The following is a 57,671-nucleotide window of genomic DNA, read 5'->3' as shown; positions in this document are numbered from 1 at the left end:
GGCAGAGTTTTTTCAACTACATGCAGTGCTATATCTGGATGTTGCCCCGCGAAACTCCGGGCTATAGCTGCTGAATCATCGCTACAATTATTTGCCAACACAATTATTTCGTAACGTCTAGGATCTAAAAGCTGTCCTTCTAGATCAACTTGATGTATCAGGGCAGTAAGGGTTGCTGCCAACATCTGAGCTTCATTGCGAACTGGAACAATTACACAAACTTCACAATGCGGTGACGGCGGTATTTGGACTAAAGTTTGAGAAAAGTCTTTATCGAGCTGTACACATGGAAAGTCAGCAACGAAGAGTAAGCGCTTACTTTCCATAAAAACCATTTTTCCATCTCCAGGAGCAGCGACACAAGATTTCATCCACAATCGAAAATTATTAATATTTGTAACTCTATTTTCGATATTTTCTCATTTTCTGGGAATCTACCCACAGTATGATTAGTGCTGATTTCAACTCTCTGAAACATCAGCTATCAAATACTAACATTTGTCTGCTCTCACTAAAAGCTTTACTAATCAAGGTATAGTCTTCATATAGTCTTCATATCTTTTTGCTAACGTCAAATTTCAAACGAGAAAATCATACTTATTTAGTTAATTTTTTTATGAGAAATCAGTCTGAAGAAGGAGAGGAATAATATTACATATTATTAATATTTATATTTTAATAGTAACTAAATCAGACCAAAGCAGATTTATGCAAAAACTTAAACGCAAGATTAATAACCTGCTTTTTGGTCGTTATTACGCGATATCCGAGTTTTTATTAAAAATGATAATCGTGTAGAGGGATAAGCTGTTGCGTCTTTAATTTGCACTAATATTTTTTCAACATGGTTGTGGGGTGGGCAACATGAGCGCCCTGATAATGCAAGTTGTATACATAACAGCTTAGGAGGTGCTTGTGCGTGCGATCGCTTCCCACAAAAGTTCTGCCAGTGAGATAAGCTGAAAAACATCTAAGAAAGCATAACTGAATTAAACATAACTCTTGTGGGGGAGCCACTGCGTTGGGCGGGTTCCCCGACTTGAAGCAAGTGGCGTTGCGCTGGACAGCCTGCCCTAATGGGAGCAAGTGAAATGTGGAACAGCTTAGTCACAACTTCCTTACCGCAGTCAACACCCTAGTACAGGTTGGTGTAAAGAAACCACCCATTCCAAATAAATGAAACGCTTACGCTGTATACCTGTTTGAATTTGGAATAAGTGAATTTGGAATTCCGCCTTGCGCTACTAGTTAGGGATGCCTAGTGACTCCAAGGAGTTTGAGAAAGTGGAAGAAATAAAGGTCACGTACTGGTTCATTCAGTGGATCTGCTTTAATTAATATGTATAATCTTATCAATCAAACAACAGGCTGTGGTGATAGGATTAATTAAATTTTGAGCCAATTCAACAGAACGAATGATACACACAACCCCAGGACAGAAAATTCCTTGAGATAAAGGCATCTCAGAAAACTACCAAAACTATTAGGCGGCAACCGCCAACAAGTTCTCAGCTTGGGAAAGATGTATCAGACAAGTTTAATAAGTATTAGAGGTGGCTGTAATGCCGACGATTCATTTGGTGGATGGTGAAAAAGGCGGGGTAGGAAAGTCTCTCTTTACTAGGACAATGATTCAGTATTGTCTGGATAAGAAAATTCCGTTTGTACCAGTGGATACAGATAGGTCGAATCCAGATGTGGCAGGGGTGTATAAGGAAATATGTAAGTATGCTGTGTTTAGTGAGAATGAACGACACGCAGATAAGGCAGATAAAATATTTGAGTGGGCAATTGAGAAGCCAGTAATTGTGAATTTAGCCGCCCAATCGCATAGAGCAGTACAAGGGTGGATTGACTCTAATCAATTATTTGAACTAGGGAGTTCGCAGGGAGTGATGTTTTGCAAATGGTTTGTATCGACTGGAGGATACGACAGCATGAACCTGTTTGCTCAGTCACTGAATACCTACGGTGAGAGAATCCCTCATATTCTGGTGAGGAATTTAGGGCTGTGTGATGATTGGGAGCATATAGAGTCAGACTCAAACTTTCAGAAAATAGTCAATAAATATAAGATAAAAGTTATAGATTTTCCGAAGTTAGCATATAAAGAAAGAAACATAATTGACCAAAATCGCCTGACGTTTGCGGAGGCGAGAGAGTATAAAGAATTTGGGATAATTGGGAGACAGAGAGTAGTGAATTTTCTGAAGCTTGCTTACAGTGCTTTTGAGAGAGTCGGTATCTGGTATGAAAAAGTTGAATAGTTACAGCAGAATTCAGAATTCAGGGGTCAGAATTCAGAAGTAAAACAGCTTTTACACCAGGGTTTGAGACTTTGGTTGTGTACCTCACTTTCGTTGAAATGCGCTGTATTTGTTGGGCTGAGGCAGTTCTTGCTGGAGTTTGAAAACTTGTGTTGCATAAAGGTTTGTAGTAATGGCTGAAGCCATTACTACAAACCTATTTAGTTAATTTTAAATTGCGTAATATATATCATCTCCGGTAGCATACCCATAATAAAAGAACCCCACCCCCAACCCCTCCCCGCTTGCGGGGAGGGGAGCTAGAGCGCAGCTTTGGCTCTTTGGGGTTCCGGGTATTATGCTTAATTGCCCGGATGTGATATAATATACAGAAGAATTCAGAATCCAGAATTCAGAATTCAGAAGTAAAACATGGTTTGTACCTGGCTTTGGGACGAATCGTTGTGTACTTCACTTCCCTTGAAATCTGCTGTAGTTTGATTTATTCTTGGCGACTTACTTAATTTAGCTATTTGATGGTTGCCCAATGAAGATTACATTTGCCAAAACTTGTATTTTTGTTAACTCGCGCACCAGACGTTGAGCTTGATGTTTATAAAGTGGTATTGGCAATACTATAGGCAAATTATTCATCCATTGCCTAGCAGTATTCAAACTACATCCGGTAATCAAGACTATTTCTTCAGCACTATACATAATCGCATTTGTCGTCAGAGCTTTTTCAATCTGCACGCTCCATTGGCGAGGCAGCATTTCACCCCATTCAATTCGCTGTAAACTAGTGCTTGTGGCTAAAACAATCAAGCGATCGCCAGCATGAAGTTTAACATCATACCAGGGCATTAAGGAGTAATTGTCTTGCCGATATTTCTGGTAGAGAATCGGCACAACACTGTAGCCATAGGCTATTTCAGATAGAAGCAACCCATTCAGGGTATCACCATCTTCAATCTTATATTCTGTCACCATGACTATTTGCTCACTCAAGTGAAACAAGCTCAGAACATTTTCTCCAAAGGCAGCACAAGCAAAGACTTCCGCCGACAAAGCCGCGCCACACAGAACTTCAGCATAGGGAAACAGAGGGGCGATATTATCACTAAATTGGCGGTCTTGAGAGCGGATAATTAAGGTAGTGGCGGGGTTCATTGCATGAGCCATCAAACCAATTTCCAGATTTTCCATGTTATCGTCCCCAACTAAAACGATGCTTTTGGCATGGGAGAGATTCACCTTAGTGAGTGCTTCGGTAGCATTGCCAACGATAAGGGGCATATCGGGTAAAATCTCTTGGTCGAGAGTGGTAGGATGAATTCCTACTAACGGCTGATTGAGTTCTTGCAAAAGAGCAGCCACTCTTTGTCCCAAGCGATTTAAGCCAATAATCACCACATGGTTGCGTTGTGGGATGGGAGGACGAGAATTGAAAAAATGGAATCTGGAAGTGACAAGGGCATCAGTTAGCAGTGCATATAATACTCCTACGAAAGCTTGACCTGTCAACGTTAGTCCCAGGCTAAACAACCGCAACCACCAAGGCATATGGTCTGAGGGTTGTGGTTGCGATGTAAACTTAACACCGCCAAATAAATCTCCGTATCCTCCCAACAGCAAGACTCCTGTTGCATAGAAAGCTTCTTGGAGGGAGATGTCAGGATAATATAAACGGTAAAGAACTATTCCAACCAGCCAGAGAATAAATACAGTAATCGCATAGATTGTCGCAATTCGCCGGATTTGATTTTGGCTTTGGTAGTAAGATTGCCAAAATTGCGCTATTTTCTCCTTAAGATTTTTCGCTGTGATGCCTTGGATAAAATTTTGCCACTGCCACTTTTGGCGATGAGATTTCCGGTGTTGCTCAGAGAAAGCCAAATCGTATGCAACATCAATGTAAACTAGCGTGTCTCCTACCTGCACTTCTGCCTCTGGGTTCCAGCCAAACAATTCTTTTGGTGGGTTAGATGAAACAGGTCTGTGACTCAAGATGCGGCGAGTTGTGAGATTTAGTCTATGTACTGGCTTGCCATTACACCAGCTATCCTTCGCTTGTACCTGGTGCTTTATCACTTGCAATAGTTCCCCTTCTAAGGTGAAATATCCAATAGCTTCAGAGCCGAGGGCTGTCAGAGCGAAAGCATGAGCTGAGAGATGAGTAGGCTCAAAGGCAACAAAATTGCCGAGATTTTCCCACAAGAGTTTGTTGAAATTTTGTTTGTCAGAACGTACAATTAGCCGAATGTGCGGATTCAGACGCCGTGCTGCAAAGGCAGCTTCGATATTTATCCGCTCATTTCTGGTGACTAAAAGTATTGAACGACACTGGCTGATATCTGCCTGCTCTAGAACACTTGGCTGGCGGCAGTCTCCGATGACTAACTTTTCTAGTAAGCTTGGTATTTCTGGGACTTCCCAATGTTCGGGCTGCACATCGTCAATAGCGCTGACTTTAACATCGTACTCTTTTAGGACTTCAACACAATGTTGCCCTAAACTTTGGAGTCCGCATACTAAGAAAAGGTCTTGGGGTTTTTTTTGATTGCTGGTAGAAGGGGGATGCACTTTCTGTTGATGGCAGCATTCGATACTGTTAACAGTATGTGTTTATTAGGATTATATCTTACTGATTGTGCGATCGCTTGAATTGGGCATTGGGCATTGGGCAATATGTGTTACTTGATGTGGGAGTTGGGTATGGAAAGAGAGAGAGTTACTGTAGAAGAATTTCTCAGACGTTATGCTGCTGGGGAACGAGATTTCCAGCAGATCCTTTTAGAATACGCTGACTTGAGTGGGGTTGAACTGCAAGGTATCAATCTGGATGGCGCTCAATTTTGTTATGTCAACTTGAGTAGTATTAAGTTGTGGTATTGCAATTTGAAAGCTCAGTTCATTTACTGTAACTTCAGGGATGCTCTTATCGAGAATTGTGACTTGGAAAGTACTCGGTTTTTTGACTGCGATTTGGGAGGAATTAATACCAGAATATGCGATTTGACCTGTACTCGTTTCATCAGAGTTAATCTTCGAGATGCCAAGTTGAGCGGTTCCGGCGAAGATCCTTGTAGGTTCTGGGACGTTATTCGGGAAGATGGAGTTTTCGTCCCTGGTTTTACATCCGACCTTTATATTGCTGAACGTATTGCTGAAGGCACAACTAAAGGGGTTTTCTGACCATGTAAAGGGTTGCTTTTCAATAATATCCTGAATTTCTTTAGGAACAGTTGACAAAAAGTTATAGTGAATTCCAGGAGCTTGATTTTTGATACATCACCAAAAACTTTTAGGGATTTCCAAGAAATAAATTATCCAAATAAACGAACCACAGAGACGCAGAGAACACAGAGAGAGGAGAAATAGAGAGGGTTTTTGCGTCAGTTTTGAGATATTTTTTTATTTGGAAGTCCCTTAAAACATCTTCTGATAATTCCGAGAGAAGTTCAAGAAAGCAAACTAGCAGAATTAACATCCAAAAATAACGTTGCTTGGGATTGTTGACGGAGAATAGAAGCCGGACAATCTGTACTTATAGCTCCTTGCAACATCTCTTTTACCACATTCGCTTTACGTTTTTCTGGAGCAAGACAGATAATTTTTTTAGCTGAACAAATCGTCGGAATGGTGAGAGTAAAAGCATATTGTGGGACAGCTTCTAGATTCGGAAAGTGACCAGTGCTTACTTGTTGCTGACGGTTCACTGTATCCAGTTTCACTAGTTTCACACTGTAAGGATCTTGAAAATTTGCTACTGCGGGATCGTTAAAAGCCAAATGTCCATTTTCGCCAACACCAAGACAGCATAAGTCAATTGGTTGGGCAAGGAGTAGTTTAGTGTAGCGATCGCACTCTTCCACTGGTTGCAATGTATCACCTTCTATATAGTGAAATTCCTTAGGAGCAACCCGCTTCTCTACACGTTCTCGCAGATAGCGCCGGAAACTGGCAGAATGGTCAGCAGTAATTCCCAAATATTCATCTAGATGGAACAGAATAATCCGTGACCAATCTACACCACCCAATGCAATCAAAGCATCGAGAAATTTGAGTTGGGAGTTACCTGTTGCTAATAATACAGCAGCTGTATCCTGAAGATTGAGAACTTGCTGTAAATGCTTTTGCACGATTTCGGCAACATCCTGAGCCATTTCGACTTCAGAGTTGTAAATCTGCACTAGTAAATCATCAACGTGAAAAAAGTTTGTAGCGGCTAGCATTTGCTTACACATCTCACTTTTGTAAAAAGCCTGGGAAAACCTCACCCCAACCCTCTCCTTGGTAAGGAGAGGGAGCAAGAATCTTGTTTCTCATCTGGTATATTTGTCTCCTTGGTAAGGAGAGGGAGCAAGAATCTTGTTTCTCATCTGGTATATTTGCTTTCACTGGGATGCTCCCGATAAAGAAGAGAGGTTTTCCAGATGCCGTGAAAAGTCATGTATTGACGAAAGAACAATCACTAAGGACAAAAACAATGTAAACTATTTAAATTAAGTTAACAATTATTTACATTTTACCCAAAAATTATGCTGGCTGCAATTCTCTTTGATCTAGACGGCACTATTGTCAACACTGACCCGATACACTACCGAGCTTGGCAGCAAACGCTGTTAAATTACAGCATAGAAATTGACGAAACATTTTATAAATCCCGAATTAGTGGTCGGCTAAATCCAGAAATTGTTAAGGACATTCTGCCACAATTATCAGCAGCAGAAGGGCAAAAATTTGCAGACGAAAAAGAGGCGCTTTTCCGCGAACTCGCTCCACATCTACAACCACTGAGTGGATTTTCTGAACTACTAGCATGGACAGATACACATCAGTTAAAACGTGCGTTAGTAACTAATGCCCCTAGATTAAATGCAGAATTTATGCTAGAGGTTTTGGGAATAAAAGAAGCTTTCCATACAGTTGTTTTAGCGGATGATTGTATTGCAGGTAAACCCGACCCTGCACCCTACCAAGTAGCCCTGAATAAGTTGGGGATTACAGCAGAGGAAGCGATCGCTTTAGAAGACTCTCCCTCTGGTATTCGGTCGGCGGTGGGCGCAGATATCCGCACTATTGGCATCACCTCCACGCACGATCCGCAAATTTTGCAGTCAGTCGGCGCATTTATGGCAATTCCAGATTTTACTGATTTGCAGTTGTGGACATTGCTGAACTCACTCATAGAGACAGATTTAGGCGCGATCGCTCCATTAGTCAATAAAACCCCATAGCGATCGTTTGTATGCAATACACCCTAACTTCCATTTCCCTAAGATGTCCCTGAATCAGTTGTCAAATGCAGATGGCAACTGATAAAGCTAATATAGTCAGTTGCTCTGTGGTAAATTTCTGAAGAGACAGATATTTTTTAGCGATCGCAGCTAGACAAATAAGTAGATTATGGTACAATAAGAAATTGCGGTTGCTATTTAAGAGCGAACCCTAACTTGCCAGCATAGCACAGTGGTAGTGCATCCGACTTGTAATCGGAAGGTCGCGAGTTCAAATCCCGCTGCTGGCTTTCAGAAATATCGAATAACACATTATTTGTCGTCGCAAACGATAAATCCTGATTTTTTGGTCAAATTCACTTTATAGGACTTACGCAAAAGTACTAGGCTATACGGTTTAGTTAGCGCTTGCCTTCCCAATGCCCCAATACAGTTGTTACCAAATACCACTTTGTGACTCTGAGGATTGTACCAATTGACACGAAATAATGGGGCTAATGAATGCCAAGATCAAAAAAAGGATGCCCCAAGGATATTGAAAGTACTATGCCAGAATTACACCAATCAATTGCCCAGCATTATCACGAACGGACTAAATACAACCCTGAGACTCTCGCCTCCAAAAATCAAGGGTTAGACTGGGCTAAACAGCCAGTGCCTTTCAAAGAGTACAAAATTGGCTCTACTTTTGATCTCAAACCCTATATCCAAGAAAAACCACAGGCTTATGCTAATAACCCAGATGCTCAATGGTGGCAAAGACTTTCAAGGCTGCTATTTCGCAGCTATGGATTGACGGCGAAAATGCCTTCTATGGGTAGTGCGGTGTATTTACGGGCTGCTCCCAGTGCCGGCGGATTATACCCTGCTGAGGTGTATGTGGTTTCCCGTGGTACGTCGTTATTGCCCCCCGGACTGTATAACTATCAGTGTCGGACTCATTCTCTGATGCATTATTGGGAAAATGATGTTTGGCAAACTCTTCAAGCAGCTTGTTTCTGGCATCCTGCTTTAGAAAATACCCAACTTGCAATTATTGTGACTGCGGTATTCTATCGTTCTGCGTGGCGCTATGAAGATCGGGCTTACCGCCGGATTTTTCTAGATGCGGGACATCTGTTGGGCAATATCGAATTGGCTGCTGCGATTACTGACTATCGCCCCCATTTAATCGGCGGTTTTGTGGATGAATCGGTGAACGATCTGCTTTATATCGATCCGCAACAAGAAGGTGCGATCGCTGTCTTACCTCTGGCAGACTTGTTAGATATCAATCAAAATTTGCCATTGGGATGTACTGCTTTACCTTCCGCCACCGAAACCAGTTATCCTCAAATCCCCGATGGTGAATTGTTGGCATATTTCCATCGACACACCGAGATCCAATTAGGTATAACTGGCAATCTCAATCTACCAACTATTAAACAAGAAAAATCTTTGGAGGATAAATACAATTTTCCTTTCTGTTTAAAAATTCCTACCACCACTGCACCTATAGACTGGGGACAAAATCTGTCAGAACTGGAAATCACTATGTACAAGCGACGCTCTACCCGCGCTTACAATGGTGAGGATTTAACTTTCGATGAATTGAAAAGTTTACTCGATTTCACTTACCAACCGCAAAATTACATTGACCAAAGTTTAGATATTTCTCCAGACTACTTTGATCTAAATTTAATCGAAACATTCATTGCTGTTTGCGGAGTCCAAGGATTAGAAGCGGGTTGTTACTATTACGCACCCAAAGCCCAAGAATTACGCCAAATTCGGTTTAAAAACTTCCGGCGAGAGTTGCATTTTCTCTGTTTAGGACAAGAATTAGGGCGAGATGCAGCAGCAGTATTATTTCATACAGCCGATCTGAAAGCTGCGATCGCACAATATGGCGATCGCGTTTACCGTTATTTACACATGGATGCTGGTCATTTGGGACAACGCCTGAATTTAGCGGCAATCCACCTAAATGTCGGCGTCAGTGGCATCGGTGGATTCTTTGATGACCAAGTAAATGAAGTTTTGGGTATCCCTGCTGATGAAGCCGTTCTATATATCACCACATTGGGGCGTCCAAGATAAAACTAGGACTTACGCATTCACAGAAAATACCAAATATGTGTTGTCAAAAAAACCGGATCTGTCGTCGGAGTAAAGCGCATTGCTTATGCGTGTCAACTTAACATAAAAGCCAGCCTAGAACTAGCTTTTAGAAATTGTCTCGTGTCTCGTTCCCAGTCTCTGACTGGGAATGCCTATGGGAGGCTCTGCCTCTTAACTTGCGGCAGAGCCGCAATGAATAGCATTTCCAGCCAGAGGCTGGAAACGAGGTTTTAATTACGAATTACGAATTACGAATTACGAATTATTCAGTTGGGTTTGATAGTGGCGCCATTTTTGCTGCTGACGCGCTCTTTTCTCCTCGGTGAGGCTATCAAAACAATAGGGACAGGAGATACCTAGCTCATACTTTGGAGACAGCTTATCTTCTTCAGAAATCGGACATCCACAACAGAAGCACCGCTCACAACTGCCTTCTTCCAACCCATGACTAACGGCTACCCGCTCATCAAAGACAAAACATTCGCCTTCCCATAAACTTTCCTGTGCTGGAACTTCCTGCAAATACTTGAGAATGCCGCCTTTGAGATGATAGACTTCAGCAAAGCCTTGGGCAAGCATGAAGGATGAGGCTTTTTCACAGCGAATGCCGCCTGTACAAAATAGAGCAACCTTTTTGTGTTTAGTTGGGTCGAGGTGGTGTAGCACATAATCGGGAAATTCTCGGAATGAGCTAGTTTGAGGATTTTCTGCTCCTTGGAAAGTACCGATATTCACCTCATAATCATTGCGGGTGTCAATCACAGTTACTTCTGGATCACAAATCAAATCATTCCATTCCTGGGGATTGACATAAGTGCCAACTTGCTCACTTGGGTCAATTTCAGGCAACCCCAAAGTAACAATTTCTGGCTTCAACCGCACCTTCATCCGCTCAAAGGGCGGGGTTTCGGTATAGGATTCTTTCGATTCTAGGTCTGCTAAACGGGGGTCAGAACGCAAAAAGCAGAGAACAGAGTCAATCGCCTGACGCGAACCCGCAATTGTACCGTTAATGCCTTCTTGTGCTAGCAAAATTGTCCCCTTGACATCTTGCGCTTGGCAATAAGACAGCAGAGGATCTCGTTTCTCGGCAAAATCTGGCAGCTTGACAAATTTATACAGTGCTGCGACAACTTGGATATTTTCTGGCTTCATCCCTTTGGTAATGGTACAATAACAACGGCAACCAAAGTTACCTATTATTTTAATTTTATGGGGGTTTAGCTCAGTTGGTAGAGCGCCTGCTTTGCAAGCAGGATGTCAGCGGTTCGAGTCCGCTAACCTCCATTTACACAGGGTTTCATTTATTTTAACCACATCTGTCGTAGGGGGCACAGCAATGCTCATTGGTGTCAACTTAAGCCTTGGCGAATAGAATTCGCGGCTACACAAACAAAGTCCACCTTCGTGGACTAATACAAAATCAAAGATTCTTAACCCACGTTCGCCCTTGGCGTTCCGTAGGAAAGGTGGGTAAAGCCTCGTGTAGACGCGGTTTCTAACCGCCCTTTTAACGTTAAGTTGACACGCATGAGCAATGCTGTGCCCCTGCTTGTTGGGAAAAGTGGAAAGATCGGGCGATCAAGTATTGCTAGAATAAGCGTCTTAGTTGGCATCATCCAGAGCCAGTTAGTCAAAGTTGGACTTATATATACTTAAGGGGGTTGTTTGAAAAAACGTCCATTGGGATTAGTGGTAATTGTTCTCTACAAAACATTTACCGCCTTGCTGCTTATGGCTACTGCGATCGCCTTATTATTGACATTAAAAAATTATCAAAATCTAGAGGCTTTTTCAGAAGATTATGTTTTAGAAGGTAAATCGATAATTATTGATTGGCTTTTAAAAAAAGTTCTCAACTTAAATCCCCGAACTTTGGCATTTAGCGGCATTGCAGCAGGAGTCTATGCTATTGTTACTAGTATTGAAGCCGTTGGTTTATGGTACGAAAAGCGTTGGGCGCATGTCTTAGTGTTGGTACTTGTCGGTATCAGTATTCCGCCAGAAATTTATGAATTGATCCGAGGGTTCTCTCCGATAAAAATATTGATTCTTGTGTTGAACTTAGCAGTGTTTGGCTATTTATTCCGAAATTTTCCTAAACATCCAAACTAATACTAATTCAAAATTAAGAAAGGCTCTTTTCAATCTAAAATCTAAAATCTAAAATCCAAAATTGTGTGACGACAGGAGGCTGCGGGTTTAGACAAAACCAAGACCCCACGTTGTACAATCGCTAGAAATACAATCTGGAGAGCGACTTGCCTAGATCGATTCAGTCTACTCAACCACCACTGAAATTTATTACTCAACGGTTTAACCGCCTGATACTCCAGATTGTTCGGTGGTTACTACCGATCGCACTACGGTTTCGCACTCGACCTTGGCTAACGGCTGGTATTGTCCGTATTGAAGCCAAAAATGTTGAGGTATTAGCCGAACTTTATCAACAATTTCAGGCTGGAAAAATTCGCTTTTTGTTGGCATTTCGCCACCCAGAAGTAGAAGATCCTCTTTGTATGCTGTATTTGCTTTCCCGCATTGTGCCACGGGTTGCACGTCAGAAAGGTATTACACTGCAATCTCTTGTTCACAGCTATTTTCTTTATGACCGGGGTATGACGGTTTGGGCTGGAGATTGGCTGGGTTGGTTGTTCTCTAGAATCGGAGGTGTGTCGGTTCATCGCGGTAGGCGACTAGATCGGCAAGCGATTCAAACTGCACGGGAGTTGTTTGCTAATGGCCAACTACCGATCGCAGTGGCACCAGAAGGCGGTACTAATGGTCATAGTGGCATTGTTAGCCCACTGGAACCGGGTGTTGCTCAAATGGGGTTCTGGTGTGTAGAAGACTTGCAAAAAGCTAACCGGACTGAAACTGTGATCATTGTGCCGATCGCTATCCAGTATCGCTACGTTCAGCCACCTTGGTCTAAACTAGATTCGCTGCTAAGTAAGTTGGAAGCTGATAGTGGCTTGCCGATAATGGGAATTGATTCGGGCGATCGCGAAGAGTTTTACTATCAACGCATCTATCGGTTGGCTGAATATCTGATTACAGAGATGGAAGAGTTTTATCGTCGCTTCTATCATCAAGACATTCCAAAAACCATCTCAACCGATGAATCTGCTAATCCGAATCAGGTGTTGATTGCCCGACTTCATCGCTTACTGGATAAAGCTTTACAAGTTGCCGAACAATATTTTGGAGTTCAAGCGCAGGGTAATTTCATTGACCGATGTCGCCGTTTGGAAGAGGCTGGTTGGAATTACATTTATCGGGAAGATTTGCCAGATATCAATGCTTTAGCACCCTTTAAACGCGGTTTAGCAGACTGGATTGCCCAGGAAGCAGACTTACAAATGCGACATATGCGGATAGTGGAAAGTTTTGTTGCCATCACAGCTACTTATATTCAGGAACAACCGACGGCGGAACGTTTTGCAGAAACAGCTTTGCTTATATTCGATATGCTTTCTAGAATTCAGGATACAACACTTCCGGGGCGACCTCAGTTAGGTTTGCGACAGACACAAATCACCGTGGGAGAGCCAATTTCAGTTACAGAACGCTTTGGTAATTGTCAGGGCGATCGCCTGGCGGCTAGACAAGCTGTGAGCGATTTGACAAAAGATTTACAGGTTGCGTTGGAGAAGATGATTAGTTGAAGAAGAATTCAGGAGCAGAGCTTGGGATTGCTTCTCGCTGGCATTGCGGGCAGTTTTGACTTTTTTAATTACGTTAGCGTATCGGTAGCGAGTCCGCAAGGGTTATTACAAATTATGAATTATTTTTCTGGCTGTAGGCGATCGCTCTGATGAAGGTAAAACCTTGGGTTACGCAATGTGCAACTTAAAATTCAAAGCCTCTCTTCTAAAAGGAGAGAGGCTTTGAATTTTCCACCTTCCCTCTGAAAGAAGGGGGCTGGAGGTTGGGTTTTAGTAAAACTTGTACAGGGCGTTGGGTTATATTGGTGTACTTTTCAAAAGTATAAATCGACCAACTGAAGCCATTACTAATTTGCAGCAATCTCTCCAAATCAGCTTAGAAATTCGGGGTTCTCAACGACAAAACGCCAATAGTGCTTATAGGTTTAGCAACAACTATTGTACTTGGTGCTTGCAGAGTAAAACTTACTGTGTCTGTTGGACCGAGTTGCTGTGATAATACTGGTGCAAATTGGGCTGTTGAAGAACTGTATAAAATGTATTCTCCACTATAACTACCGGTTTGTCCAGGTTGTAAAAGTTCCTGAGTTGGCACTACGTTCTGTCCCAAATTATAAAAACCTCTCGTACTTCCTGAATTATTGATAACTGTAAAACCTCCAGTAATTTCAGAGGCTTCATTGGAGCTTAATTCAGATAATGAATTGTCATCAAGGTCATCAAAGCTAATGAAAAAAGAATCTTTTACTGTTTTAGAAGTTGTTTCTAGCATGAGGAGTCTCCAAAAAATACTTTTGAAATGGATTCTTTCAAACTAGAATAGTTTTGTCAAGCATTTTAATGCTTATTTATAACTCTGGAAAGAGAATAATTAAGGCGAAATCTAACCCCTAACTCCCTTCCTTTTTGGGTTTATCTAAATGCGCTCAACCGCAAACTACAAACCTATTCACTCACAGTAACTTATGTGGTGTAATTGGCAAATCCCGAATCGGCTTACCTGTGGCATGATAAATTGCATTAGATATGGCTGCTGCTACAGTGCTATTTCATTCTCATCTAGCCCGCCTCAGAATGAATTTACCAGTCTAAGAGGATGTTTGAAAAGTTCTCTTGTCGGTATCAAAAGTTTTAGATCCCTCTAAATCTCCCGATAAATTGGGAGACTTTGATTCTAGTTCCCCCCAATTTATCGGGGGGTTAGGGGGCATCTAAAAGTGCCTAAAGTCACAGCGAAACACTTTTCAAACAACCTCTAATAGCGAAAGTCGTCTAAAGAGGTCAAAATTCATTCTGACTCCTGACTCCTGACTCCTGACTCCTGAATTCTGAATTCTGAATTCTGACTCCTGACTCCTTCTAAGACTTTTTCGCTCGAATTTTGTCAAAGATTGCACCTTCATCAAAGAATTTCTTTTGAATTTCGTCCCATCCTCCTAAATCTTGAGCTTTGAAGATAGTTTTAATTTTGGGAAATTTGCCTTCCACTTCTTTTGTAACAGTCAGGTCAACGGGACGAAATCCTAATTTGGTAAACTCTCGTTGCGATTCTGGGGTGTAAAGAAATTTGATAAATGCTTCTGCAATCGGGCGAGTACCATGTTTATCAACATTTTTGTCTACAACAGCAACAGGATTATCGATAGAGATATTGACATCAGGCACAAAATATGAGAACTTTTTGCCATTTTTTGCTAACAAAATCATCTCGTTTTCGTAGTTGAGTAGAACATCACCTTTATTATCGTTGAAGAACAGTTCAGTGGCATTTCGAGCCGTTTTAGGCAACAAAGGTGCATTGTTATAGACTTTGGAGGTAAAGTCTATTGCTTGATTTTCATTTCCGCCAGTTTTTGTCACAGAACCCCAAAGAGTCAGGAAGTTCCAGCGAGCACCGCCAGAGGTTCTAGGGTCAGGTGTAACCACATTTACGCCGTCTCGTGCCAAATCTGCCCAAGTTTTGATATTTTTGGGATTACCTTCACGAATAGCGATCGCATCTACAGATTTGGTAACAATTGCATCATTAGGCGCTTCTTTTTCCCAACCCGGTTGAATAAAACCCACCTCAACCAATTTATTAATGTCAATGGCAAGTGATAGGTGTACCACATCAGCTTCCTTACCGTCAATCACGGCAAAAGTCTGGGAACCTGACCCATCATAGCTTTGATTGAAAGTAACGTTTTGGTTATGTTCTTTCTTCCACAGTTCGATAAATTTGGGAATGATCTGCTGATATGCTGCACTAGTAACCGAGTAAGAAACAAATGTTAGGGTTAGATCACGCTCGGAACCCGCGCCAGCATTACCAGTATTATCGACTTTAGGTGAAGAGCAGGCAGCCATCACTACACTCAAACTAACTCCGACCAAAAATAGAGACACAACGCCCCACGAAGAATACTTATACAACCAATTTCGTATTAGTTGTACGTGCCACTGTCTTGCAGCGTGTAAAGCTTTAACAATATAAGTCTGAACTAATTCAGTCAAATATCTCCTTGATTTAGGTGTACGTTGCCCCTGGTTCATCAAATTTTTTCCCTGAATCTGCGGTAACTTGAGCTAGATGCTGTAGTTAAGGAGCATTATAAAACAGTGGTTAAGGATGAATAACTTTTTATTAACCTAAATTTAAACTCAAACCCGCCTGTAGGGGTTTTGACTGATCGCAAATATATCATCAAGTTTCGTCCCACACCAAACTTTCGGGTGTAATTAACGCTACAACGGGCAATGTGGATTTTTAACCAGCGTCTCGTTGTGCATCTGCAATGCCTTGCCAACTAACTAACCAAAATATCACAATTAATACCCAGGATACTACTGCTATTTCATTGACTAGCGATCGCAGAAATTCCACTGAACGCAGTTACCCACAACTAAATTTAGCCAGAGATTTAAGCTGTTTAGCTGTCCATGAGCGTTTATGTTGGGTAGCAGAGGTAAAAAAAATCAACCTCCGGTCAATCGTGGTGGGTTTTTAAAGATTAGAGGGCTAAGATTCGAGGGTCAAGAATTCTACTTGCAAAATCGTTAGAAAGAAGTACTGTATCTCCTTCCAGACTAAAAGCTACTCTGTTTGTTGAACCGAGTTTCCCTGATAATACTGGCTTCAATTGGGTTCTTGAAGAATCATATAAAATATATTCTGCATAATCATAAGTACCGCTTTTTCCAGGTTGTAAAAATACCTCTGTAGCTGTCAATCTCGATTGAGCTAGTATTGGTGATAGTATTGTTGATGTCGATACGGTCTGTTCCAAAATATAAAAATTTATCGGACTTCCTGACCTATTGGTAACTGTAAAACCTCCACTAATTTCAGAGGCTTCATCGGAGCTTAATTCCGATAATAAATTCTCATCAAAGCTAATAAAAAAAGAATCTTGTACTGTTTTAGAAGTTGTTTTTAGCATAAGGAGTTTCCAACATAGATATCAATTAAAAGTTTGTCAAACTAAAAGAATTGTGTCAAACATTTTAATGTTATTTAATAACTTTAAAAAGAGAATAATCAATATTTTTCACAACCCCCGAATCGCAATTTCCAACCCTTCACATACACCGCTCAGAAAATCTAAATCTAAAGTAGCGATCGCATCACTAGCTTTGTGATAATGTGGATTTCGCAAGAATGCCGTATCTGTAACCATCATTGCCGGATAACCGAAATCCCAAAAAGGTGCATGATCGCTAAGTCTGGTTTGGGGAACTATTAAACCTCGATTCGGCACGGGTAGCCATTGACTAGATACGCCAGCTTTGCGAATATTACGGCTCATGCCAATTAAGTCAGGCAATGTCCGCAAATTGCCAATTAAAGCAATAAAATCTCCTCTATCTGGGTAGAAGCGTTCCAGAGGAGAGGGATAACTTTGGCAACCGGGTGTAGAATCCTTATAGCCCAGCATTTCTAAGGAGAGCATTAAACGTAGCTGTTGCTTTTGTTCATGCAACAGGGCTGCATAGGCAGCACTACCCAATAAGCCGTATTCTTCCATATCGAAAGCAACCAGCCTTAAGGGATATCTTACAGCTTGGGCAGCAAACTTTCTGGCTAATTCCAGCAACACCGCCACACCTGTGGCATTATCATCAGCCCCAGGTGTCCCCGGAACGGTATCATAATGAGCAGCAATTAAAATAGGTGATAAATCCTTTTTTTGCCCTCTAGTTTGGGATGGTAAATTTAATATCAAGTTATTGCAAGCTTTGCCTCTGACTTCAAAGGTGTGGATTTCCACACTCCCCCATTGGGAAAATTGCTGGCGGATGTATTCTTGGACAAAAAAATGTCCAGCCGTTGCCATGTAAGGATCGCGTTCTCGTGCGATCGCAATCAGGGAAGTTTGTAATTGCTCTGTTAAATTCAAATTTTTAAAATAGTCGGAATATTAAGGTTTTCAGCCAATCTAAAGAAGCAGAGCAAGTATTCTTAAGGTCTATTTACCAACTTGCAGATCCCGTAAACAGAAGTAGGCGGATAACAAGAATCGAGGCTGCTTAGGCACACCAACCATCTCAATGCTATCCTAGTCTTGCAACTATCTCCTCTAGCTGCACATCTTAACTTAAGTAAGTCGTTGGAAATAAACCAAATTATGTTACAAAACGTAAATAGGCTTAAAACCTTGACCAATGACGAATGACAAAGGACAGCCCCAGCGAGTTAGCTTTAATTGTGCCGACTTACTTACTGCCTGAATGATCACTACTATACCATTGGGGTGTTTTTATCCTGTGGCAAAAAGCTAGAGGTAGTTCCGCCCAATCATAATAAATATATAAGACACTTTAGGAGAAGAGTAACGCATGGGCAAGGTAGTCGGCATCGACTTGGGTACAACCAACTCAGTAGTCGCCGTTATGGAGGGTGGCAAGCCGGTGGTGATTGCCAATGCAGAAGGAATGCGAACAACACCCTCCGTAGTTGGCTTTAGCAAAGATGGTGAAAGGGTGGTTGGGCAAATGGCACGGCGCCAAACCGTCCTCAATCCCCAAAATACCTTTTTCGCAGTTAAACGCTTCATTGGGCGGAAGTATGGCGAACTTAACCCAGATTCCAAGCGCGTACCCTACACCATCCGCAAAGACGAAGTAGGTAATATTAAAATCGCCTGTCCCCGTCTGAATAAAGATTTCGCCCCAGAAGAAATTTCGGCAATGGTGCTGAAGAAATTGGCAGACGATGCTAGTCGCTATTTGGGTGAACCAGTTACAGGGGCAGTGATTACAGTACCAGCTTATTTTAATGATTCTCAACGGCAGGCAACCCGCGATGCTGGCAGAATTGCTGGTTTAGAGGTGTTGCGGATTCTCAATGAACCAACTGCTGCATCTTTGGCTTATGGACTAGATCGGGGTGAGACGGAAACTATCTTAGTATTTGACTTGGGTGGTGGCACCTTTGACGTGTCGATTTTAGACGTTGGTGATGGGTTATTTGAAGTCAAAGCTACCAGTGGAGATACGCAACTTGGTGGTAATGACTTTGACAAAAAAATTGTAGATTGGTTAGCAGATCAATTTCTGGAAACAGAAGAGGTAGACTTAAGACGCGATCGCCAAGCTTTGCAACGTCTGATGGAAGCGGCGGAAAAAGCCAAAATTGAGCTTTCTGCTGTCAGCGTCACCGATATTAACTTACCCTTCATCACCGCCACGGAAGATGGCCCCAAACATCTGGAAACTCGTCTAACTCGTTCCCAGTTTGAAGGCTTGTGTGGTGATTTGGTGGGGCGCTTGCGAATACCAGTGAAACGCGCCCTCAAAGATGCCGGACTTTCACCTAGAGACATTGAAGAAGTTGTATTAGTTGGCGGTTCTACACGGATGCCAATGGTGAAGCAGTTAGTACGGGACTTAATTGGTACAGAACCCAACGAAAACGTTAACCCCGATGAAGTCGTGGGAGTGGGTGCAGCAATTCAAGCCGGAATTCTCGCCGGCGAACTCAAAGATGTGCTGCTTTTGGATGTCACACCCCTTTCTTTGGGATTGGAAACCATCGGCGGCGTGATGAAAAAACTTATTCCTCGCAACACCACCATCCCAGTTCGCCGTTCTGATATTTTTTCCACGTCCGAAAATAACCAAAATACTGTGGAAATTCACGTAGTCCAGGGCGAACGGGAAATGGCAGCAAATAACAAGTCTTTAGGACGATTCAAGCTGTATGGCATCCCGCCAGCACCACGAGGAATTCCCCAAGTTCAGGTGTCACTTGATATTGATGCTAACGGTATTTTACAGGTAACAGCTCTCGATAGAACCACTGGGCGAGAGCAAAGTATTACCATTCAGGGCGCTTCCACCTTGAACGAGTCAGAAGTGAATCGGATGATTCAGGACGCTCAAAAATACGCCGATGTCGATCGCGAACGTAAAGAAAGAGTCGAAAAACGGACTCGTTCTGAGGCGTTGATTTTCCAAGCAGAACGCCAACTTAGAGAAGTAGCACTGGAATTTGGTATGCAGTTTGCCCGCAGCCGCCGCCAAAGAATTGATAATATTTGCCGACAACTAAAAGAGGGTCTTAAGGAAAATAGCGATCGCGCTATTGATCAAGCCTACGCCGATTTGCAAGATGCTCTCTATGAGCTAAATCGGGAAGTCCGCGAGACTTATGCTGAGGATGAAGACGACGACTTATTTGGTACTATCCGGGACATCTTTACTGGCGGTGATAAAGATAAAGAACGCGAACCTATGCGAGAGACATATCGAGAACGCGACTCATACAACAGTAAGGACTATGGCAGAGATTACGGTAAAGACTATGACAGAGACTATAGCCGAGACAGTCGTTCTTCCTCCTCTGATAGCCGTCCACCACGCAAATCCCGCCCCACCTACCAAGATAACTGGGATGATGAAGAAGACAATGATTGGTTGTAATACTTTTAATAAAAGTTAGAAGTGAGAAGTTAGAAGTTAGGAGTGAGGAGTTAGGAGTGAGGAGTTAAAAATTAAATCTTTCAACTTATAACTCATAACTCTTGTACAGACGCGATTAATCGCGTCTCTCCTAGCTCATAATTAATTCCAAATCTAAAATCTAAAATTTAAATAACTGAACTATGCAAAATTTGCCGAACTTTCGAGATTACTACGAGATTTTGGGAGTAAATAAAGAGGCTTCTAGTGAGGAAATTAAAAAGGTTTATCGGCGGTTAGCAAGGCAATATCACCCCGATCTGAATCCGGGTAACAAAGAATCTGAGGAGAAATTTAAGGATATTGGTGAGGCTTATGAAGTTCTTTCAGATCCAGCCAAGCGATCGCAATACGACCAGTTTAGCCGCTATTGGAAGCAAAAAAGCTTTGCGGGCAACAAACAAGCGCCCAAGGCTAAAACTTGGCAGAGTAGTGCTAGCGATCGCAACAGTAATCAGGAGGTAGATCCTAGTCAATTCTCTGACTTTGAGAGCTTTATTAATCAAGTTATCGGCGTCAAAAATAAAAGTGCGACAAATAACTCCAGTAATGGTACTAACGATCCGTTTCGTTCCCCCAGAACAAAAGTTGCCTATACCCCTAACAGCCCACCTCGCACCACCCGTCGGGATATAGAAGCCAGATTAACGCTCCCACTAGAAAAAGCTTATCAAGGTGGTAATGAACGCATTCGTTTGGAAGATGGGCGATCGCTAGAAGTTAATATGCCTCCAGGTATGGTAACAGGTCAAACTATCCGTTTGCGGAATCAAGGCGTTGGTGGTGGCGACCTCTACTTAAAAATTACCGTTGAGCCTCATCCATTATTTAAGCTAGAAGGTTTAAATATAGTTTGCCAGGTTCCCGTTACTCCCAGCGAGGCAGTTTTAGGAGGACAGGTAGAAGCACCAACTCTTGATGGCCCAGTGAAAATGACAATTCCCCCAGGAGTTAGGTATGGTCAAAAATTCCGACTAGGAAATAAAGGCTACCCCAGTGATGACGGTAAACGTGGGGATCAATTAGTGGAAATTCAGATCGTTACCCCGAAAAATATTACTGAAGAAGAACGGGAACTTTACGAAAAGTTGCGTCAAATTGAAACCTTTAAACCCCGCGCTGATTTATTAGGTTAGGGATGAAATATAGCAGAATTCAGAATTCAGGCGTCAGAATTCAGAAGTAAAACAGGCTTTATATCACCTCTACACACTATGCAAAACATCGTAAGATCCCCCTAAATCCCCCGATAAATTGGGGGACTTTGAGAATTTTTTGCCCCCCTTTTTAAGGGGGGTTGGGGGGATCAAAAGGCTGTGGGGCAACCTGACAAGACTTGTGTGTGTACACCGTAGCTTGACAAGGGGGGATTAAGGGGGGTAATTCGACTTGTGTGTACACCGGGCCTCGCCTGCGGGGTTTCCTCGTTCCCATACGGAGTATGGGAATGCATTCATTGAGTCTCCGACTCATGACTCAATATTTAACTGGAGGCAGACCCTCTAATCAGCCATTCCCACGCAGAGCATGGGAACGAGGAACCCCAAAAAGCCAAAGTTGCGCTTTAGCTCCCCTCCCCGCAGGCGGGGAGGGGTTGGGGGTGGGGTTCTTTTTCTGACTTCTGAATTCTGAATTCTGAATTCTGTATTCTTCTTAATCATTAGACAGAATTTGTTCTGGTAAAAAATCCGCCTCCCGGTGCTAGCAAAAGTCTGGTAGACCAACCATTATGCTATCTGGCGCGTTTGTAAACATTGTGCAATCAATGACATTTACAGTCGTCATGCCGCAATTCGGCACAACATAGAATCTGATGGGAGGATACTGCGTGAGAATTGGTGCTAACTACTTGGGTGACGGAGAGTGTGAATTTACAGTTTGGTCGCCGCTATTAGATAGCGTGACGGTACAAATTTTGGCGCCAGAACAGCAGTTAATTCCCCTCAAGCCTCAGTCTGAGGGATACTGGCACACGAAAGTCAACGATGTCTATCCAGGTACGCTTTATCGGTATGTCTTGAATGGCCAAGACACTTTTCCTGATCCGGCATCGCAGTATCAACCGGAAGGCGTGCATGGGGCTTCTCAAATTATCGATCAACAGTTTGAGTGGACTGATGAAGCCTGGGCGGGTATTCCTGTGGAGTCGATGATTTTCTACGAACTCCACGTTGGCACATTCACGCCGGAAGGAACTTTCACCGCGATCATTTCCCGCTTACCGGAACTCAGGGAACTGGGAATTAACGCCATTGAAATCATGCCGATCGCTCAGTTTCCGGGAGATACTCATATTGAGGCAACTCTTGCATACCGCAACTGGGGCTATGACGGCGTTTATCCCTTTGCTGTCCAAAATTCCTACGGTAGCCCAGCCGAACTCAAGCAACTGGTAAATGCTTGCCACCAACATAATATCGCCGTAGTGTTGGATGTGGTGTATAACCACTTTGGGCCAGAAGGCAACTACATGAGTCAGTTTGCGCCCTACTTTACTAAAACCTACAAAACGCCGTGGGGCGAAGCGCTGAATTTCGATGACGCCCATAGTCAAGGTGTGCGAAACTATTTCATCGAAAATGCGCTTTACTGGTTGGGTGAATTTCACATTGATGCATTGCGACTGGATGCTATTCAAGCAATTTACGACTTGGGAGCCAAGCATTTTTTGTGGGAATTGGCGGAAGCGGTTCATCATTTTTCACAACAAGGGCAAAAATGGAAACGCCATTTAATCGCCGAAAGTGATTTAAATAATCCGCAAATCATTCGTCCGGTAGAATTGGGTGGATATGGACTCGATGCTCAATGGAGTGATGATTTTCACCATGCATTGCATACACTCTTGACAGGCGATCGCCAAGGATATTATCAAGATTTTGGGAAATGTGCTGATCTGGCGAAAGCTTATAGTGATACTTTTGTCTACGATTGGAAATACTCGCCCGATCGCAAACGTTTTCATGGCATATCTTGCCGCGATCGCTCTTTATCACAGTTTACAGTCTGCATCCAGAATCACGATCAAATCGGCAATCAAATGAAAGGAGAACGCCTCACCCAGCGCATCTCTTTTGAAGGATTAAAGTTAGCTGCTGGCGCTGTGTTGCTTTCCCCCTACTTACCTCTGTTGTTCATGGGAGAAGAATACGGCGAAACAGCACCCTTCATTTACTTTGTCAGTCACTCCGATCCTGATTTAATTCAAGCAGTTCGAGCCGGACGCAAACAAGAATTTGAAGCATTTCACTATGCAGACGATCCCCCAGATCCCGAATCGGCAGAAACTTTCCTCAGTTCTAAACTCAATTGGGAATTACGCAATAATGGTAAGCACAAAGTTCTCTGGGATTGGTATCGCCAGTTAATTAATTTACGCAAGACGCATCCAGCACTTTTAAATCAAGACCGCAATTTCATCGAAGCGACTAGCGATGAACACAAGGAAGTGGTCATCGTCCGTCGTTGGTGCGAATCGAGTGAACTAATTTTTGTGATGAATTTCAATTCGTCTCCAGTCACAGTAACTTTGCCGAGTCCACAGGCTGTTTATCATAAGTTATTAGACTCAGCAGATACCTCATGGTCTGGGACTGGTTCTGAAGCCGCAGAATATCTCTCTGTGGGGCAAGAACTGAGAGTAAAAGCTACCAGTTTGCTGCTATATGAAGGGGGAAGTTAAAGTTTTAATCTCAAAGGCTTAATGTTCAAGCTTTAAGGCTTAATGTTCAAGCTTTAAGGCTTAAGGTTCAAGCTCAAAGGCTTAAGGGACTTTCTCTCGTTCCCATGCAGAGCATGGGAATGGCTGATTAGAGGCTCCGCCTCCAGTCAGATATTGAGTCAGAGACTCAACGAATGCATTCCCATGCAGAGCATGGGAACGAGGAAAGATCCCCCCGCCTGCGGCGACCCCCTTAAAAAGGGGGTAAATAGGAAGTCCCTAAAGCCCCCCAATTTATCGGGGGGTTGGGGGGATCTCCGAAAGCCAAACATATTAACCGAGCAGTATTGCCCCCACTCGCCCATTAACCACTACAAAAAACTATGCGAATTCCTACCGCAACTTATCGAATTCAGTTTACACCTCAGTTTGGCTTTGATAACGCTAAAGCGATCGCGGCTTATCTAGCAGATTTAGGTATTTCCGATTTATATGCTTCCCCGATTTTCAAGGCACGATCGGGGAGTACGCACGGCTACGATATAGTAGATGCCACTCAACTAAACCCAGAATTAGGAACTAATGAATCCTTTGATGCCTTAGTTGGCGAAGTTCAATCCCTTGGTATGGGCTGGTTACAAGATATTGTCCCCAACCACATGGCCTATACCAGCGAAAACCTTTACTTAATGGACATCTTGGAACACGGTCCAGATTCCAGCTATACCGACTACTTTGACCTTTCTTGGAATGCTCCCTTTGGCGATCGCCAAGAGCGAATTCTAGCGCCGCTACTGGGAGACTTCTACGGTGTATCCTTGGAAAACGGACACATTCAACTACAATATGAAGAAAACGGTTTAACTGTAAACTATTACAGCTTAAAACTACCACTGCGGTTAGAGTCTTATACAAAATTTATCACTCATAATCTAGGTAAACTCACGCGCACACTGGGACGCAATCACCCCGATTTTATTAAGCTGTTAGGGATTCTGTATATTCTCAAAAATGTGCCTTCAGAGGTGGCGGGAAAACAGCGAGAAGACCAAATCGCATTTATTAAAGGATTGGTTTGGGAACTTTATACCACAAACGATGCCATCCGCGAGTTCATTGACGAAAATATCGAAACTTTCAACGGCGAAGTGGGTAATTCCGATAGTTTCAACCTCCTAGATGACTTACTGAAAGACCAGTTTTACCGTCTCGCCTTCTGGAAAGTTGGGGCGGAGGAAATGAACTACCGCCGTTTCTTTACTGTCAATGAATTGATTTCCGTTAAAGTTGAAGAACGGCGGGTTTTTAATAATACCCACAGCCTCATTCACAAGCTAGTTGAGGAGGGCAAATTTACAGGTTTACGCATTGACCACATTGATGGGCTTTATAACCCAATCCAGTATCTCGAAAGGCTGCGGGAAAAGACAGGTGATGTTTATATCACCGTTGAGAAGATTTTAGAACTCACCGAAGAATTACCGGAAAATTGGGGAATTGAAGGTACATCGGGATATGACTTTCTCAACTATGTAAATGGCGTATTTTGTCAATCGGAAAATCAATCACAATTCGATAAAATCTACTATAACTTTATCGGCTCACGAGTAGATTATGCAACCATTGTCAAGGAGAAAAAGCACCTAATCTTAGAAAAGAATTTAGCCGGAGATATTGACAATCTGGCAGTTTTGTTAAAGAATGTTTCCAGTAAATATCGCTATGCTAATGATTTTACGCTGAATGGATTAAAAAGAGCGATCGCGGAAGTTTTGACACTGTTCCCGATTTACCGCACCTATATTACGCCAGACGGAATTGGGGATAGCGATCGCGCGACGATTCAAAAAGTAATTTACCAAGCCAAAGAACAAGCGCCTCTGTTGCAGCACGAATTGACCTTTATTGAAAAGTTAATGCTACTAGAGTTTGATAATTCTCTGACTCAAACAGAACGCGATCAGTGGATATATTTTGTCTTACGAATGCAGCAATATAGCGGTCCCCTAATGGCGAAAGGCGTAGAAGACACCACATTATATGTTTACAATCGGTTACTGTCCCTGAATGAAGTGGGGGGTAATCCCGGTCATTTTGGGATTTCAGTAAGCAAATTTCATGCCTTTAACCAACAGCACCAGACAACCTGGCCTCACACAATGAACACCACAGCTACCCACGACACCAAACGCGGTGAAGATGTGCGGGCTAGGTTGAATGTCCTCTCAGAAATCCCCGAAGAGTGGGAACAGCAGGTAAATACTTGGAGCGCCATTAATCGAGGATACCGCAGCGATCGCCACGGATTCGCAATACCCGATCGCAACGATGAGTATTTTCTCTATCAAACCTTGGTGGGGGCGTTTCCCTTTGGGGAAGATGAAGATACGTCCTTTGTGGAACGGGTGAAAGACTATATAATTAAGGCAATTCGAGAAGCAAAAGTGCATACAGCATGGTTGCGACCTGATAGCGAGTACGAAGAGGCTTGTACCTCCTTTATTGAGAAAGTACTTGATCCTGCCATCTCCGGGGAATTTCTAGAAGTTTTTCGCCCCTTTCAAGGGCGAATTGCAGCCTATGGTATATTCAATTCCCTTTCCCAAACTCTCCTGAAGATTACCGCTCCCGGCGTACCCGACTTTTACCAGGGAACAGAACTTTGGGAACTAAGTTTAGTTGATCCAGACAATCGCCGTCCCGTGGATTTTGAACAGAGACGTACTTACTTAAGCACCATCCGCGAGGAAGTAAAAATAGACATTCTCCGACTAATTCAAGAATTATTAAACCACAAAACAGACGGCAGAATTAAACTATTTTTAACGGCTCAATTACTCCAAGCCAGAACAAACTACGTTTCATTATTCCAGGACGGCGACTATTTACCGTTAGAAGTTCAAGGAACCCACGCCAATCACATAATCGCCTTTGCGCGGCGGGAGGGAAATCAAACAGCGATCGCGATCGCGCCTCGTTTTCTAACCAGCCTCATCCAGCCGGAAGAAAACCCCTTGGGCGAGTCAGTTTGGCAAGATACGCACTTGCAACTACCCCCTGGAACTTCCCCCACCTGGAAAAACGTCATCACTCAACAACCCTTACAGGCTACAGAAACATTATCGATCGCAGCCGCCCTCGCCCATTTTCCAGTAGCCCTATTAATTAGTACTGCTGATTGAATGGGGAGTGGGGAGTGGGGAAACTAAGCCGCTTAAAACCTTCTCTTTCTTCTCTTCCTTTGCGTTCTTTGCGTCCTTTGCGGATCGTTAAAAAAAATTGACTTTGACAAAGAGTTAAGCTTTAACTAAACCGTATCGGCTTAAAACCAAGTTTTCTATCTCTAGTTTTCTCTTCTGTTCCCTACTCCCTACTCCCTACTCCCTACTCCCGCACGGTTCGGTTAAGGCAAGAGACGCGATAAATCGCCGTCTCTACAAAGGACTGATTATTGTAAAGACGGCCATTTATCGCGTCTTTGCGATCTCGGACGTGTCATTAAAAAACCCTATCCGAACCGTATTGCCTACTCCCCTACTCCCGCCCGGAAGGGTTGTAAAAACTTTGCGTTAAAAAATTAAAAAAATGACCACTCCACCAACACCTACCCCCGCAGAAATTGACGCCGTGCGATCGCACATCAAAAAAACGTGGAAAACCTTAACGCGATCGCACGAACACTTATTACAATCTGCCAAAGATACCAAGCTAGACCACAAAACCGAGACTCCCTGGCTCGTCTACATTTCCCCCCAAGAAGATTGTCCCAACGTTCAGAGTGTGTTGGAGCGATCGCTATCTCCCAAAGATATGCAAAGAATTGAAATTCGCACTTTACCATCGGAAGTCGAAGCGATTAAAGAGCATGGATTATTATACCTACCAGGGCCTTATGTGGTACCCGGTGGGCGCTTTAACGAAATGTATGGCTGGGACAGCTACTTTATATTACTGGGACTTTTGCGCGATCAAGAATGGGATTTAGCCCTAAGCCAGGTAGACCAATTGCTATACCAGGTGCAGCATTATGGCACCATCCTGAATTCCAACCGAACTTATATGCTGTCGCGATCGCAGCCTCCAGTCCTCAGCATGATGGTTTTGGCGTTATTCCAGCACACCCAGGATGAAGAGTGGTTAAGGTCAACCGTACCGCTTTTAGAGCAATTTTACTATTATTGGGTAGTACCGCCCCATCTGAATTCTGCAACAGGGTTATCTAGATTCTATGCCCTTGGCGAAGGAGCCGCGCCAGAAGTTTTGTTCTCCGAGCGGGATGAGGAGGGAAAAAGCCATTACGATCGCGTCAAGGAATATTACCAAACCTTTGAAGTTGAAGATTATGATGTTAATCTTTACTACGATCGCGAAAATGACGAACTGACCAATTTATTTTACAAGGGCGATCGCACCATGCGCGAGTCCGGTTTTGATATCACCAACCGATTTGGCCCCTTCAGTGCTGATATCTTGCACTACGCTCCTGTGTGCCTCAACAGTTTGTTGTATCAGATGGAGCAAGATTTGGCGCAAATTAACGATATTTTGGGGAACGAAGAACTGCAACAGCAATGGCGCGATCGTGCAGATATCCGCCGCGATCGGATCGATCAGTATCTCTGGGATGAAGAACAGGGACTATATCTAGACTATAATTTCCAGAGTGGAGAACGCCGCCGCTACGAATTTGCTACCACCTTCTATCCTCTGTGGCTGGGAATTGCTTCTGTTGTCCAAGCCCAGCGCGTCGTTGAAAATCTCTCTTTGTTTGAAGCCCCAGGCGGAATCTTGACCAGTACTCGTGTCACCGGAAACCAGTGGGATGCACCCTTTGGTTGGGCACCACTGACATTAATTGCCGTCCAGGGACTTCACCGCTATGGGTATCATCTAGAAGGCGATCGCATTGCCAACAAATTCCTAGCTATGGTAATTAAAGAATTCGGGCGTCACAACACCATAGTTGAGAAATATGATGTTGAACGTTGTTCTGCTAACGTTTCCTACGAAATCTCCTTTGGATATAGTTCTAACGAAATTGGTTTCGGCTGGACAAATGGAGTTATTCTGGAACTTTTAGCAGCCGGTGGGAAAAAAGTTTAAACAAAAAGGCGTGAGTTTTTTCCTCACGCCTTTATCTGAAGCCACATTAATTCAACTAGATCAAGATATTCTGGATTGGTTTAAAAGCAAAGGAAAAGGCTACCAATCTCTAATTAACTCTGCTCTTTGCTCTTATATTGAGCATAATTCATCACTATAACGCCTTACCTTACTGGCTCCTACCAAATCATCAGGAATAATCACAATGGTTCAATCAGCCCCAAAAGTTCTCGCCGTTGATGAATTTATTAGCCAGTACGGTGAGTGCGATCGCTATGAATTAATTGATGGTGAATTAATTGAGATGGAACCAACTGGACTACACGAGCAAGTATCTGCATTTATTGGGCGAAAACTGAATGTAGAAATAGATCGTCAGGATCTAAGCTACTTTATCCCCCATCGCTGTCTAATCAAACTATTAGGAACAGAAACAGCTTTTCGTCCCGATGCGATCGTGTTAGACCAAACTCAATTAATTAATGAACCATTATGGCAAAAACAACCCATAATTACATTAGGAAACTCAATTAAACTGATTGCTGAAATTGTTAGCACAAACTGGCAGAACGATTACGCCCGCAAAGCTGAAGATTACGCCCTGTTAGGAGTTCCTGAATATTGGATTGTTGATTATCTGGGTATTGGTGGCAGAGAATATATTGGCAAACCCAAACAGCCAACGGTAACAATTTGTACTCTAATAGAAGATGAGTATGAAAAACAGTTATATCAAAACAACGATCAACTTATTTCCTCAATCTTTCCCAACTTGCAACTAACGGTACAACAAATCTTTACGGCTGGGCGATCTGTCATTGAGTGAAATGATATAAGATGCCGTCAGATTTTATAATTTAACGATACGGATGACACCACAAGACGCACGACAATACGCACCAGCAACCCAGCGCAATAGCGAACCAATTATAGAAGTACTTTTACAAGTGTTGCCAAAGAGTGGCACAATATTGGAAATAGCAAGTGGTGCTGGCGAACATGCAGTATTTTTTGCCCCCAAACTCAGTCCTCGTTCGTGGTTGCCAACAGATGCAAATCCCCAATTACGAGCCAGCATTACTGCATGGGCTGAACACTTTGGCTATTCTAATCTTTATCCACCGCTTGAGCTTGATGTCAGAGAACCAGTTTGGGCAGTCGAGAATCGTGCATCTGATTGGCTTAATCGGGAGCCAATTGTCGCGATCGTCAACATCAATATGATTCACATTTCACCGTGGTCAGCCTGTCTAGGACTAATGGCAGGGGCAGGTCGAATCTTACCCGCAGGAGGTATCCTCTATTTATATGGGCCTTTTAAACAAGGTGGAGAACATACAGCAGCTAGTAATGCAGCTTTTGACGAATCTTTACGCGCCCAAAATCCAGAGTGGGGTGTACGTAACTTGGATGATGTTGTCGCAGTAGCTAGCGCCCAAAATCTTACCTTGAAACAGACTTACCAAATGCCAGCAAATAATCTTTCAGTAGTGTTTGAACGTTCTGCTAATGAATAATTCTTAGAGAGCCAGTCCACTAATATATATATGTTGACAAAAATGAAGCAAGTGGCATCAGAGGCTTTGATTTTTGCTCGCCTTCCCTACCAGGGAAAGGCAGGGTGGTTTCAGACAAACAGAGAAAAACTCTAACTAGCTTTCTCATTGCCTCTCTCCGCTTGCCTGACGGCAGGCTGACGCCAACGGGGAGAGGGGTCAAAATCTATGCTTATACACGAAAAATAAAGACTTCCATATTTTTCTTTTTTCGGATGAAACCACCCTGTCTGTTAATCGGCGGTTAAACCAATTCGCAATTCGCTTTTTCTTAATAGAGCCTCCGGCACGCTACGCGAACGCAATTACGTTTTGTAACGTTCGCGGAGTATAAAGCCTAGCTTGTAGGTTGGGTGGAGGCTTTGCGTAACCCAACATCCTAATAATCAGTTGGGTTGCGCTCCGCTCCACCCAACCTACGTCTAATGCTGAGAAGTCAAGTTAATATAATTCGTAAAATTCATATTTTTAATTGCAAATGAACAACGAGAACCCCGACTTCTTGAAGAAGTCGGGGTTCTGAGCCTCTCGGTGGAAAGTAAATCAAATAGGATTGCTATATTAAGTAAGTGGACAAGAATAAATCAAACTATGTTACACAATTTGAATTTAATTAAATTCACTCGTTTTAAACGGCTCTAGCCGCTTACTACAAACCTTTAATTATTCACGCCCACTTACTTAGGACTCCAGTTTGATTCATGAAACCTTTTTTAGAGAAAAGCCTTGCTGGACAAAGATTTCAGTCTCAGCATACTTGTAATTATTCAAGTTGGATTCTTATATTTAGCACCTACGAATTCTCATCTTTACGCTTATCATAAGGCTCACCTTTAAAAGGTTGTACGCCAATATTAGGATAAGCATCATCATTAGGCCCAAAAATCCGCATTGCAGCTTCAGAAATATACTTGGTTATGTTCGCAATGATTTTGGAAATAGCCATAGTATTAGACTCCTTATTTTCGAGTCGCTTTAATTGTGATACCTACTACTCTAATGCTGATATTCAAGACTTGCTCTAATTCTCAATATATTGAGATTATACGCAATGTTTATTCAGATAACTTCGCAATTCTTTAGTTTGTCAAAAAGTCTAAATTTTCTCACTTATTCTGATGGTAACATAGTTATTTCTCTAACCCCAGTCTGGCAAAGAGACTAGTAAACAAACTTTCTCTAACAGGATATTATTTCCTTTATTAACTCCCTTGTCAAATCAACATTATTGCTAGCTATTACTATTAAAAAATATTAAGTATTTTATGAAGTTAGGATTAATTTGCCTGTAAATCTACGGTTTTGCAGCAATCTCTGAAATATATTCGCCGGGAGTTGACATTATTTATGGTAATAGTTACCATAAATAGCAGAAGCATCTTGTAAGGAAGCTCTTGGATGACAACTTTTTTGCCAGATTTGGACTATGTACATAAACAGCAAAGCCAGCAGAACCAGGAACTAAACTTCTCTGCGGATGACTACAGCTTGCTGACCGACCTTTATCAGTTGACGATGGCAGCTTGTTACACAGGTGAAGGTATAGAAGAACGACGGGCAAGCTTTGAATTGTCTGTCAGGCGATTGCCAGAGGGTTTTGGTTATTTAATTGCAATGGGGCTGACGCAGGCATTGGAATATTTAGCCAAATTCCGCTTTAATGCTTCGCAAATTGCGGCATTACAGGCAACGGGAATTTTTGCTCACGCAAGCGATCGCTTTTGGTCATTGCTAGCCCAGGGAAAGTTTACGGGTGATGTTTGGGCAGTACCGGAAGGGACAGCCGTCTTTGCCAATCAACCACTCTTGCGGATAGAAGCACCCCTTTGGCAAGCGCAACTAGTGGAAACTTACCTCCTGAATACGATTAATTACCAGACTTTGATTGCCACAAAAGCAGCGCGATCGCGGGATGTAGCGGGGGAGAAAGCAACACTTTTAGAATTTGGGACACGACGAGCATTTAGTCCCCAGGCTGCTTTGTGGGCAGCGCGGGCGGCGTTGGCAGGTGGGTTAGATGCCACTTCCAATGTGTTAGCGGCGCTACAACTGGGAGAAAAGCCAAGTGGTACGATGGCACACGCCTTAGTGATGGCGTTCTCAGCAATTGAAGGCACTGAAGAACAAGCTTTTAGTGCATTTCATCGATATTTTCCGGGTGCGCCATTGCTGATTGATACTTATGATACCGTTGCTGCTGCCCAGCGCTTGGCTGAAAAAGTCAATTCCGGGGAAATGCAATTGTCAGGTGTGCGATTGGACTCAGGAGATTTAGTTACCTTATCAAAACAGGTGCGATCGCTCCTTCCCGGTGTGCCAATTTTTGCTAGTGGCGATTTGGACGAGTGGGAAATTGCAAGGCTAAAAGCTGCTGGCGCCGAGATTGATGGTTATGGGCTGGGAACGCGACTAGTTACAGGTTCGCCCGTAAATGGAGTTTATAAACTTGTAGACATTGATGGTATCCCAGTGATGAAGCAGTCAAGTGGTAAAGTTACTTATCCAGGGCGCAAGCAGATTTTTCGCTCGTTTACGGGAGGTAAGGTAAAAGCAGACAGGTTGGGACTTTTAGATGAAATTCCTCTGGAAGAAGAACCTTTGTTGCAGTTGGTAGTCCAAGAAGGTGAACGAGTGCAGGCGTTGGAGTCGTTGGCAACAATTCGTCAGCGTACCGCCGCCTCAGTTGCCAGTTTGCCACAACAGACACGGCGTTTAGATCATCCGATCTCGGTGCAGGTGGAAATTTCTACTGCACTGCAAGAGTTGACGGAGAAGACTAAGAAACGAACCGCAGAGGCGCAGAGAACACAGAGGTAAAAGTACTCTTTCAGTCTGTCTTAATTACGAATTACGAATTACGAATTACGAATTACTATGAGAATTGCTTTGTTTGGTACTAGTGCCGATCCACCAACTGCTGGACATCAGGCGATTCTGAATTGGTTGTCTGAGCGTTATGATTGGGTGGCGGTTTGGGCAGCAGATAATCCATTTAAGTCCCATCAAACACCCTTAGAGCATCGGGCGGCAATGCTGCAACTTTTGATTGCGGATATAGACGCGCCACGGCATAATATTGCTTTGGAACAAAAATTGAGTAGCTTTAGAACACTGGAAACAGTGGAAAAAGCGAAGCTAACTTGGGGTGAGGATGCGGAATTGACGTTGATCGTTGGTTCAGATTTACTGAGTCAGTTACCACGTTGGTATCACATTGAAGATTTGTTACAGGAAGTGCAACTACTGATCGTGCCGCGACCGGGATATGCAATAGATGAATCTAGTTCAGAGGTAGTGCAAAAGCTGGGAGGGAAAATTGCGATCGCCTCTTTTACTGGTTTAGATGTTTCCTCAACAGCGTACCGCGAACATGGAGATTCTGAAGCCCTCACTCCCCCTGTAGTTGCCTATATTAATCGAGAGCATTTGTACAAATGCCAGGACATTCCCAAAAAAAGATACCAACTCCGCTAAACCAACAACCTTTGGCCGATTTCAAGGTTGGTGTTGATAATGTGATTTTTTCTGTAGATACTGCCCAAAATCGGCTGTTAGTTCTATTAGTAATGCGACAGCAAGAACCATTTTTAAATCATTGGAGTCTTCCCGGTACTTTGGTGCGTCCAGGTGAGTCTTTAGAGGATGCCGCCTATCGCATTATGGCGGAGAAAATTAAGGTCAACAATCTCTATTTAGAACAGCTATATACATTTGGCGGGCCAAATCGCGATCCACGGGAAGCAACCGATAGTTATGGTGTGCGTTATCTATCAGTTAGTTACTTTGCCCTAGTGCGATTTGAGGAAGCCGAATTAATTGCCGATCGCATGACTGGTATAGCTTGGTATCCGGTAAAAGAAGTGCCACAATTAGCTTTTGATCATAATGAAATTCTGGCCTATGGACACAGGCGATTGCGAAATAAATTAGAGTATAGTCCGGTGGCTTTTGAAGTCTTACCAGAAATGTTCACCTTAAATGATTTATATCAGTTATACGCCACAGTTTTAGGTGACAATTTTTCCGATTATTCTAATTTTCGGGCGCGTCTACTCAAGTTAGGTTTTTTATGCGATACCGGAATTAAGGTATCACGAGGTGCTGGACGTCCAGCTAGTTTGTATAAGTTTGATGCCGAAGCTTTTGCTCCTTTAAAAGATAAACCTTTAGTGTTTATTTAAGTAATTGTTACCCAAAGTCCAGAGTAACTTATTTTGAGCATTTACCAATGACCAATGACCAATGACTAATGACTAAATACAATGAAAATTGCGATCGCTCAAATTAATCCGACAATTGGTGATTTGCTTTTGAATGCCCAAAAAATCCTGGAGGCGGCACAACGAGCAGCATCTAGCGGTGCGCGTTTGTTGTTGACACCAGAACTTTCTCTGTGTGGCTATCCACCAAGAGATTTATTACTAAATCCCAGTTTTGTGGAAGCAATGGGCATCACTTTACAAAACTTAGCGCGGGATTTGCCGCCAAATTTAGCTGTGTTGGTAGGAACTGTTGAACAGAACCTCAAAGCGTCTATTAGTGGCGGTAAAACTTTATTTAATAGCATAGCTTTGTTAGAGAATGGCAAGGTCAAGCAACTTTTTCACAAGCGACTTTTGCCTACTTACGATGTATTCGATGAACGTCGCTATTTTGAACCAGGATTGCAGGCTAATTATTTCACTCTAGATAATATCCATATTGGCGTAACTATTTGCGAAGATTTATGGAATGATGAGGAATTTTGGGGCAAACGTAGTTATGCAGTGAATCCGATTGCTGACTTAGCAATTCTGGGTGTAGATTTGGTTGTAAATTTGTCTGCTTCCCCCTACACGGTCGGCAAACACCACTTTCGAGAAAAAATACTCAGACATAGTGCAGTCCGTTTTCAACAACCGATTATTTACGCTAATCAGGTTGGCGGAAATGATGACCTAATTTTTGATGGGCGTAGTTTTGCCTTGAATCGTCAAGGTGAAATTATGTGTCGCGCCCGTGGTTTTGACACCGATTTAGTGGTGGTCGAATTTGACGAAGCGCAACGAGATTTACAGTTAGGTTCTGTAGCACCTGTGTATGAATCGGAAGATGAAGAAATTTGGCAAGCTTTGGTTTTGGGAGTGCGAGATTATGCTCGTAAGTGTCGCTTTTCTAAAGTAGTGTTGGGTTTAAGTGGCGGGATTGACTCGGCGATAGTAGCTGCGATCGCAGCTGCTGCACTTGGTAAAGAAAATGTCCTCGGTGTTCTCATGCCTTCCCCTTATAGTTCTGAGCATTCCATTAGTGATGCTATGGCATTAGCCGAAAATTTGGGGATTAAGACTAATCTTTTACCAATTGGGGAGTTAATGCAAGGCTTTGATCGCACTTTAGGCGATTTGTTTGCGGGTACAGAGTTTGGACTGGCTGAGGAGAATATACAATCTCGGATTCGGGGTAATTTATTAATGGCGATCGCTAATAAGTTTGGCTATCTGCTTTTATCTACTGGTAACAAGTCAGAAATGGCAGTTGGTTACTGTACCCTCTACGGCGACATGAATGGCGGGTTAGCGGTAATTGCAGATGTTCCTAAAACCTGTGTTTATTCACTTTGCCACTGGTTAAATCGCAATAATGAAATCATCCCGCAAAACGTCTTGACTAAACCACCTAGCGCCGAACTGAAACCCGGTCAAGTTGATCAAGATTCTCTACCGCCCTACGAAATTTTGGACGATATTTTGCAACGCCTGATTCACAACCACCAATCAGCAACGCAAATTGTTACAGCCGGTCACGATCCAATGATTGTAAACCGAGTAATCCAAATGGTAGCGCGGGCTGAATTTAAACGGCGACAAGCACCCCCAGGCTTGAAAATCACCGATCGCGCCTTTGGAACTGGTTGGCGAATGCCAATTGCTAGTAACTGGGTTGGTATCAAAAACGCTTACCAAACTCAAACCATAGCTACACCTACCTTAGTCTGTTGGGATGGACAAAATGCCCATCCGCAAATCAAGTAATTAGTGATGCTAACCACAGTTGAATTAGTTGGAGATTTATACACCAACTAATTCAATTAGCGGGACTTCCAAAAAAAATACTTAAACCACATCTATTTTGGGAACCATAGTTTTAAAAGTAGTGGGAGCATCTTGCTCCCGTATTGTAGTAGCGGGCAAGATGCCCGCACTACTCCAGGTTTCAAAATGGACGAGGTTTAACTACTTATTGTGCAATACAGTTCAGTTAATAATTTTTTTCTTCTCTCTCTGTGTCCTCTGCGCCTCTGCGGTTCGTAAAAAAAATGACTTTGACAAAGAGTGCTAGCCTTAACTTAACCTTAGCATCTCACCAATATTTCAGCCATTACCATTGTGAAAAAGGGTGTTTTACCAAATTGCTGTTGAAATATCTGGAATCATCAGAAACTTCTTCTCCAATCCAGGTTGGTAGTTCAATTTGTTGGTTTTCATCACTGAGTTCAACTTCTGCTAATATTAGTCCTTTATTAACACCATCAAACTCATCTATTTCCCAAATCAAACCGCCCGACTCTATTTTATATCTGATTTTTTCTATAAAAGGACGTTCACACAATGTCTCAAGTATTTCTTGAGCATCTTCAACCGGAATTGGATACTCAAACTCTAATCTCGAATATTTGATATTGGGGCCTTTAATGGTCAAATAACTTTTTTCCCCGACTATACGTATACGTACAGTCGCTTTGTCTTGTGTGGCAATGTATCCTTGACGATATACATTACCTTCAGCTAATCCTCTCCAGCTATCTCCTCTGACTAAATATTTACGCTCTATTTCTTTCGCCATTCTATTTATTTGCTTTTATCTAAGAATATACACTAACAAATGGTTGTAGTTTATCAGATGGGATGCGATCGCGTGTAGGCATCGCACCCGATTAAATGGGAACACTATTAATAATTGCGTTCCTCACCGCCATGAAATTATTGAATTACCTCAAATCCAAACCAGCGATTACAGCCTTAGCGATCGCACTAACCATCACTGTTATTAATGTACATTCTTCCAGTTCAATTCCTCCCATTGCTAGGAGTACAATTACTCAGTCGCAATCACATATTCAACTTGTTCACACACTGACCGCGCATAAAAAAGTAACTTTTGGTGTTCCAGCAGTTGTGATTAGCCCGGATGGGCAAACCCTGATTAGTGGAGGTAGAGATGATACAATTAAAATCTGGAATCTACGTAGTGGAAAATTACTGCATAGTTTAGATGCTCACTCAGATGGTGTTACTTCAATTGCGATTAGTCCAGATGGGAAGCGGATTGTAAGTGGTGGGATAACCACCCCAACAATGAAGGTTTGGGATTTACGCACTCAATTAATGCTTACGCTTAACCTCGAAAGTGGACATACCCAGCCAGTAGAAACCGTTGCTATTAGTTCAGATGGTAGATTGATTGCTAGTGGCAGTGATGATCACACAATCAAGCTTTGGGATTTACACACGCTTAAGTTGCTTGATACCATTACTGCACATTCAGAATTTGTGAGTAAGGTTGCATTTAGCCCTGATATGCAAACCCTTGTGAGTGCTGGGGGTGGCAATGACAATACAATTAGGCTGATTTCACTGCAAACTAAAAAAACACGCCATATTCTCAAAGGACACAAAACCCCAGTTGATGCTATTGCCATTACTCCAGATAGCAAAAAGCTCGTCACTGGCAGTTTTGGTCAGCTAGTTTCTGGAAATCGGGCAATTAGCACCCTGAAATTATGGAATCTCCAAACTGGAAAACTGCTGCATGAGTTTACTGACAATTTTAGTTCAATTGATTCTCTTGTCATTAGCCCCGATGGAAAAATTCTGATCTGCGGCAATTTTGATGGCAGTATTAAACTGTGGAGCTTAGAGACTTTCAAACTGTTGCACACCTTTCAAGATGGTTCCAGTTCTGTTTTAGGGCTTGCTCTTAGCCCAGATGGTAAAACTCTCGCTAGTAGCAATGAGGATAGCACTATACATATTTGGCAAATCAACTATAGCGGTTCTCGGACCTTGTGAGGTATAAGAACCCCACCCCCAACCCCCTCCCCGCTCTTCGAGAGGGGGCTAAGATATACCTCATGTGATTAGGAAACGCTATAACTGCATTAGCTATTACCTACAGACGGAAATTTAAACGCCAAAAAAACAGATTTTACGAATCACCTGGAAAGGTATATTTCCGTATTTAGAGACTGGCTCATGACCACATTCATTAAGCTGTCTACGAGGCGATCGCGTGATAAAAACATGAGTTCTTTTCCATACAAAACTTCTTGTATAATCACGTAAGATACCAGCGAACCAAAGAAAATCTGAGCCATTGCTTCTGGGTCGGTAATCCCTAATTCTGGATGAGATACGAAATACTGACTCAGCATTTGCCGACCGCGTTGCACAACCGTTTGGGTATAAAGTTTGGCTAGTTCAGGAAAGTTTTGTGACTCGGTGATAATCAACCGCAACAAGGCCAAATAATCGGGATTATCAGCGACTTTGGTTAAATAAATTTCGGCAACTTGACGCAACAAAATCGCTGGTTCGCCGTGCAATTTTTCTGTGCAAAAAATGCTTTGAAAACAAGCCAGCGTCAACCGTTCTATCAACGCTTTAAACAGCCCTTCTTTATCTTGAAAGTGACTGTATATCGTTTGCTTCGACACTCCAGCTTCTGCGCTGACACGATCCATACTTGTTCTAGCGTAACCCTCCTTCAAAAATACCCGTATAGCTCCTTGCAAGATTTGCTCCTGCTTGGGAGCGATCGCAGGTAAAGGATTTCCTATTTCGGAAGTAGGATTTTTGGACATGAAGAGTAAATTTTTTGACGTATCTCTTGTTTTATCATACTATACAGTCTAGTATTATGACGAATAATTCAGAATTTTCGATTTTCGGTTACAAAATATTTTTTACAATCCAGGGTGCTACCATGACTCAGACTATCCCGACATCCCCGGAAAATCTTAAAGATCCCCCAGTATCGAAGCCGCAGCGCTCCAAGAAACCGATTCCTTTACTGATCGGGGGGGTGCTGGTGGTGGTTGGCATTGGCTACGCTGTGTGGCGCAGTCAACCGCAAGCATCAGTGAATATACTGCAAGTTAGCGGCCGGATTGAGGGTTATGAAACCGAGATTGGGATCAAGCGTTCTGGAAGAATTGAGTCAATTGTCGTGCGAGAAGGGGCAGCAGTTAAAAAGGGGCAAGAGTTAATTAAGTTAGACAACACAGACGATCAATTGCTGCAAGGACAACTGCTTGGTACGCAAGCGAGAGTGACATCTGCTAAGTATGATGAACAGCAGGCAATTTCAGATGTCGAGCAAGTCGCCAGAGAAACTCAAGAAATTAACAGCCAAATTAACGAAGCTAAACTGAATTTTCGGCAGTCCCAAGGGGATACCAAAGGCAGAATTGAGCAGGCACGAGCAAATGTAGCAGCAGCCAGAGCCACATTAGTACAAGCACAAGCGCAAGTTAAACAGGCAGCAGCAGAAGTTAATTTAGCAAAAATCAACCGCGATCGCTATGCCCAATTAGTCAAAGAAGGGGCGATCAATCAACAACAATTCGATCAAGCACAAACCACCCTAGATACAGCAGTAGCAACCCTAGAAGCACGAGTTGCAGCAGTTAATGCCGAACGTCAACAGTTAAGCGCTACATCCGGGGCTTTAACTCAAGCTCAAACTACAGGTTTCAATCCTGACATTCGCAACGCCCAGTTAACAGCATTAATCAGAAAGCAGCAGCAAAGTGATGCTCAACTTAAATCTGCACAGGCAAAAGTCAACTCTGCCCGTGCAAAAGTCAAAGATGCCCAAGCATCAAATCAGCAAATCCTCACCCAGGTTGCAGACTCCAAAAAAGATTTAAATGTAGTTAGTCCCTTAGATGGAGTAGTGACAGCCCGTAGTGTCGAACCAGGTGCAGTAGTTAGCAGTCAGACTAATATTTTGACAATTGTTGACCCCAAGACACTATATTTTAGAGGTTTTATTCCCGAAGGCGATATTGGCAGAGTGCGTCTAGGACAAACAACGAAAATCTTGATTGATTCTGCGCCAGATAAACCACTAGAAGGTAAAGTAATTGCGATCGATCCGCAAGCTTCATTTACACCAGAGAATATTTACTTTCAAAAAGATCGAGTCAGACAAGTAGTAGGAATTCGGATCAAAGTTCAAAATCCTGATAACTGCTTTAACCCCGAAAATCCTTATACTAAATCAGATTTACCTTGCGCCAAAATGGGGATGCCAGCAGATGCCGAAATCAACCTGAATCCAGAAGTCAGATAACAGAGCAACATTTCATTAATTCCTCCCAAATTCTCCGCGTACCTCTGCGCTTCCCTCCGCGCGACGGCAGTCGCTACAACGGGGGGAACCCCCGCAACGCGCTGCCTCCCCTTTGCGTTTAAATTTCCCCCCTCAATTCTCCAAACTAAGAGGCTAAATGATGCAACAGCAAAAAACAGTAGTTACTCCAAACTCACCGCAATCATCTAGCACCACAGCAATTAAAGTTCATAGCTTGCACAAACACTATGGAAACTTAGCTGCTGTACGGGGAATTGATTTCAGTGTCCACAAAGGTGAAATGTTTGGATTAATTGGCCCAGACGGTGCGGGAAAAACTAGCACCTTTCACATTTTGGGCGGTGTGATGGAAGCGACGGCAGGAGACGTGCAAATATTTAATCAGCCTGCACGAGATGCCCGACTAATCACAGGTTATCTCACCCAACAGTTTTCACTGTATTTGGATTTGAGTATTGATGAAAACTTGCGTTATGCAGCAGGGTTGCGGCAAGTAGCAGACGATTTATTACAAAAACGCCGCAATAAATATTTAAGATTAATGAATTTGGAGCGCTTTGGCGATCGCTTAGTGGGACAACTTTCTGGTGGGATGAAACAAAAGCTGGCGCTGTGTTGTGCTTTAGTTTCTCAACCAGAAGTATTGTTACTAGATGAACCTACCACGGGTGTTGATCCAGTTTCCCGGCGGGAATTTTGGGATGTGCTAGCAGAATTGTCAGCTGAGGGGATGACAATTGTAGTTGCTACACCATATCTAGACGAAGCTGAACGCTGTCACCGCGTAGCTTTGATGTACGGTGGGGAAATTCATGAAATTGGCACACCCGCAGACTTACGGGCTAACTTAGGCTTGCATCGTTTAGAAGTGCGAACAGCAAACCTGCAAGCGACAGAAGAAATACTATCTCAGACTACCCAAACAAATATAGTAGATGTGCAAAGTTTTGGCGATCGCTTAGATGTCCTCGTGAAAGATATAAAATCCGGCGAAACCGAAGTCCGCGAACTACTGCAACAACATCAGTTACCTTCTCCCACTATCGAGTATGGCGAACCTACATTAGAAAACGTCTTTGTCACGCGCCTGCGACAACAAGGTTCCGTACCGCAATTTTTATCATTTCCTCGTTCTCGCAAAAGAGGACAGGGGACGAATCAATTCAAAATTCAAAATTCAAAATTCAAAAATAAAGAATTTCCCCCTATCTCCCCTTCTTCATTAGCTATCTACGCTCACAAACTTAGTCGTGTTTTTGGCAAGTTCCAAGCCGTTAAAGATGTCAACGTCGAAATACGCTACGGCGAAATCTTTGGGTTATTGGGTGCTAACGGTGCAGGGAAAACCACCACAATTAAAATGCTGTGTGGATTACTAGAAGCAAGCGGCGGTGAAATTTCCTTGGGTGGTGAAACCGGAAATCTGCGGAGTGCAGACTTACGGCGACGCATTGGTTATATGAGTCAAAAATTCACCCTTTACGACGATTTAACTATTCTGCAAAATTTAGAATTTTATAGCGGAGTTTACGGCGTACCTCGCAAACTCCGACGAGAAAAAATTGATTGGGTAATTGCTACCTGTGGCTTAGAAGGACAAGCAAATATGATTACTGGAAAGCTACCGGGAGGTTGGAAACAGCGAGTCGCTTTTGGTGCTTGTGTGATGCACGAACCAGATATTTTATTTTTAGATGAGCCAACATCAGGGGTAGATCCGTTAGCGCGTCGTCAGTTTTGGAAGCTAATTAATGACTTCGCCCACAATGGTACAGCCATTTTAGTGACAACGCACTATTTAGAAGAAGCTGAACAGTGTAACCGCATGAGTTTTATGGTTGCAGGAGAAACCGTCGCCGAAGGTTCGCCAAGTTCTGTTAAAGCCTCACAACCGGGACAACTAATAGAAATTATTGTTAATCAAAATCAAGCTGCTTCCAAGATACTCAAACAACACTTTGAGTCTTGGCGCGTCTCGATTTTTGCTGATAGCTTACACGTTGTTCTCGACCATCCCGAACAGGAAATAAATCAACTAACTCAACTTTTAGAAGCTAATCAAATTACCATCAATTCTTTGCGTACCATTCCGTTTTCTTTAGAAGATGCTTTTATTGGCATTGTACAGCGATCGCAAGGATAGGAATTGAGTGGGGAGTGGGGAGTGGGGAGTGGGGAGTGGGGAGTGGGGAGTGGGGAGTGGGGAGTGGGGAGTGGGGAGTGGGGAGAAAGTTTACTTAGTATATATATAGGACTCCTATTTGATTTTTGAAAAAAATCAGTACACCCCGAAAAGCCTTCTTCTCTACTCCCCACTCCCTGTCTACGCAAATAATTATGGCTACGCCACGCTGCGCGAACAAAAATCAAAGCAGACTGCTATATAGGACTCTTATTTGATTTTTGAACAAATTAAGTACTAATCGAAAAGGCTTATTCCCTACTCCCCACTCCCTATTCCCTACTCCCAGCCTACGCAAGTCAGTTCAATAATCAAAGCGGATTACTATATGAAAAGAATTTTTGCTCAATGTGTGAAAGAAATAGCCCAATTTCGCCGCGATCGCCTGACGTTGGCGCTAGCATTTTTATTGCCATTTATCACCTTAATCATTTTTGGCTTTGCTATTAGATTAGAAAGTAAAGATATTCCCTTAATTGTGCAAGATTTCAACCGCACAAACCTAAGTAACAGCTATATTGAACGATTGTATGCGACTAATCAATTTGTGCCTAAACAATGGTATGGTGGCAATCCCACACGCGATGCAATAGATAAGGGAATCGCCAAAGCTGCTGTAATTATTCCGCCGGAATTTAGCCGCGATATTCAAGCAGGAAGAAGTACAAATGTGCAAGTATTAATCGATGCAACTGATGTTAACAATGCCCGTGTAATTAAAAATAGTATTCAGAGAGTTACAAACTTTTTCATGCAAGAGCATGGACTGATACCCGCTACTAGTAGTATTACAGCACGAATGCGTCTATGGTTTAATCCTGGTAGATTAGAATCGCTGTATATTGTGCCAGGAGTGTACGGAGTTGTCCTGTGGATTTTTCCTTCATTGCTGTCTGCGATCGCAATGGTGCGGGAAAAAGAAAAAGGGACAATTTTACAAGTTTATGCTTCGAGTATTAGTGCCACAGAACTATTACTTGGCAAAGGATTAGCATACTTATTAATTGCCATCGTCGAGACATTAATAGTTATGATATTAGGCTCAATTATTTTCCAAGTTGGCATAGTTGGCAACCCCATAACATTACTACTTGGCACTTTACTATTTCTGAGCGATAGCGTTTTTTTCGGATTACTTTTAGGAGTCCGTAGCAGCAACCAAAATGCTGCTGTACAAGGCGTTTCCCTACTAGGTTTTATCACATCCTTATTACTCTCAGGTTTTATTTATCCCCTCAACAATATTCCTTTCCCCTTATCACTAGCACCTAACATAATTCCGGCGCGTTATTACATTGATATCACTCGTGATGCCTTCGTGCGTGGTACAGGGTTTGCCGGAGTTTGGTTTGATTTACTCATGCTTGCAGTCTTGGGATTAATATTTTTCAACGTATCACGCCGAGCTTTAAGTCGAATGCAATTACCTAGTTAATATCGGGAGCATCTCAGTGAAAGCAAATATACCAGATGAAAAACAAGATTCTTGCTCCCTCTCCTTACCAAGGAGAGGGTTGGGGTGAGGTTTTATATCATGTCCGCATAATTAGTTATGCTAACCACAGTCAATACACCCCACCCCCAGCCCCTCCCGAAGAGCGGGGAGGGGAGACAAAGCATAGCTTTGGCGGGGGTGGGGTTCTTCGGGTTTAATAAGCAATCAAGCGGACATGATATTACAAGGCTTTTTACACTCATTGAGATACTCCCGTTAATCTCTCTGTGTTCTCTGCGTCTCTGTGGTTCGATAAAAAGGAATTTTTTTATGAAACTTCTTGAGCGATTATTTAATAGTCCATTTTGGGCATTATTGCGGAAAGAAATTAACCAAATTATCCACAATAAACAATTAATTGTTTTGTTAATTGTCCCGCCGACAATCCAATTATTACTGTATGGCTTTATCCTCAATCCTGATGTTCATAACTTACGATTAGGTGTCATCGACTATGCCAACGTCAGCGCCAGTCGAGAGTTAGTTTCAGCCATGACATCAAATCAAATTTTCACTTTAAAATCTGTACCAAACAGTGAAAAAGCATTGAGTCGTCAGGTAGAAGAAGGAAAGCTAGATGTTGGAGTCATAATTCCTCCCAATTTTCCGCGTCAACTGGCACAAAAATCCGCAGAAATTCAAGTATTTATCGATGCTGTAAATGCAAATACAGCCGGGATTGCAGGAAATTATATGAATCAAATTATCCAGCAATATAATCTGCAATTAACTCAAGGTGAAGCAAGTCCCCCAGTCTCACCGGAAGTTGTATTTCTTTACAACCCCGGACTAACGAGTAGTTGGTTTTTTGTTCCAGGAGTTATGGGTTTAGTTTTAACATTAATTGGCACATTAGTATCAGCAATTACTGTTGTTCGGGAAAAAGATACGGGAACTTTAGAACAATTATTAATGACTCCGGCTGCTAACTGGCAAATATTACTATCGAAAATAGTCCCTTTAGCCTTTTTATTAATGGGAGATGTCTTATTAGCTGTCACATTAGCAACAATAGTATTTCATGTACCATTTCGAGGTAATTTTCTGCTATTTTTCGCCCTATCAAGTATGTATGTATTTGTCGGGATTAGCCTGGGTATTATGTTGGCGACTGTGAGTAGTTCCCAACAACAGGTAGTCCTGACATCTTTCTTTATTAATTTACCAATGGTACAAACTTCTGGCGCGATCGCACCCATTGAAGCCATGCCTCCCTTCTTTCAAGTCCTATCCTTACTCAATCCCCTCCGCCATTATATTGCGATCGTTCGAGGTATTTTGCTCAAAGGCGTTGGCTTAGATGTACTGTGGATGAATGTTTTGGTTTTAGTCGCCTTTGCTGTTGTGTTATTAACTATTAGTATTAGTAAGTTTCGCAGTCAGTTAAGCTGAATTCAGGAGTCAGAATTCAGAATTCTGACTCCTGAATTCTTCTTCAAACAAATTCCTTGTATCGAAATGGGCTGACAGGTGCATGTTCCAGCTGACAGTAGGGGCGACTATAGCTTAGTGGTGACTCTAAAGCGTGCCCAAGCAAAAACTCTGGATTGCTCATTACCTTCTCAGTTTTGCCATCATAGACGATTTGACCTTGACTGAGAACAACTGTGCGATCGCACAAATCCAAAGCTAAATCTAAATCGTGGGTTGCAATCAGTTGCGTCAGAGGTAAGCTTTGCAGCAACTCAATGAATTGACGACGACAACGCGGATCTAATTGAGCCGAGGGTTCATCAAATACTAATATCTGTGGATTCATTGCCAAAACTCCAGCGATCGCAATCCGTTTTTTCTCACCTCCAGATAAATTCCCGATATAACGTTGCCCATACCATTGGGGATCAATATCAACTGCTGCCATCGCTTGCAGAACTCGCTCTTGTAATTCCTCGCCTTGCAAACCCAGATTCATCGGGCCAAAAGCAACATCTTCCCAAACTGTTGGCATGAACAACTGATTATCTGGATTCTGAAATACCAACCCGACAAAATCCCGAATTTTTCGTAAATTCTCAACAGTTAAAGGACATTCTCCAATCGTGATCTGTCCCGACTGAGGCATGAGAATTCCATTGAGATGTAACAGCAACGTAGATTTTCCCGAACCATTGGCTCCGATTAATGCCACTCGCTCAGTTGCTTTGATAGACAAATTAATGTCCCTCAAAGCTTGAGTTCCGTCAGGGTAAGTATAGCTAAGATTTTGAATTGATATGGGATTATGATGCATTAATACAACGTGAAGAAATGTTATCGAACAGAATTCAGGAGTCAGGAGTCAGAATGAATGAATTTTGACCGAAAAAGCGAATGAATAACCTCTTTTTAGACCCCCACCAAATCGTAGATTTGGTGGTCAAATTTCGTAGTGGCGGGTCCCAATCCCCGACTGATGGTTACTGAGCGGTTCGACAGAGCTACCTGTAACACTTACCGAAGTATTGATTCTGAATTCTGGATTCTGGATTCTGAATTCTGAATTCTGAATTCTGAATTCTGGATTCTGGATTCTGGATTCTGGATTCTGCATTCTTCTTCAATTCCGCCAGTAAATGGCCTGACCAAACAGCGCCAAAATTATAGTTAAACTCAAAGCCACAACGTCAGATCGTCCCCCTGATGAAACTTTTTCCATCATTGGTGGTACTCCTTGATAACCCCGTGATAGCATCGCCTGATAAACCAAATTTCCCCGGTCATAAGTGCGGATAAACAGCGCTCCAATCATATTGCCAAAAATTAACCGGATTGAGCGGTTGTTGTTCATCAGGTTTCGAGACTCGGCGGCTCGACGCATCGCGTTAAACTCGCCAATTAATACGCTGATATAGCGATACATAGATGCGAGAATTGCGACTAATAGTGGTGGAGTTCTCAGTTCCAGCAGAGCGTGAAGCAGTGCCGTTACCGAAGTTGTTAAAGTCAGTAAGTTCAGTATCAATAGTGATAGCAATGCCTTAAGCGTCACACTCCCCAAGATAGTTAGCCCGACTGTCGTAATCTGTAATGGTCCCCAAGACCATAACACCTCACCGCCACCCCGAAACAAAGTACCGAGGAGAACGACACCAATAAATGTTAGCTCAACTGCCAATCGTTTTAGTAGTACTAATAGGGTGATTTGACTCAGTAATATTAAACTCAAGAGAACTAATCCATAAATAGCCCAAGTCCACCAATGTCCATTTGGTGTTAAGACAATGGCAAACACGAACAACAATGTACAGAGTATCCGGGTACGGGGAGCCAGTTTGTGCCAGAGAGTAGTCTGTTTACTATCGACATCCAGCACAAATGCCCCAATGTGCAGCAGCATGATCTTAAGTTCCTATCTGTATTTAACAAACAGCAATATTGACGTCAGTCGTCAGAATTCAGCATGAATTGGAGTCCACAAGTGTCTGAAATCAAGGGGTTTAAATCCCTGACTGATTGCATTCTCAGTTCTCAGTTCTCAGTTCTCAGTTCTGAATTCTGAATTCTGAATTCTGAATTCTTTTTTAATCTGGTGCATCTGAGTCTGAATAAGCATCATCCTCTGTGGAAGGTGAAGTAGAACCACGCACAACTAATTTGCCAAGACCCCAAGCTAAACCAAAAGTTACTAATGTTCCCACTAGACCAGCCAATGGTGTGGCGATCGCAGATGGTACACCTCTGAGAGCATACTCATCAAATATGCTGTAAAAGGGTAATTTCTGAGCAGGTTTCTGTTCTAGTTCTTTGCTGTCAAACTTCAGGTCTTTTGAGACTCTATCTAGCCCATCGGGATTTTTGCTCGCCAGTGGCGAAAGGAAAATTGCAATCAGCAGAGCAATACCTAAGCCAGCGATCACAACAGCGCGGTTGCGGGAGTGCGAGAGGTTGCTATTCATAAGTGTTCAGTCCTAATTCCATAAATACCTTTTAATACCGGGAGATCGAACCAGAGGCAGTTGATTTTGTCTGACGGGGCGGATCGTAAAATAAATCTGGTCGAGTCCGCCAAATAAAACTGAGTGCTGCTACAGTAATCAGCGCCTCGCCAATGCCAATTAGGACGTGCCAAGAAGCCATCGCTGTCAAAGCCACCGCTAGAGGAATCGTTCCCGACAAAGCAAGTTCCAAGGCACACACAACTGAAGCTACCACCACACTTGTCCAAGCTGCGATCGCTGCGCCAATTACCACTCCTCGTAAAGTATCGCGCCCTGTAGCAAATCTAACTGTGCGATAGAGATAATAACCGCCAAATGTACCGATTAATCCCATGTTAAAGATGTTAGCGCCTAATACCGTCAATCCACCATCCTGAAACAGAACACCCTGCACGATGAACACTGTCACCATCACTAGTGACCCAGCCCACGGACCTAATAAAGCTCCTGCTAGCGTTCCTCCTAAAAGGTGTCCAGAAGTGCCGCCAGGAATCGGAAAATTAATCATTTGGGCTGCAAAGATAAATGCTGCACAAACTCCCATTAAAGGTACAGCTCGTTCTTGGTATTCTGCTTGCGATCGCCTAATAGCTAGTGCAATTAGACCGATAGCAATTATCCAGGTGACAATGATAACAGGTAAGTTCAAGAAGCCATCTGGAATGTGCATCGCTAAGTGCGGCTGTATTATCCAGTACAGCCAGCCGGAGGACGAAATACCCGTGAACGCTACTGTGTTCATATTTAAGAAGTGTCCTTTGCAACCAGATTATTTAATAGTCTAGTTTCTCAGTAGACCATGTATTCTCTAAAAATTTCAATCCGGTAGGGGGGCATAAAACAGGAGTCGGAATACAGAATTCAGAATTCAGAATACAGAATTCACCAATTGTGAATACTCTACCCATAAAGGGATAGAGTTTTAAGGCGAGAATATTTTAACTAAGTTTAGGGGTTTAAGTCCCCTGCTTTAAAAGCCAGCCCGTTTTGGGTCGGGGTCTAAATAAGAGTCACAAAACTTACTTGCGACTTGCGACTTGCGACTTGCGACTTGCGACTTGTTTTAATTTTTTTCGCTTGACTTCGGGCGAGGTTTTAACCAATATTCATCACCCACTCGTACAGAATTCATCCGCTCATTCTGACCGGAGCTTGTCGTTTGTCTCCGGCTCCGCTCCTGAGTTCTGAATTCTTGTTATAAAAAGTGCAAATTAACCCTGAGCTTGAGCCAAAATCGGTAAGGCGATCGCAAATTCTGTTCCCTGGCCAAGGGTAGAATTCACCGTGATTGTTCCGCCATGTTTTTCGACAATAATTTGACGAGCGATCGCTAATCCTAATCCTGTTCCTTTCCCGACACTTTTGGTAGTAAACAAATGGTCAAATACTTTTTGTTTGACCGATTCACTCATCCCTTTACCATTATCAGCAATCTTCACCTCAATCTGTTTATCTTTCAATGAGGTGATAATTTTAATCCAGTTAGGATTAGCTTTAATTTCCTCAAAACTCCGACCTATGCTTGATTCATCTAATGCATCAATAGCGTTTGCTAGGATGTTCATAAATACCTGATTTAATTGACCAGGAAAGCACTCAACTTGTGGGAAATTTCCATACTTAGTGATTACTTCAATTAATGGACGTTGTTCATTCGCTTTCAGACGATGTTTCAAAATTAGAATCGTGCTATCAATGCCTTCGTGGATATTAAATGACACTTTATAAGCTTGGTCTGCACGAGAGAAAGTTCTTAAACTGGTACTGATGTTTTTTAGCCTGTCACAGGCCATCGTCATCGAATCAATCATCTTGGGTAAGTCTGATAAGCTATAATCTAAGTCGATTGATTCGGCATGGTCTGTGATTTCATCTCCTGGTTCGGGTAAACTTTCTTGATATAGTTTCAAATGTTCAATAACATCAGCAAAGATCGGTTTAGCTTGTTTGAGACTAGCAGCAATAAAGCCCAAAGGATTATTCATTTCATGAGCGATCCCGGCAACTAAGTTACCTAGTGCAGACATCTTTTCACTTTGCACGATTTGTAATTGAGCTTGTTGCAAATCTTGTAAAGCGGTTTCTAGCTCCAGTGATTTTTGTTGACGTTCGGCTTCAATGCGTTTGCGTTCGCTAATATCCAACAATAATCCATCCCAAACCACAGACCCATCGGCAAGTTGTTCGATTCGAGCTTCGGCATCAATCCACTTTACTATTCCAGATGGTGTAACAATTCGCCCTGACCATTCCAAATAAGTCAGTGTTTGTATTGAGTCGGTAATGGACTGTTGGTAACTGGCAGCATCATCTGGATGTATCATCTCCGTAAGAAACTGCATATTAGTAAACGCTTGCTCTGGCGTGATTTCAAACAAGTCGTAACACTCGGCACTGATGTAGGTGAGAGTTCTGATTTGATCGGGAGTCCAGCAGGCTTGATAAACAACCCCAGGAACATTATCTACAAGTTTCTCAAAGCGAGACTTACTTGCACTCAATTCGGCGAATGACTGCTCTAGCTGTTGAGCATATTCTCGCGATCGCTGATACAATCGGGTATTCTCCAGAGAAATCGCTGCTTGAGCGCAAAGTAAGTTGAGCAGTTCAACGCGCTCATGGGTAAAGGCTCCAGTAGCGAGATTGTTTTCTAGGTACAACACGCCCAGCAACTTCCCTTGATGTAAAATCGGACTACACAAGATACTCTTGGGCTGCTGTTGCTGAATATAAGCGTCATTAATTAATTGCGAATGTACTGTGGCCTCAACAATTACGGCAGGTTGTAAACTGCGTTTAACAGTATTAATTAAGCCAACTGGTACATAGGTTGACTCTTCAACAGGCTGTGGATTAGTCAGCATTGCAGAAAAATCAACTTTGGTATTTCCATTGTTCTGTAGCCCCAGCTTTGCTAATGCCCGAATCTGTAAATTACCTGACTCCATAAGCATTAACACACACTTATCGGCTCCCGCATTTTCGATGATGATATGCAGCAACGATGAAAGCAGTTTTTCCAGTTCGATTTCGCCTGAGATCGTTTGGGAAGCTTTAAGAATGGCAGCTAAATCTAGAGCCGCAGAGACATTGGTACTGCTGGAAGTGGCGGAACTGCTGGATGTGACACTTCCCAAGGCGAAGATAGTTTCGCTAGTAGAGAAGGGAGAACGGGTTTGGTTGAGGATGGGAGCAAGCAGTTGGGGATAGTGGTTTTCTAGGTCAGCAACTTTGGCTTTAGCACCCCAGCGAGCATAGCAGTAGTAAGCATTTGTGATGTAAATTTGAGCAAATTGCTCTTTACCCCATTCCAGGTAGAATTTAGCTGCGAGTTCGTTGGCTAGCGCTTCTTCGTTGATGAACTGATGTTCTTTAGCAAGAGTTATGGCTCGGTCATAACACTCAATGGCGGCGATTTTTTCACCCAAAACTCGATAACGTTCAGCCTCCACTAAATACCATTTATGCAAGTGATTCATCGGGGCATTTTGCGCCCACTGGTGCAGAATCGTTTGATGAGTGACGGCAACAGCAAGCATTTCGGCTTGTTCTGGTTCTGGCTCGGTGGGGAAGAGTGCTAGGTGTGTTAGTGCCGCATAAAAATGGAAAATGGGACTAAAGACCATTCCCGATACTGCCATCAAATAGGACTTGACTATGGTGATGTAGTCGAAGGCAGCCTGATAATTGCCCCATGAGTAGGCAAGCAGCAGTTTATAGATGTAGGTAACGGCGATCGGGGTGAGATCATTATCCTGCTGTTGCTTCGGCAACATTACCGTTTCATCGTAGATAGTGCCCATTAAGCAATCGGGTTGGCTCACCGTTTCTCGCAAATGCTGCACCGTTTGCCGCGTTATGTCCGAATGAATATGCGCCGAATCTTGTTTAACCTGAGCCAAGGCAGCACTGTAAGCGGCGAATTCGGGTTCTAAAGTGTCCAGGTCTACACCTGCGAAAACCGCAATATTCATGTAGGATATTGCGCTGTAGCCAGCGTTGAGAAAATCGCCAGTTTCGATGCCAGTGGTGTAGCTATCTTTCAGCGTCGGTATCGTTGCCCTGAGCGCTTCGTGGCGATGTTGGATGAAAGCCCCAAACAGGTTTAGAGAGATACACTTCATGTCCTGAACATTCAACCGTTCCAGCAACGAGATCGCTAATCTACCAAACCCATAGCCTGTTTCGACTTCGCCCAAAAAGGCACATAGCACCATGCCATGAATCCCATAGCCGACAATCGAAGCGGGTGCATTCCCAAACTGGAGTGACAACCGCACCATTGTCGCACTCAACAAGGGCAGTAACCCTGGCATTCCCTGGATCGCTGCTGGAAACAAAACTCCTAACAGTTGGATCGCGGCTTCGGCTGTGCGATCGCTCATCACGGGTAGGTCAATCAGCTCGGCAATATCTCTGCCGCTTTGAAGGCTGGCCACCTCTTGTAGCACTTTGCCGATTTGGGCTTCATCTGGCGCACTTGGGAGATCCACCCCTAATTGACTCAGTGCCTCTCTTCCCACCGCGATCGCCTCTAACATTTGGCTCTGAGCCGTTAATGCCGCGATTTGAATTTCGTAGATTTTCACTTTGTCAAAAATTGTCTGTGTCTGCTGTAATACCAATGCGGCTTGCTGTTCCATGCCCTCGAAGTCACCATTTAAATAGGCAGTTTCCGCAGCCGTCACATATAGATTCAGAGTCAATTCATACTGATTTTGCCAGCAGTTTGTCTGTAATAGCTTAATCCCCGTTTGCAAATAATCCCTTGCGGCGGCGTAAGCTGTAGAATTTCTCGCCTTGACTCCAGCTTTCAAATTCAGTTGAGCTAATGCTTGGCGATCGCTTGGTTGAGTAATTAACTCCATTCCTAAATTCAAATGCCCAACAAGATCAAACAGTTTTTCCTCAAGCTCGATCTCGGATAAATTTTGTTGGAGTAAATATCCAATTTGGAGATGAGTTGCTGTTTTTTGATTATCGGGAATCAGGGAATAAGCCGCTTGCTGTACTCTGTCATGTAAAAATCTATATGAAGCTGTCCTTTGTCCTTTGTCCTTTGTCATTTGTTTGTTATTTTCTAATGACAAATGACCAATGACCAATGACGAATTTTGATAAAACTTATAAACATTACTAATCGGTAAAATTAGCCCTTCTTGTAAAGCTTTCCATAAATCAGCAGCCGTTTCTACCTCTGACTGTTCTGAAACAATTGCCAAAGTTGTTAAATCAAACTGATTGCCAATACAAGCAGCTAACTCCAAGACGTGTTGAGTTGATTGTGGCAGTCTTCGTAATTGAAATTTCATAAAAGCCACAACGTCATCTGTAACTGCTTGCTGATTCACCTGTACAATGTCACATTGCCAACAGGCTAATTCAAAATCAAATTGAATCAGCCTATCTTGATGCAATGCTTTGAGAAACTGTGTAGCAAAAAATGGATTCCCTTTGGTTTTCTGAGATACCAAGTGAGAAAGAGTCCATGCCAAACTTTCTTTACATTTAAGTGTGTCAGCAACTAATTGATTCACTGTGATTTGACTCAGTGGTGCTAAGATAATTGTATTAATCGTGAAGAGTGTTTTTTGAATCTCACTCAAAGTCAACATTAATGGATGTACTGGATTGACTTCGTTATCACGGTACGCACCAATTAATAAAAGATGACCTGTATCAGCCATTAACAGCTGCATTAACTTCAGTGATGCCGAATCTGCCCATTGTAAATCATCTAAAAACATCACTAATGGATGTTCAGCACTGGTAAAAACTTCGATAAATTTTTGAAACAGTAAATTAAATCTATTTTGTGCCGCCGTTCCTGATAATTCTGCTGCTGCTAGCTGTTGACCAATGATTTTTTCTAATTCGGGGATGACTTCAATAATTACCTGTCCATTTTCTCCAACAGCATCTAATATTTGGTTTTTCCATTGCTGAATTTGTGCATCACTTTCTGTTAACAATTGCCCGATTAAGTCGCGGAATGCTTGCACAAAGGCACTGAAGGGAATATTTCGTTGAAATTGGTCATATTTGCCTTTGATAAAATAACCACGTTGTCTAACAATCGGTTTATGAACTTCGTTGACAACCGCAGTTTTACCAATTCCCGAAAAACCAGCTACCAACATCATTTCTGTTGCCCCAAAGCTGACTCTTTCAAATGCTTGGAGTAGGGTTGATATTTCGGTTTCTCGTCCATAAAGTTTGTCGGGAATAATGAAGCGATCGCTGATATCTCGCTGTCCCAATTCAAACCATGTCTGCTTCCCTGTTGCTTGCCAAGACTCCAGACATTTCACTAGGTCAAATTTTAGTCCCAACGCACTCTGATAGCGGTCTTCAGCATTCTTCGCCATTAATTTCATCACAATATCACAAAGAACTTCAGGAATAGGTTCTTCGTTTTTGAATTTAGAATTTAGAATTTTGAATTTATCTGGTTGTTTGGCGATATGACTATGTACTAACTCCATCGCATCGTCAGATTCAAAAGGCAATTGTCCACTCAGTAATTCAAAGAAAGTCACACCTAATGAATAGAAGTCACTGCGGTAGTCAACGCCCCGATTCATCCGCCCGGTTTGCTCTGGTGAGAGGTATGCTAAGGTTCCTTCTAAGACATTGGGATTTTGGATTTCGGTGGTTTCTCTCGGCAACAGCGAGGAAATACTAAAATCTATCAGCTTTAAAAGCTTGGTGTCCGGGTGAATTAGAATGTTAGCGGGTTTAATGTCTTTATGAATGACTCGCTGTTGATGTAACAGGTGCAGAGTATCTGTCAGTTGTAAGACTATAGTCAGGAATTGTTCTAAAGTCAGTGGTTGTCTCTCAGTAAATTGTCGCAGTGATATGCCCCCAAAGTCTTCCATTACTAGGGCATACCCGTTTTGATAGGGTTCTAGACTATAGGGCTTAATGATACCAGGAATATTTAGGTTTTTGGCCAGGGTATACTGATTGCGGAACTGTACTAGTTCGCTGAAACTGGGGTATTCCCGTTTTAAGAGCTTGATCACAACTGCTTGCTGATCTGATTCTCGGACAGCCCGATACACGAGTGTGCGCGAACCCGAATACAGTTGCTCTGTAATTTGGTAGCCTACCAGCTTTACAATTCCATCAACTTTTGCGCTCATTACTTTTTGGGGAATTCCTGTACTCAACTTAGAATTCCCCATACATCACCTTATATAACAAGCCAGGGTTATTTCATTCTCCCTTAGTCCGCTAGGGAAGAAATTCCCCATCTTATAGCTAAAGTCACTTAAAATCCAATACGCTTGGGTTAAGGCTTAACTCTTTGTCAAATTAAATTTTTTTAACGAACCGCAAAGGACGCAAAGAAGAGGCAGCGCGGTCTTGGGGGTTTCCCCCATGAGCGACTGCCGTCGCAAAGGAAGAGAAGGAAGAGAAGGAAGAAAAGGAAGAAAAGGAAGAAATGCTTAACTTAACTTAACTGTATTGCTGTATAACAAGCATTAACATTTTTTTACTTCTGCGGGTGCTTTTTTGATCAGGTGGATTCTGTACAAAGTTACTCGGCTATTCAAGATAAGACGAGAACAGCATTGAAAGTGCAAAACTCCCGATAAACATCAAGGTAGACCAGTTTGTATCTTGAGTTTGATGCGCTTCGGGAATAATTTCTTCAACGATCGCCACCATTAAAGTGCCTGTTGTAAATGCAAGTACAATTAACTTGGGAAGATCAGTTTGTCCGCGCAACCCCCAATAGCCCAGCGTCGCGCCCAGCCAGACAGGAATCAGAAATGCCGCAAGTAACCAAAATCGCTGTGTTCGCGGCATATTTTGACTCTTAAACTCTGCGTTGGTGACAAATCCTTCGGGAATGTGAGCCACAACTCTCCCCGATGCCAGCACCACCCCTAGATGAGGCGCGATTGTCAAACTGGTGCCAATCATTAATCCATCGCCAAATAAGTCGATGGCAATGCTCAAAAAGATTACCCAACTAACAGTATTGTGATCAACGCCCTGTAGTCGATTCTTGCTTAAGTTGAGAAGCTGATTAATCCACACAAAAAAAGCTCCACCTAAAAACAACGCTAAAATAGTTGCCCAAACAGGTTTAGCGTAGGCGTAGCCCGTCGCAGACATCGCAACTCTCGGTATCAGTTCGGTAGATGCGATCGCCAGCAGTACCCCAGCAGCAGCGTGCAGTGCAAGTCCTAATGTTAGTTTTGATGACGGTAAGGCTTCAGCAATCATTGCTCCAATAAAGTTACTGATCACGGGCAAAGCTGACAGTGTTAGTGCAAATAAAAATTCCTGCATAGTCACGCTCCGCTAGTCGTAACAGACTTTTTGATGTTTGATCGGTTTACCGATAGATTGCACTACGAAACTGGAATGCAGATGCGATCGCGTATTTGAGATATTGTCTTGCTGCTTCTGGTAGATGAGCGAATTCGTCTGAATTAAATAAGTAGGAAGGCACAATTAAATATAAGATAAAACCTCACCCTCAATCCCTCTCCTTGGTAAGGAGAGGGAAGCCGGAGGCAGAGTGAGGTTTTATATTTAATTTGACCCACTTACTTACAGGATCTTTCGATATTGCTGAATTCCATAGCGGATTGAGAGAAATCTGTTTAGTCATCATTGCCTCCAGTATTTTTAATTCAGAATTTGATAGATTGTGATGATAAGAATAATTATGAAAATAGATGTATAGATCGACTTAGTATATTTGGCTAACCAACTTGGAAGATAAATATCAAAATTGTCCTTTCTGGAATTTGAATATTTTCGGGCAAGCAGATTTAATGGGCAGTGTAATTTAAACGTTAGTAGGGTTAGCCCTTCTAGAAATACAAATCCATAACCAATCCAGAGCCAGAGATCGAGTTTATTTGCGATTGCGGCATAAAGCATATAAAAAATCACGAAGTTGAAAAATATCCAAATTGCAGTGTGAATAATTTTAATCAGCGTCAATTTGGTTTCACTATTTGGGTATTTCAACACGATATTTAGGTACTTCAAAACGATATTTAGGTACTTCAAAACGATATTTAGGTACTTCAAAACGATATTTAGGTACTTCAAAACGATATTTAGGTACTTCAAAACGATATTTGGGTACTTCAAAACGATATTTGGGTACTTCAAAACGATATTTGGGTACTTCAAAACGATATTTGGGTACTTCAAAACGATATTTGGGTACTTCAAA

General features: G+C 42.7%; 43 protein-coding genes and 2 tRNA genes (1 of these 45 running past the window's edge). 26 read left to right on the top strand and 19 right to left on the bottom strand.

From position 1 onward, the window contains the following. A protein-coding gene (locus V7K27_RS16285) for a glycosyltransferase family A protein (RefSeq protein ID WP_334948922.1) crosses the window boundary here: on the bottom strand, positions 1–371 show its start. The gene continues 883 nt to the left of window position 1, outside the view; 371 of the gene's 1,254 nt are visible here — the first part of the coding sequence; it begins with the start codon at positions 369–371; its stop codon lies beyond the left edge, outside the window. 1,191 nt (positions 372–1,562) lie between these two features. Between V7K27_RS16285 and V7K27_RS16280 the strand changes: the two genes are divergently transcribed. Beyond that, complete coding sequence (locus V7K27_RS16280; RefSeq protein ID WP_334948920.1) at positions 1,563–2,267, top strand: mobilization protein; 705 nt, start codon at positions 1,563–1,565, stop codon at positions 2,265–2,267. 504 nt (positions 2,268–2,771) lie between these two features. Here the strand turns inward: V7K27_RS16280 and V7K27_RS16275 are convergent. Beyond that, on the bottom strand, positions 2,772–4,829 hold the full coding sequence (locus V7K27_RS16275; RefSeq protein ID WP_334948918.1) for a potassium channel family protein: 2,058 nt from the start codon (positions 4,827–4,829) through the stop codon (positions 2,772–2,774). Between the two features lie 132 nt (positions 4,830–4,961). On the opposite strand from V7K27_RS16275, the gene V7K27_RS16270 reads away from it, so the two are divergent. Further along, positions 4,962–5,441 (top strand): pentapeptide repeat-containing protein, encoded by a 480-nt coding sequence (locus V7K27_RS16270; RefSeq protein WP_334948916.1) that lies wholly within the window; start codon positions 4,962–4,964, stop codon positions 5,439–5,441. Positions 5,442–5,707: 266 nt separating this feature from the next. On the opposite strand, the gene V7K27_RS16265 is transcribed toward V7K27_RS16270, so the two are convergent. After that, positions 5,708–6,481, bottom strand: a complete 774-nt coding sequence (locus V7K27_RS16265; RefSeq protein WP_334948971.1) for a glucosamine-6-phosphate deaminase — start codon at positions 6,479–6,481, stop codon at positions 5,708–5,710. Between the two features lie 306 nt (positions 6,482–6,787). On the opposite strand from V7K27_RS16265, the gene V7K27_RS16260 reads away from it, so the two are divergent. The 3 genes from V7K27_RS16260 (at position 6,788) to V7K27_RS16250 (ending at position 9,565) form a co-directional block, all read left to right on the top strand. Further along, on the top strand, positions 6,788–7,486 hold the full coding sequence (locus V7K27_RS16260; protein WP_334948914.1) for an HAD family hydrolase: 699 nt from the start codon (positions 6,788–6,790) through the stop codon (positions 7,484–7,486). Between the two features lie 218 nt (positions 7,487–7,704). Continuing rightward, positions 7,705–7,776, top strand: a tRNA-Thr gene (locus V7K27_RS16255). 256 nt (positions 7,777–8,032) lie between these two features. Further along, positions 8,033–9,565, top strand: a complete 1,533-nt coding sequence (locus V7K27_RS16250; protein WP_334948969.1) for a SagB/ThcOx family dehydrogenase — start codon at positions 8,033–8,035, stop codon at positions 9,563–9,565. 276 nt (positions 9,566–9,841) lie between these two features. On the opposite strand, the gene trhO is transcribed toward V7K27_RS16250, so the two are convergent. Continuing rightward, on the bottom strand, positions 9,842–10,741 hold the full coding sequence (gene trhO / locus V7K27_RS16245) for an oxygen-dependent tRNA uridine(34) hydroxylase TrhO (protein WP_334948912.1): 900 nt from the start codon (positions 10,739–10,741) through the stop codon (positions 9,842–9,844). A gap of 59 nt (positions 10,742–10,800) precedes the next feature. On the opposite strand from trhO, the gene V7K27_RS16240 reads away from it, so the two are divergent. The 3 genes from V7K27_RS16240 (at position 10,801) to V7K27_RS16230 (ending at position 13,254) form a co-directional block, all read left to right on the top strand. Continuing rightward, positions 10,801–10,873, top strand: a tRNA-Ala gene (locus tag V7K27_RS16240). A 381-nt stretch (positions 10,874–11,254) separates the two neighbouring features. Further along, positions 11,255–11,701, top strand: coding sequence for a DUF2127 domain-containing protein (locus V7K27_RS16235; RefSeq protein WP_334948911.1), 447 nt, complete (start codon positions 11,255–11,257; stop codon positions 11,699–11,701). A gap of 146 nt (positions 11,702–11,847) precedes the next feature. After that, on the top strand, positions 11,848–13,254 hold the full coding sequence (locus V7K27_RS16230; RefSeq protein ID WP_334948909.1) for a lysophospholipid acyltransferase family protein: 1,407 nt from the start codon (positions 11,848–11,850) through the stop codon (positions 13,252–13,254). Between the two features lie 376 nt (positions 13,255–13,630). On the opposite strand, the gene V7K27_RS16225 is transcribed toward V7K27_RS16230, so the two are convergent. Together V7K27_RS16225 and V7K27_RS16220 are read right to left on the bottom strand one after the other, a co-directional pair. After that, positions 13,631–14,026, bottom strand: coding sequence for a hypothetical protein (locus V7K27_RS16225; protein ID WP_334948907.1), 396 nt, complete (start codon positions 14,024–14,026; stop codon positions 13,631–13,633). A 587-nt stretch (positions 14,027–14,613) separates the two neighbouring features. Continuing rightward, a complete protein-coding gene (locus V7K27_RS16220) occupies positions 14,614–15,789 on the bottom strand; it encodes a sulfate ABC transporter substrate-binding protein (RefSeq protein ID WP_334948905.1) in 1,176 nt (391 codons plus the stop codon). Between the two features lie 242 nt (positions 15,790–16,031). Here V7K27_RS16220 and V7K27_RS16215 point away from each other — a divergent pair, with 242 nt between their 5' ends. After that, positions 16,032–16,244 (top strand): hypothetical protein, encoded by a 213-nt coding sequence (locus V7K27_RS16215; RefSeq protein WP_334948903.1) that lies wholly within the window; start codon positions 16,032–16,034, stop codon positions 16,242–16,244. A gap of 3 nt (positions 16,245–16,247) precedes the next feature. On the opposite strand, the gene V7K27_RS16210 is transcribed toward V7K27_RS16215, so the two are convergent. Both V7K27_RS16210 and V7K27_RS16205 read right to left on the bottom strand, forming a co-directional pair. Then, positions 16,248–16,676 carry a hypothetical protein gene (locus tag V7K27_RS16210; protein ID WP_334948901.1) on the bottom strand — a complete coding sequence of 143 codons (429 nt, stop codon included), beginning with the start codon at positions 16,674–16,676 and terminating at the stop codon, positions 16,248–16,250. Positions 16,677–16,784: 108 nt separating this feature from the next. After that, positions 16,785–17,633 (bottom strand): M28 family peptidase, encoded by an 849-nt coding sequence (locus V7K27_RS16205; protein WP_334948898.1) that lies wholly within the window; start codon positions 17,631–17,633, stop codon positions 16,785–16,787. A 439-nt stretch (positions 17,634–18,072) separates the two neighbouring features. Here V7K27_RS16205 and dnaK point away from each other — a divergent pair, with 439 nt between their 5' ends. From dnaK to V7K27_RS16165, 8 genes are all read left to right on the top strand, one after another. Then, on the top strand, positions 18,073–20,157 hold the full coding sequence (gene dnaK, locus V7K27_RS16200; protein ID WP_334948896.1) for a molecular chaperone DnaK: 2,085 nt from the start codon (positions 18,073–18,075) through the stop codon (positions 20,155–20,157). Positions 20,158–20,339: 182 nt separating this feature from the next. Continuing rightward, the gene (locus V7K27_RS16195) at positions 20,340–21,332 is read left to right on the top strand and encodes a J domain-containing protein (RefSeq protein ID WP_334948894.1); all 993 of its coding nucleotides are present in this window, start codon (positions 20,340–20,342) and stop codon (positions 21,330–21,332) included. Positions 21,333–22,024: 692 nt separating this feature from the next. Then, positions 22,025–23,878 carry a malto-oligosyltrehalose trehalohydrolase gene (gene treZ, locus V7K27_RS16190; protein WP_334948892.1) on the top strand — a complete coding sequence of 618 codons (1,854 nt, stop codon included), beginning with the start codon at positions 22,025–22,027 and terminating at the stop codon, positions 23,876–23,878. Positions 23,879–24,240: 362 nt separating this feature from the next. Beyond that, positions 24,241–27,039, top strand: a complete 2,799-nt coding sequence (gene treY, locus V7K27_RS16185; RefSeq protein ID WP_334948890.1) for a malto-oligosyltrehalose synthase — start codon at positions 24,241–24,243, stop codon at positions 27,037–27,039. A 403-nt stretch (positions 27,040–27,442) separates the two neighbouring features. After that, a complete protein-coding gene (locus tag V7K27_RS16180; RefSeq protein ID WP_334948888.1) occupies positions 27,443–28,960 on the top strand; it encodes a trehalase family glycosidase in 1,518 nt (505 codons plus the stop codon). Next, positions 28,944–29,120, top strand: coding sequence for a BrnA antitoxin family protein (locus V7K27_RS16175; protein ID WP_334948886.1), 177 nt, complete (start codon positions 28,944–28,946; stop codon positions 29,118–29,120). The genes V7K27_RS16180 and V7K27_RS16175 overlap by 17 nt, the downstream gene beginning before the upstream one ends. A 45-nt stretch (positions 29,121–29,165) precedes the next feature. Next, a complete protein-coding gene (locus V7K27_RS16170) occupies positions 29,166–29,786 on the top strand; it encodes a Uma2 family endonuclease (protein WP_334948884.1) in 621 nt (206 codons plus the stop codon). 43 nt (positions 29,787–29,829) lie between these two features. Continuing rightward, on the top strand, positions 29,830–30,477 hold the full coding sequence (locus V7K27_RS16165; RefSeq protein WP_334948882.1) for a DUF938 domain-containing protein: 648 nt from the start codon (positions 29,830–29,832) through the stop codon (positions 30,475–30,477). Positions 30,478–31,309: 832 nt separating this feature from the next. On the opposite strand, the gene V7K27_RS16160 is transcribed toward V7K27_RS16165, so the two are convergent. Next, positions 31,310–31,462 carry a hypothetical protein gene (locus V7K27_RS16160; RefSeq protein WP_334948880.1) on the bottom strand — a complete coding sequence of 51 codons (153 nt, stop codon included), beginning with the start codon at positions 31,460–31,462 and terminating at the stop codon, positions 31,310–31,312. Positions 31,463–31,914: 452 nt separating this feature from the next. On the opposite strand from V7K27_RS16160, the gene V7K27_RS16155 reads away from it, so the two are divergent. The 4 genes from V7K27_RS16155 (at position 31,915) to V7K27_RS16140 (ending at position 36,527) form a co-directional block, all read left to right on the top strand. Next, positions 31,915–33,333 carry a nicotinate phosphoribosyltransferase gene (locus V7K27_RS16155; RefSeq protein ID WP_334948878.1) on the top strand — a complete coding sequence of 473 codons (1,419 nt, stop codon included), beginning with the start codon at positions 31,915–31,917 and terminating at the stop codon, positions 33,331–33,333. A 57-nt stretch (positions 33,334–33,390) separates the two neighbouring features. Beyond that, on the top strand, positions 33,391–33,990 hold the full coding sequence (locus V7K27_RS16150; RefSeq protein WP_334948876.1) for a nicotinate-nucleotide adenylyltransferase: 600 nt from the start codon (positions 33,391–33,393) through the stop codon (positions 33,988–33,990). Then, complete coding sequence (locus tag V7K27_RS16145; RefSeq protein WP_334948874.1) at positions 33,951–34,697, top strand: NUDIX hydrolase; 747 nt, start codon at positions 33,951–33,953, stop codon at positions 34,695–34,697. The genes V7K27_RS16150 and V7K27_RS16145 overlap by 40 nt, the downstream gene beginning before the upstream one ends. 81 nt (positions 34,698–34,778) lie before the next feature. Then, entirely contained in the window at positions 34,779–36,527 is a 1,749-nt protein-coding gene (locus V7K27_RS16140) for an NAD+ synthase (protein ID WP_334948872.1), read from the top strand. Between the two features lie 346 nt (positions 36,528–36,873). On the opposite strand, the gene V7K27_RS16135 is transcribed toward V7K27_RS16140, so the two are convergent. Then, on the bottom strand, positions 36,874–37,338 hold the full coding sequence (locus V7K27_RS16135) for a CYTH domain-containing protein (protein ID WP_334948870.1): 465 nt from the start codon (positions 37,336–37,338) through the stop codon (positions 36,874–36,876). A 95-nt stretch (positions 37,339–37,433) separates the two neighbouring features. On the opposite strand from V7K27_RS16135, the gene V7K27_RS16130 reads away from it, so the two are divergent. Continuing rightward, on the top strand, positions 37,434–38,564 hold the full coding sequence (locus V7K27_RS16130; RefSeq protein WP_334948868.1) for a WD40 repeat domain-containing protein: 1,131 nt from the start codon (positions 37,434–37,436) through the stop codon (positions 38,562–38,564). A 143-nt stretch (positions 38,565–38,707) separates the two neighbouring features. Here the strand turns inward: V7K27_RS16130 and V7K27_RS16125 are convergent, their stop codons facing one another. Then, positions 38,708–39,355, bottom strand: a complete 648-nt coding sequence (locus tag V7K27_RS16125; RefSeq protein WP_334948866.1) for a TetR/AcrR family transcriptional regulator — start codon at positions 39,353–39,355, stop codon at positions 38,708–38,710. Between the two features lie 122 nt (positions 39,356–39,477). On the opposite strand from V7K27_RS16125, the gene V7K27_RS16120 reads away from it, so the two are divergent. Then, positions 39,478–40,848, top strand: coding sequence for an HlyD family secretion protein (locus V7K27_RS16120; RefSeq protein ID WP_334948864.1), 1,371 nt, complete (start codon positions 39,478–39,480; stop codon positions 40,846–40,848). Between the two features lie 160 nt (positions 40,849–41,008). Further along, positions 41,009–43,012: an ATP-binding cassette domain-containing protein gene (locus tag V7K27_RS16115; protein ID WP_334948967.1), complete on the top strand. Its 2,004-nt coding sequence runs from the start codon at positions 41,009–41,011 to the stop codon at positions 43,010–43,012. Here the strand turns inward: V7K27_RS16115 and V7K27_RS16110 are convergent. Then, entirely contained in the window at positions 42,928–43,239 is a 312-nt protein-coding gene (locus V7K27_RS16110) for a hypothetical protein (protein ID WP_334948862.1), read from the bottom strand. The two genes, V7K27_RS16115 and V7K27_RS16110, sit on opposite strands and share 85 nt — an antisense overlap. Positions 43,240–43,379: 140 nt before the next feature. Between V7K27_RS16110 and V7K27_RS16105 the strand changes: the two genes are divergently transcribed. After that, a complete protein-coding gene (locus tag V7K27_RS16105; RefSeq protein WP_334948860.1) occupies positions 43,380–44,486 on the top strand; it encodes an ABC transporter permease in 1,107 nt (368 codons plus the stop codon). A gap of 330 nt (positions 44,487–44,816) precedes the next feature. Then, positions 44,817–45,938, top strand: a complete 1,122-nt coding sequence (locus V7K27_RS16100) for an ABC transporter permease (protein ID WP_334948858.1) — start codon at positions 44,817–44,819, stop codon at positions 45,936–45,938. Positions 45,939–45,981: 43 nt separating this feature from the next. Here the strand turns inward: V7K27_RS16100 and V7K27_RS16095 are convergent, their stop codons facing one another. The 7 genes from V7K27_RS16095 to V7K27_RS16065 form a co-directional block, all read right to left on the bottom strand. Then, entirely contained in the window at positions 45,982–46,776 is a 795-nt protein-coding gene (locus V7K27_RS16095) for an energy-coupling factor ABC transporter ATP-binding protein (RefSeq protein ID WP_334948856.1), read from the bottom strand. 306 nt (positions 46,777–47,082) lie between these two features. Continuing rightward, a complete protein-coding gene (gene cbiQ, locus V7K27_RS16090; protein WP_334948854.1) occupies positions 47,083–47,862 on the bottom strand; it encodes a cobalt ECF transporter T component CbiQ in 780 nt (259 codons plus the stop codon). A 184-nt stretch (positions 47,863–48,046) separates the two neighbouring features. Continuing rightward, entirely contained in the window at positions 48,047–48,421 is a 375-nt protein-coding gene (locus tag V7K27_RS16085) for a PDGLE domain-containing protein (RefSeq protein WP_334948850.1), read from the bottom strand. A 31-nt stretch (positions 48,422–48,452) separates the two neighbouring features. Continuing rightward, a complete protein-coding gene (cbiM, locus tag V7K27_RS16080; RefSeq protein WP_334948848.1) occupies positions 48,453–49,205 on the bottom strand; it encodes a cobalt transporter CbiM in 753 nt (250 codons plus the stop codon). Positions 49,206–49,674: 469 nt separating this feature from the next. Then, positions 49,675–55,611 (bottom strand): trifunctional serine/threonine-protein kinase/ATP-binding protein/sensor histidine kinase, encoded by a 5,937-nt coding sequence (locus V7K27_RS16075; RefSeq protein WP_334948965.1) that lies wholly within the window; start codon positions 55,609–55,611, stop codon positions 49,675–49,677. A 406-nt stretch (positions 55,612–56,017) separates the two neighbouring features. Next, entirely contained in the window at positions 56,018–56,770 is a 753-nt protein-coding gene (locus V7K27_RS16070; RefSeq protein WP_334948846.1) for a ZIP family metal transporter, read from the bottom strand. Between the two features lie 673 nt (positions 56,771–57,443). After that, the coding region (locus V7K27_RS16065; protein ID WP_334948844.1) for a hypothetical protein at positions 57,444–57,671 on the bottom strand (228 nt) is incomplete at its 5' end.

The sequence above is a fragment of the Nostoc sp. genome, from assembly GCF_036919575.1.
Classification (GTDB): domain Bacteria; phylum Cyanobacteriota; class Cyanobacteriia; order Cyanobacteriales; family Nostocaceae; genus Nostoc.
The sequence above is the reverse complement of the archived record's forward strand: the minus strand, read 5'-3'. Positions and strand labels throughout refer to the sequence as shown.

What these genes read in the sequence shown, in the direction of transcription:
- V7K27_RS16155 (WP_334948878.1), top strand. Translation starts at nt 31,915, where the DNA reads ATGACAACTTTTTTGCCAGATTTGGACTATGTACATAAACAGCAAAGC.
- V7K27_RS16180 (WP_334948888.1), top strand. Translation starts at nt 27,443, where the DNA reads ATGACCACTCCACCAACACCTACCCCCGCAGAAATTGACGCCGTGCGA.
- V7K27_RS16280 (WP_334948920.1), top strand. Translation starts at nt 1,563, where the DNA reads ATGCCGACGATTCATTTGGTGGATGGTGAAAAAGGCGGGGTAGGAAAG.
- V7K27_RS16195 (WP_334948894.1), top strand. Translation starts at nt 20,340, where the DNA reads ATGCAAAATTTGCCGAACTTTCGAGATTACTACGAGATTTTGGGAGTA.
- V7K27_RS16130 (WP_334948868.1), top strand. Translation starts at nt 37,434, where the DNA reads ATGGGAACACTATTAATAATTGCGTTCCTCACCGCCATGAAATTATTG.
- V7K27_RS16085 (WP_334948850.1), bottom strand. Translation starts at nt 48,421, where the DNA reads ATGAATAGCAACCTCTCGCACTCCCGCAACCGCGCTGTTGTGATCGCT.
- V7K27_RS16070 (WP_334948846.1), bottom strand. Translation starts at nt 56,770, where the DNA reads ATGCAGGAATTTTTATTTGCACTAACACTGTCAGCTTTGCCCGTGATC.
- V7K27_RS16210 (WP_334948901.1), bottom strand. Translation starts at nt 16,676, where the DNA reads ATGCTAAAAACAACTTCTAAAACAGTACAAGATTCTTTTTTTATTAGC.
- V7K27_RS16100 (WP_334948858.1), top strand. Translation starts at nt 44,817, where the DNA reads ATGAAACTTCTTGAGCGATTATTTAATAGTCCATTTTGGGCATTATTG.
- V7K27_RS16105 (WP_334948860.1), top strand. Translation starts at nt 43,380, where the DNA reads ATGAAAAGAATTTTTGCTCAATGTGTGAAAGAAATAGCCCAATTTCGC.
- V7K27_RS16225 (WP_334948907.1), bottom strand. Translation starts at nt 14,026, where the DNA reads ATGCTAGAAACAACTTCTAAAACAGTAAAAGATTCTTTTTTCATTAGC.
- V7K27_RS16120 (WP_334948864.1), top strand. Translation starts at nt 39,478, where the DNA reads ATGACTCAGACTATCCCGACATCCCCGGAAAATCTTAAAGATCCCCCA.
- V7K27_RS16260 (WP_334948914.1), top strand. Translation starts at nt 6,788, where the DNA reads ATGCTGGCTGCAATTCTCTTTGATCTAGACGGCACTATTGTCAACACT.
- V7K27_RS16160 (WP_334948880.1), bottom strand. Translation starts at nt 31,462, where the DNA reads ATGGCTATTTCCAAAATCATTGCGAACATAACCAAGTATATTTCTGAA.
- V7K27_RS16220 (WP_334948905.1), bottom strand. Translation starts at nt 15,789, where the DNA reads ATGAACCAGGGGCAACGTACACCTAAATCAAGGAGATATTTGACTGAA.
- V7K27_RS16115 (WP_334948967.1), top strand. Translation starts at nt 41,009, where the DNA reads ATGCAACAGCAAAAAACAGTAGTTACTCCAAACTCACCGCAATCATCT.
- V7K27_RS16135 (WP_334948870.1), bottom strand. Translation starts at nt 37,338, where the DNA reads ATGGCGAAAGAAATAGAGCGTAAATATTTAGTCAGAGGAGATAGCTGG.
- V7K27_RS16125 (WP_334948866.1), bottom strand. Translation starts at nt 39,355, where the DNA reads ATGTCCAAAAATCCTACTTCCGAAATAGGAAATCCTTTACCTGCGATC.
- treY (WP_334948890.1), top strand. Translation starts at nt 24,241, where the DNA reads ATGCGAATTCCTACCGCAACTTATCGAATTCAGTTTACACCTCAGTTT.
- V7K27_RS16265 (WP_334948971.1), bottom strand. Translation starts at nt 6,481, where the DNA reads ATGCTAGCCGCTACAAACTTTTTTCACGTTGATGATTTACTAGTGCAG.
- V7K27_RS16095 (WP_334948856.1), bottom strand. Translation starts at nt 46,776, where the DNA reads ATGCATCATAATCCCATATCAATTCAAAATCTTAGCTATACTTACCCT.
- V7K27_RS16250 (WP_334948969.1), top strand. Translation starts at nt 8,033, where the DNA reads ATGCCAGAATTACACCAATCAATTGCCCAGCATTATCACGAACGGACT.
- V7K27_RS16140 (WP_334948872.1), top strand. Translation starts at nt 34,779, where the DNA reads ATGAAAATTGCGATCGCTCAAATTAATCCGACAATTGGTGATTTGCTT.
- cbiQ (WP_334948854.1), bottom strand. Translation starts at nt 47,862, where the DNA reads ATGCTGCTGCACATTGGGGCATTTGTGCTGGATGTCGATAGTAAACAG.
- V7K27_RS16150 (WP_334948876.1), top strand. Translation starts at nt 33,391, where the DNA reads ATGAGAATTGCTTTGTTTGGTACTAGTGCCGATCCACCAACTGCTGGA.
- trhO (WP_334948912.1), bottom strand. Translation starts at nt 10,741, where the DNA reads ATGAAGCCAGAAAATATCCAAGTTGTCGCAGCACTGTATAAATTTGTC.
- V7K27_RS16145 (WP_334948874.1), top strand. Translation starts at nt 33,951, where the DNA reads ATGCCAGGACATTCCCAAAAAAAGATACCAACTCCGCTAAACCAACAA.
- V7K27_RS16075 (WP_334948965.1), bottom strand. Translation starts at nt 55,611, where the DNA reads ATGAGCGCAAAAGTTGATGGAATTGTAAAGCTGGTAGGCTACCAAATT.
- cbiM (WP_334948848.1), bottom strand. Translation starts at nt 49,205, where the DNA reads ATGAACACAGTAGCGTTCACGGGTATTTCGTCCTCCGGCTGGCTGTAC.
- V7K27_RS16270 (WP_334948916.1), top strand. Translation starts at nt 4,962, where the DNA reads ATGGAAAGAGAGAGAGTTACTGTAGAAGAATTTCTCAGACGTTATGCT.
- V7K27_RS16215 (WP_334948903.1), top strand. Translation starts at nt 16,032, where the DNA reads ATGCCTTGCCAACTAACTAACCAAAATATCACAATTAATACCCAGGAT.
- V7K27_RS16165 (WP_334948882.1), top strand. Translation starts at nt 29,830, where the DNA reads ATGACACCACAAGACGCACGACAATACGCACCAGCAACCCAGCGCAAT.
- dnaK (WP_334948896.1), top strand. Translation starts at nt 18,073, where the DNA reads ATGGGCAAGGTAGTCGGCATCGACTTGGGTACAACCAACTCAGTAGTC.
- V7K27_RS16170 (WP_334948884.1), top strand. Translation starts at nt 29,166, where the DNA reads ATGGTTCAATCAGCCCCAAAAGTTCTCGCCGTTGATGAATTTATTAGC.